The 56,566-nt window shown below is 53.9% G+C and carries 56 protein-coding genes; 31 read left to right on the top strand and 25 right to left on the bottom strand.

What is annotated here, in order from left to right:
* On the top strand, positions 1-1,371 hold the full coding sequence (locus AC2A1E_RS03945; RefSeq protein ID WP_484382753.1) for a cytochrome c peroxidase: 1,371 nt from the start codon (positions 1-3) through the stop codon (positions 1,369-1,371).
* A gap of 109 nt (positions 1,372-1,480) precedes the next feature.
* Entirely contained in the window at positions 1,481-2,761 is a 1,281-nt protein-coding gene (gene clcB / locus AC2A1E_RS03940; RefSeq protein ID WP_484382655.1) for a voltage-gated ClC-type chloride channel ClcB, read from the top strand.
* Here clcB and bioD read toward each other — a convergent pair.
* From bioD to AC2A1E_RS03925, 3 genes are all read right to left on the bottom strand, one after another.
* A complete protein-coding gene (gene bioD / locus AC2A1E_RS03935) occupies positions 2,749-3,429 on the bottom strand; it encodes a dethiobiotin synthase (RefSeq protein ID WP_484382654.1) in 681 nt (226 codons plus the stop codon). The two genes, clcB and bioD, sit on opposite strands and share 13 nt — an antisense overlap.
* 163 nt (positions 3,430-3,592) lie before the next feature.
* Positions 3,593-4,810, bottom strand: coding sequence for a sugar metabolism global transcriptional regulator Mlc (mlc, locus tag AC2A1E_RS03930; protein ID WP_484382653.1), 1,218 nt, complete (start codon positions 4,808-4,810; stop codon positions 3,593-3,595).
* Between the two features lie 139 nt (positions 4,811-4,949).
* Positions 4,950-5,849, bottom strand: a complete 900-nt coding sequence (locus AC2A1E_RS03925) for a LysR family transcriptional regulator (RefSeq protein ID WP_484382652.1) — start codon at positions 5,847-5,849, stop codon at positions 4,950-4,952.
* A gap of 126 nt (positions 5,850-5,975) precedes the next feature.
* On the opposite strand from AC2A1E_RS03925, the gene AC2A1E_RS03920 reads away from it, so the two are divergent.
* Together AC2A1E_RS03920 and tus are read left to right on the top strand one after the other, a co-directional pair.
* Entirely contained in the window at positions 5,976-7,247 is a 1,272-nt protein-coding gene (locus AC2A1E_RS03920; protein WP_484382752.1) for an MFS transporter, read from the top strand.
* A gap of 125 nt (positions 7,248-7,372) precedes the next feature.
* Entirely contained in the window at positions 7,373-8,308 is a 936-nt protein-coding gene (gene tus / locus AC2A1E_RS03915; protein ID WP_484382651.1) for a DNA replication terminus site-binding protein, read from the top strand.
* Here tus and AC2A1E_RS03910 read toward each other — a convergent pair.
* The 3 genes from AC2A1E_RS03910 to AC2A1E_RS03900 form a co-directional block, all read right to left on the bottom strand.
* Positions 8,305-8,673 carry a VOC family protein gene (locus AC2A1E_RS03910; protein WP_459398539.1) on the bottom strand — a complete coding sequence of 123 codons (369 nt, stop codon included), beginning with the start codon at positions 8,671-8,673 and terminating at the stop codon, positions 8,305-8,307. The two genes, tus and AC2A1E_RS03910, sit on opposite strands and share 4 nt — an antisense overlap.
* A gap of 87 nt (positions 8,674-8,760) precedes the next feature.
* Positions 8,761-9,450, bottom strand: a complete 690-nt coding sequence (locus AC2A1E_RS03905; RefSeq protein WP_484382650.1) for a helix-turn-helix transcriptional regulator — start codon at positions 9,448-9,450, stop codon at positions 8,761-8,763.
* Positions 9,451-9,453: 3 nt separating this feature from the next.
* Entirely contained in the window at positions 9,454-10,341 is an 888-nt protein-coding gene (locus AC2A1E_RS03900; RefSeq protein ID WP_484382649.1) for a LysR family transcriptional regulator, read from the bottom strand.
* Between the two features lie 102 nt (positions 10,342-10,443).
* Between AC2A1E_RS03900 and AC2A1E_RS03895 the strand changes: the two genes are divergently transcribed.
* Positions 10,444-11,112: a peroxiredoxin-like family protein gene (locus AC2A1E_RS03895; RefSeq protein WP_484382648.1), complete on the top strand. Its 669-nt coding sequence runs from the start codon at positions 10,444-10,446 to the stop codon at positions 11,110-11,112.
* Between the two features lie 48 nt (positions 11,113-11,160).
* Here the strand turns inward: AC2A1E_RS03895 and fumC are convergent, their stop codons facing one another.
* Positions 11,161-12,558 (bottom strand): class II fumarate hydratase, encoded by a 1,398-nt coding sequence (fumC, locus tag AC2A1E_RS03890; RefSeq protein WP_484382647.1) that lies wholly within the window; start codon positions 12,556-12,558, stop codon positions 11,161-11,163.
* A 172-nt stretch (positions 12,559-12,730) separates the two neighbouring features.
* On the opposite strand from fumC, the gene manA reads away from it, so the two are divergent.
* Positions 12,731-13,909, top strand: coding sequence for a mannose-6-phosphate isomerase (manA, locus tag AC2A1E_RS03885; protein WP_484382646.1), 1,179 nt, complete (start codon positions 12,731-12,733; stop codon positions 13,907-13,909).
* A 140-nt stretch (positions 13,910-14,049) separates the two neighbouring features.
* Positions 14,050-15,585 (top strand): YdgA family protein, encoded by a 1,536-nt coding sequence (locus tag AC2A1E_RS03880; protein WP_484382645.1) that lies wholly within the window; start codon positions 14,050-14,052, stop codon positions 15,583-15,585.
* A 43-nt stretch (positions 15,586-15,628) separates the two neighbouring features.
* On the opposite strand, the gene AC2A1E_RS03875 is transcribed toward AC2A1E_RS03880, so the two are convergent.
* On the bottom strand, positions 15,629-16,777 hold the full coding sequence (locus AC2A1E_RS03875; RefSeq protein ID WP_484382644.1) for a serine hydrolase domain-containing protein: 1,149 nt from the start codon (positions 16,775-16,777) through the stop codon (positions 15,629-15,631).
* A 100-nt stretch (positions 16,778-16,877) separates the two neighbouring features.
* Between AC2A1E_RS03875 and AC2A1E_RS03870 the strand changes: the two genes are divergently transcribed.
* Positions 16,878-17,795: a LysR family transcriptional regulator gene (locus AC2A1E_RS03870; protein ID WP_484382643.1), complete on the top strand. Its 918-nt coding sequence runs from the start codon at positions 16,878-16,880 to the stop codon at positions 17,793-17,795.
* Positions 17,796-17,836: 41 nt separating this feature from the next.
* On the opposite strand, the gene AC2A1E_RS03865 is transcribed toward AC2A1E_RS03870, so the two are convergent.
* From AC2A1E_RS03865 to AC2A1E_RS03855, 3 genes are all read right to left on the bottom strand, one after another.
* Complete coding sequence (locus tag AC2A1E_RS03865) at positions 17,837-18,484, bottom strand: SdpI family protein (RefSeq protein ID WP_484382642.1); 648 nt, start codon at positions 18,482-18,484, stop codon at positions 17,837-17,839.
* Positions 18,481-18,759, bottom strand: coding sequence for an autorepressor SdpR family transcription factor (locus tag AC2A1E_RS03860; RefSeq protein WP_459398547.1), 279 nt, complete (start codon positions 18,757-18,759; stop codon positions 18,481-18,483). Before AC2A1E_RS03860 ends, AC2A1E_RS03865 begins: the two co-directional genes overlap by 4 nt.
* A gap of 160 nt (positions 18,760-18,919) precedes the next feature.
* The gene (locus AC2A1E_RS03855) at positions 18,920-19,951 is read right to left on the bottom strand and encodes a Mal regulon transcriptional regulator MalI (protein ID WP_484382641.1); all 1,032 of its coding nucleotides are present in this window, start codon (positions 19,949-19,951) and stop codon (positions 18,920-18,922) included.
* A gap of 210 nt (positions 19,952-20,161) precedes the next feature.
* Between AC2A1E_RS03855 and malX the strand changes: the two genes are divergently transcribed.
* Complete coding sequence (gene malX / locus AC2A1E_RS03850; protein WP_484382640.1) at positions 20,162-21,745, top strand: maltose/glucose-specific PTS transporter subunit IIBC; 1,584 nt, start codon at positions 20,162-20,164, stop codon at positions 21,743-21,745.
* A 46-nt stretch (positions 21,746-21,791) separates the two neighbouring features.
* Entirely contained in the window at positions 21,792-22,973 is a 1,182-nt protein-coding gene (locus tag AC2A1E_RS03845) for a MalY/PatB family protein (RefSeq protein ID WP_484382639.1), read from the top strand.
* 208 nt (positions 22,974-23,181) lie between these two features.
* Here the strand turns inward: AC2A1E_RS03845 and AC2A1E_RS03840 are convergent, their stop codons facing one another.
* Genes AC2A1E_RS03840 through AC2A1E_RS03830 form a run of 3 tightly spaced genes read right to left on the bottom strand, consistent with a single transcriptional unit; the run spans position 23,182 to position 24,394 of the window.
* A complete protein-coding gene (locus AC2A1E_RS03840) occupies positions 23,182-23,598 on the bottom strand; it encodes a GFA family protein (protein ID WP_484382638.1) in 417 nt (138 codons plus the stop codon).
* Positions 23,595-24,083 carry an SRPBCC family protein gene (locus AC2A1E_RS03835; RefSeq protein WP_484382636.1) on the bottom strand — a complete coding sequence of 163 codons (489 nt, stop codon included), beginning with the start codon at positions 24,081-24,083 and terminating at the stop codon, positions 23,595-23,597. The genes AC2A1E_RS03840 and AC2A1E_RS03835 overlap by 4 nt, the downstream gene beginning before the upstream one ends.
* Positions 24,080-24,394: an ArsR/SmtB family transcription factor gene (locus AC2A1E_RS03830; RefSeq protein WP_484382635.1), complete on the bottom strand. Its 315-nt coding sequence runs from the start codon at positions 24,392-24,394 to the stop codon at positions 24,080-24,082. Before AC2A1E_RS03830 ends, AC2A1E_RS03835 begins: the two co-directional genes overlap by 4 nt.
* Positions 24,395-24,618: 224 nt before the next feature.
* Here AC2A1E_RS03830 and add point away from each other — a divergent pair, with 224 nt between their 5' ends.
* Positions 24,619-25,617 (top strand): adenosine deaminase, encoded by a 999-nt coding sequence (gene add / locus AC2A1E_RS03825; RefSeq protein ID WP_484382634.1) that lies wholly within the window; start codon positions 24,619-24,621, stop codon positions 25,615-25,617.
* 42 nt (positions 25,618-25,659) lie between these two features.
* Here add and AC2A1E_RS03820 read toward each other — a convergent pair whose 3' ends face one another.
* Positions 25,660-25,935, bottom strand: a complete 276-nt coding sequence (locus AC2A1E_RS03820) for a LysR substrate-binding domain-containing protein (RefSeq protein ID WP_484382633.1) — start codon at positions 25,933-25,935, stop codon at positions 25,660-25,662.
* A 157-nt stretch (positions 25,936-26,092) separates the two neighbouring features.
* Here AC2A1E_RS03820 and AC2A1E_RS03815 point away from each other — a divergent pair, with 157 nt between their 5' ends.
* Positions 26,093-27,250 carry an HNH endonuclease family protein gene (locus tag AC2A1E_RS03815; protein WP_484382632.1) on the top strand — a complete coding sequence of 386 codons (1,158 nt, stop codon included), beginning with the start codon at positions 26,093-26,095 and terminating at the stop codon, positions 27,248-27,250.
* A gap of 251 nt (positions 27,251-27,501) precedes the next feature.
* Here the strand turns inward: AC2A1E_RS03815 and AC2A1E_RS03810 are convergent, their stop codons facing one another.
* From AC2A1E_RS03810 to AC2A1E_RS03780, 7 genes are all read right to left on the bottom strand, one after another.
* Complete coding sequence (locus tag AC2A1E_RS03810) at positions 27,502-27,810, bottom strand: NIPSNAP family protein (protein ID WP_484382631.1); 309 nt, start codon at positions 27,808-27,810, stop codon at positions 27,502-27,504.
* 16 nt (positions 27,811-27,826) lie between these two features.
* Complete coding sequence (locus AC2A1E_RS03805) at positions 27,827-28,825, bottom strand: bile acid:sodium symporter family protein (protein ID WP_484382630.1); 999 nt, start codon at positions 28,823-28,825, stop codon at positions 27,827-27,829.
* Positions 28,826-28,903: 78 nt separating this feature from the next.
* Complete coding sequence (locus tag AC2A1E_RS03800; RefSeq protein ID WP_484382629.1) at positions 28,904-29,944, bottom strand: oxidoreductase; 1,041 nt, start codon at positions 29,942-29,944, stop codon at positions 28,904-28,906.
* A 79-nt stretch (positions 29,945-30,023) separates the two neighbouring features.
* Positions 30,024-30,941 (bottom strand): arabinose operon transcriptional regulator AraC, encoded by a 918-nt coding sequence (gene araC / locus AC2A1E_RS03795; RefSeq protein ID WP_484382628.1) that lies wholly within the window; start codon positions 30,939-30,941, stop codon positions 30,024-30,026.
* A gap of 92 nt (positions 30,942-31,033) precedes the next feature.
* Complete coding sequence (gene araH, locus AC2A1E_RS03790) at positions 31,034-32,017, bottom strand: L-arabinose ABC transporter permease AraH (protein ID WP_484382627.1); 984 nt, start codon at positions 32,015-32,017, stop codon at positions 31,034-31,036.
* A 17-nt stretch (positions 32,018-32,034) separates the two neighbouring features.
* Positions 32,035-33,558 (bottom strand): L-arabinose ABC transporter ATP-binding protein AraG, encoded by a 1,524-nt coding sequence (araG, locus tag AC2A1E_RS03785; RefSeq protein WP_484382626.1) that lies wholly within the window; start codon positions 33,556-33,558, stop codon positions 32,035-32,037.
* A gap of 58 nt (positions 33,559-33,616) precedes the next feature.
* Positions 33,617-34,600: an arabinose ABC transporter substrate-binding protein gene (locus tag AC2A1E_RS03780; protein ID WP_484382625.1), complete on the bottom strand. Its 984-nt coding sequence runs from the start codon at positions 34,598-34,600 to the stop codon at positions 33,617-33,619.
* A gap of 357 nt (positions 34,601-34,957) precedes the next feature.
* Between AC2A1E_RS03780 and AC2A1E_RS03775 the strand changes: the two genes are divergently transcribed.
* The 7 genes from AC2A1E_RS03775 (at position 34,958) to rsxC (ending at position 43,873) form a co-directional block, all read left to right on the top strand.
* Positions 34,958-36,631 (top strand): ribulokinase, encoded by a 1,674-nt coding sequence (locus tag AC2A1E_RS03775; protein WP_484382624.1) that lies wholly within the window; start codon positions 34,958-34,960, stop codon positions 36,629-36,631.
* Between the two features lie 154 nt (positions 36,632-36,785).
* Positions 36,786-38,291, top strand: coding sequence for an L-arabinose isomerase (gene araA, locus AC2A1E_RS03770; RefSeq protein ID WP_484382623.1), 1,506 nt, complete (start codon positions 36,786-36,788; stop codon positions 38,289-38,291).
* A gap of 236 nt (positions 38,292-38,527) precedes the next feature.
* Entirely contained in the window at positions 38,528-39,940 is a 1,413-nt protein-coding gene (locus AC2A1E_RS03765) for a glycoside hydrolase family 1 protein (RefSeq protein WP_484382622.1), read from the top strand.
* Between the two features lie 250 nt (positions 39,941-40,190).
* Complete coding sequence (locus tag AC2A1E_RS03760; RefSeq protein WP_459398564.1) at positions 40,191-40,631, top strand: DUF2569 domain-containing protein; 441 nt, start codon at positions 40,191-40,193, stop codon at positions 40,629-40,631.
* 113 nt (positions 40,632-40,744) lie between these two features.
* A complete protein-coding gene (gene rsxA / locus AC2A1E_RS03755) occupies positions 40,745-41,326 on the top strand; it encodes an electron transport complex subunit RsxA (RefSeq protein WP_037399631.1) in 582 nt (193 codons plus the stop codon).
* A complete protein-coding gene (gene rsxB, locus AC2A1E_RS03750; protein WP_459398565.1) occupies positions 41,326-41,901 on the top strand; it encodes an electron transport complex subunit RsxB in 576 nt (191 codons plus the stop codon). The genes rsxA and rsxB overlap by 1 nt, the downstream gene beginning before the upstream one ends.
* Entirely contained in the window at positions 41,894-43,873 is a 1,980-nt protein-coding gene (gene rsxC, locus AC2A1E_RS03745; protein ID WP_484382621.1) for an electron transport complex subunit RsxC, read from the top strand. Before rsxB ends, rsxC begins: the two co-directional genes overlap by 8 nt.
* Positions 43,874-43,905: 32 nt before the next feature.
* On the opposite strand, the gene AC2A1E_RS03740 is transcribed toward rsxC, so the two are convergent.
* Complete coding sequence (locus AC2A1E_RS03740; RefSeq protein WP_484382620.1) at positions 43,906-44,799, bottom strand: helix-turn-helix domain-containing protein; 894 nt, start codon at positions 44,797-44,799, stop codon at positions 43,906-43,908.
* Positions 44,800-45,177: 378 nt separating this feature from the next.
* Here AC2A1E_RS03740 and rsxD point away from each other — a divergent pair, with 378 nt between their 5' ends.
* The 8 genes from rsxD to bla all read left to right on the top strand — a co-directional run bounded on the left by rsxD (position 45,178) and on the right by bla (position 53,302).
* The gene (gene rsxD / locus AC2A1E_RS03735) at positions 45,178-46,263 is read left to right on the top strand and encodes an electron transport complex subunit RsxD (RefSeq protein WP_459398568.1); all 1,086 of its coding nucleotides are present in this window, start codon (positions 45,178-45,180) and stop codon (positions 46,261-46,263) included.
* A 9-nt stretch (positions 46,264-46,272) separates the two neighbouring features.
* On the top strand, positions 46,273-46,902 hold the full coding sequence (gene rsxG, locus AC2A1E_RS03730; RefSeq protein WP_484382619.1) for an electron transport complex subunit RsxG: 630 nt from the start codon (positions 46,273-46,275) through the stop codon (positions 46,900-46,902).
* The gene (locus AC2A1E_RS03725; protein WP_484382618.1) at positions 46,899-47,600 is read left to right on the top strand and encodes an electron transport complex subunit E; all 702 of its coding nucleotides are present in this window, start codon (positions 46,899-46,901) and stop codon (positions 47,598-47,600) included. Before rsxG ends, AC2A1E_RS03725 begins: the two co-directional genes overlap by 4 nt.
* Positions 47,597-48,232 (top strand): endonuclease III, encoded by a 636-nt coding sequence (gene nth, locus AC2A1E_RS03720; RefSeq protein WP_484382617.1) that lies wholly within the window; start codon positions 47,597-47,599, stop codon positions 48,230-48,232. Before AC2A1E_RS03725 ends, nth begins: the two co-directional genes overlap by 4 nt.
* Positions 48,233-48,603: 371 nt before the next feature.
* Entirely contained in the window at positions 48,604-48,999 is a 396-nt protein-coding gene (locus AC2A1E_RS03715; protein ID WP_484382616.1) for a hypothetical protein, read from the top strand.
* Between the two features lie 170 nt (positions 49,000-49,169).
* On the top strand, positions 49,170-50,147 hold the full coding sequence (locus AC2A1E_RS03710; protein ID WP_484382615.1) for an alpha/beta hydrolase: 978 nt from the start codon (positions 49,170-49,172) through the stop codon (positions 50,145-50,147).
* Between the two features lie 613 nt (positions 50,148-50,760).
* A complete protein-coding gene (gene dtpA / locus AC2A1E_RS03705; protein ID WP_484382614.1) occupies positions 50,761-52,272 on the top strand; it encodes a dipeptide/tripeptide permease DtpA in 1,512 nt (503 codons plus the stop codon).
* Positions 52,273-52,420: 148 nt separating this feature from the next.
* Positions 52,421-53,302, top strand: coding sequence for a class A beta-lactamase (gene bla / locus AC2A1E_RS03700; RefSeq protein WP_484382613.1), 882 nt, complete (start codon positions 52,421-52,423; stop codon positions 53,300-53,302).
* A 12-nt stretch (positions 53,303-53,314) separates the two neighbouring features.
* On the opposite strand, the gene AC2A1E_RS03695 is transcribed toward bla, so the two are convergent.
* Complete coding sequence (locus tag AC2A1E_RS03695) at positions 53,315-54,169, bottom strand: aminoglycoside phosphotransferase family protein (RefSeq protein WP_484382612.1); 855 nt, start codon at positions 54,167-54,169, stop codon at positions 53,315-53,317.
* A gap of 182 nt (positions 54,170-54,351) precedes the next feature.
* Between AC2A1E_RS03695 and AC2A1E_RS03690 the strand changes: the two genes are divergently transcribed.
* Entirely contained in the window at positions 54,352-54,729 is a 378-nt protein-coding gene (locus AC2A1E_RS03690) for a RidA family protein (RefSeq protein ID WP_484382611.1), read from the top strand.
* A gap of 23 nt (positions 54,730-54,752) precedes the next feature.
* Here AC2A1E_RS03690 and AC2A1E_RS03685 read toward each other — a convergent pair whose 3' ends face one another.
* Entirely contained in the window at positions 54,753-55,064 is a 312-nt protein-coding gene (locus AC2A1E_RS03685) for a hypothetical protein (RefSeq protein WP_484382610.1), read from the bottom strand.
* Between the two features lie 193 nt (positions 55,065-55,257).
* Here AC2A1E_RS03685 and AC2A1E_RS03680 point away from each other — a divergent pair, with 193 nt between their 5' ends.
* From AC2A1E_RS03680 to AC2A1E_RS03670, 3 genes are all read left to right on the top strand, one after another.
* Positions 55,258-55,527, top strand: coding sequence for a hypothetical protein (locus AC2A1E_RS03680; protein WP_484382609.1), 270 nt, complete (start codon positions 55,258-55,260; stop codon positions 55,525-55,527).
* 22 nt (positions 55,528-55,549) lie between these two features.
* Positions 55,550-56,215, top strand: a complete 666-nt coding sequence (locus AC2A1E_RS03675) for an HD domain-containing protein (RefSeq protein WP_484382608.1) — start codon at positions 55,550-55,552, stop codon at positions 56,213-56,215.
* Positions 56,216-56,286: 71 nt separating this feature from the next.
* Positions 56,287-56,550 (top strand): YjbD family protein, encoded by a 264-nt coding sequence (locus tag AC2A1E_RS03670; protein WP_484382607.1) that lies wholly within the window; start codon positions 56,287-56,289, stop codon positions 56,548-56,550.
* Positions 56,551-56,566 lie beyond the last annotated feature (16 nt).

The following is a 56,566-nucleotide window of genomic DNA, read 5'->3' as shown; positions in this document are numbered from 1 at the left end:
ATTAAAAAAGTCATTCTGGGATGTGCCGTCGTGGCCGTTGTCGGCTATCTGGGGTTCGTCGGTTATATCTATCATTACGATCAACAGCGTGCACCTGCGGTTGCTAACAACAAAATAGACACTCTGTTAACCCACTACGGATGTGACTATTGCCACACGGCTTCGGCGAAATTACCCTTCTATGCCGAGCTGCCTATCGCTAAACAACTCATGGAATATGATATTCGGACTGGCAGCAGGCAGTTTACTCTTGATGCCACGCGTAATGCCCTGCAGCAAAATACCGCCGTACCAGAAGCCGATCTGGCCAAGCTGGAATTTGTACTGAAAAATCAAACAATGCCGCCAGCGCTTTACAAAATGATGCACTGGTCTGGGTATATGAGCGATGGTGACCGGCAGGAATTGCTCAGTTGGATTCGTCAGCAACGTGAGCAACATTATACTCCCCCAGGCACTCCAACTGCATTGCGCGGTGCAGCACTGCAACCGCTGCCAGAATCGCTGCCGACCGACCCTCAGAAAGTGGCGTTGGGCTTCCGGTTGTTCCACGATCCACGGCTGTCGAAAGATAACAGCATCTCCTGTGCGCACTGCCATCAACTGGGTGCCGGGGGTGTCGATGGCCGCGTGTCTTCGCTTGGGGTGAATAACCAACCAGGCCCAATCAATGCGCCAACGGTGTTCAATGCCGCGTTCAACATCGCGCAATTCTGGGATGGCCGAGCAAAAGACCTGCAAGCACAGGCAGGTGGCCCGCCAATGAACCCGATCGAAATGGCCTCAGGATCCTGGGACGATATTATCGGTAAACTGGAAAAAGATGCGCAGTTAAAGGCTGACTTCCAACGGGTCTATGCCAACGGTTTCACCGGCGATAACATTACCGATGCCATTGCCGAGTTTGAAAAAACCCTGATCACGCCAAACAGCCCGTTTGACCGCTATCTGAAAGGGGATGAAAGTGCCCTGACCGCCCAGCAGAAACACGGCTATCAGTTGTTCCAGCAGAATAAATGCGGCACCTGCCATACCGGGGTTAACCTGGGCGGCCAGTCTTACGAACTTATGGGTGTCAAAGCGGATTACTTTGCCGTGCGTGGTAACCCCACCGAGGTTGACCTTGGGCGTTACAATGTCACGAAAAATGAAGCAGACCGCAATCGCTTTAAGACGCCAACGCTGCGCAATGTCGCCCAAACGGCGCCTTATTTCCATGACGGCAGCGTCAACTCTCTTAACCAGGCGGTGAAAGATATGTTGAAATATCAGGTCGGCGTTACTCTACCAGAGAGCGACGTCAACGACCTGGTGGCCCTGCTGGAAAGCATGAGCGGCAAATATCAGCCTGCAACACCACCTGCCAGTTAACATTTTTAGCACCACACCAGTGACTCGGTGAAGATTCACTGGTTTTCAGGTGGGCAGACAAGCACAATGCCCACCTGACCCTTTCATTTTTCTCACGATTTCCCGAAGCATGAAACGATTGGTCCACCTGCACCACTATCGCGCCCTGCTGCGCCGCTTGTTTATCGCTATCTTTCTTGGCATTTCTGCTGCCCTGGTCGTTTGGCTATTCCACCGCAGCATGCTTGGGCTGGAGTGGCTGTTGCTGGGGCATGATAGCGGTAGTCTGGTGGCCGCCGCCGCGGCACTACCCGGCTGGCGTCGGGCACTGACTCCGGCGTTGGGTGGCTTGGTGGCGGGCTTACTGCTGTGGATTTATCAGCGCTATCGGCATCAGCACCCTGCGGCCCCTACCGATTATATGGAAGCAATAGAAACCGGTGATGGGCGATTGGACGTTGCTGCCAGTCTGGTCAAAAGCCTGGCATCGTTACTGGTGGTTTCCAGCGGTAGTGCGATTGGCCGTGAAGGGGCGATGATTTTGCTGGCGGCGCTGGTTGGATCGATATTTGCGCAGCGCTTTACCCATGCGCGGGAATGGAAGCTATGGGTAGCCTGCGCTGCGGCAGCAGGGATGGCCAGCGCCTATCATGCACCGTTGGCGGGCAGCCTGTTTATTGCCGAGATCCTGTTCGGCACGCTGATGCTGGCCTCTCTCGGACCGGTGGTAATTGCCGCCGTCAGTGCCCTGCTGGTCACCAACCTGCTCAACGGTGGCCAAGCCCCGTTATACCTTGTGGAGCCACTGGCTGCCCCCTCACCGGTACAATATCTGCTGATGGCACTGTTGGGCGTTTTGGCAGGAATATGTGGCCCGCTGTTCCTGTGGGCAATGTCCGCCAGCGGTCGGGCATTTAGATCGCTGAATCTCAACCCGCCATTACAACTGGCGTTGGGTGGGTTGATCGTCGGGCTTCTTTCCTTGCTGTTCCCTGAAGTGTGGGGGAATGGTTATAGCGTAGTGCAGTCATTGCTCAGCGCACCGCCGGGCATATTGCTGGTGGGCGCGATTTTGATTTGCAAACTGCTGGCGGTGCTGGCCAGCAGTGGTTCTGGTGCTCCTGGTGGCGTATTTACCCCGACATTATTCGTGGGTGCCGCACTGGGATCGCTGTTGGGGCAACTGTGTGCCTTGTGGCCGGAGCTGGGAAGCGCGGTGCCAATACTGATGGCGTTGACCGGTATGGCGACGCTGTTGGCCGCGACCACGCATGCCCCGATCATGGCGTCACTGATGGTATTTGAAATGACCGGGGAATATACCCTGCTCCCCGGCATTCTATTGGCTTGTGTGATCGCCACGACCATCGCGCGCGGGTTACGCGCGCAGTCGGTCTATCACAGCGCGTAGCGATCCATCAGGCCGGAGATATCCAGATACTGCGCCAGTTCGCGCTGTTCGGCACGTGGCAAATAGGGGATCTCACCCAACAGCGGTGCGGGAATACGTTGCTGCAATGCATCAATGGTTTCGGCATAGTGCGCTAAACCTGGGTTGATACGGTTGGCGACCCAACCCAACAATGGTAAGCCATCGTTAAGGATCGATTGTGCGGTCAGCAGCGCATGGCTGACACAGCCCAACTTGATGCCTACCACCAGGATCACCGGCAACTGTTCCTGCACCACCCATTCGGCATAAGGACGCAGATCGTTCATCAATACGCGCCAGCCACCGCTACCCTCTACCACTACGGTATCTGCCTTGGCAGAAAGATGCTGCAACCCACGGCTCATCACGCCGTAGTCAATATCCTGTGTAGCCTGCGCGTGGAAGACCTCATCCAGGCAGGTTATCGGGTTAACTTCGTCATAAGACAAAGGCATAGTGGACGAAGCCTGCAGAACCAAAGCGTCTTTATTTCGAATGCCTTCACTGGTTTCCTGACAACGCGCCGCTATGGGCTTATACCCCGCCGCTGAACGGCCCTGTGCAGCAAATGCCTGCAACAATCCGCGGGAAACCACGGTTTTACCTACGTCGGTATCCGTGCCTGTAACAAATAAGCGCTTTAACATGAATGGATTGCCCTGAAATGCTCCGTTAACAAAAGGATCGCCGCCGATCGCGGCGCGAGTAGCCTGACAGGGAAAAGTCTAGGGGATGCGAACTTGCAGGGGCTTGAGGTAGCTCAATATTTTTGCGGTAAACATTAAGAAATTCTGATAGGAGGAATTTACATTAGCCCTGTAACAGTTTCACCAGCAGCGAACCGTTGTATAGCGCATCTTTTACCAGCGCAGCACCCGGCATGGTGCCTTGATTGAAAAACTGAGTGGATTCAACCTGTACATGCTCACTGTATGCGGGCAAAGATTGCTGGCGGATACAGGAGGCAATCGCCGGATGGAGGATCTCAGCGGCTCGATTTAACGGCGAACCCACCAGGATTTTTTCTGGATTAAACAGATTGACCATGATCGCCACAATGCGCCCGACGCTATGCCCGACGCCAAGAATGATGTCTTTGGCTAATTGATCCCCGGCCAGCGCGGCATCGCACAGAGATTCGACGGTCAAGGGTGCACCGTGTAGCAATGACGTCATTGAGCCACCCAAGCGTTGTTGGGCGATTTCCAGCATGTTTTCAATACTGGCTACCGTTTCCAGGCAACCGTGATTACCGCAATAGCAGCGTTTACCGTAAGGATCGACCTGGGTATGGCCAATTTCCACTACGCTGCGGCTACCGGCATGCAGCACACGACCATTGGTGATCACCCCAGCACCGACGTTATGATCAATCACCACCTGAATCACATTCATGCTACCGCGCGAAGCACCGTACAGCGCCTCGGCCATGGTCCAGGCACAGATATCATGTTGCAGGTAGACCGGCAACCCAGTGAGCGTTGCCAACGCCGGGCCGAGCGCCATTTCTTGCACATCATAGAACGGCATGCGGTGAACAACGCCAGATGCGGTATCGATCATGCCGGGCAAGGTGATGGCGATCGCCGTTAAACGTTCCAGTTTGCTTTGATGGCGAATGAAAAAGCGGTCTATTTCACCCACAATACGTTGCAGTAAGGGGTCGGGGTGTTCAGCATCGAGCGGCAGCAGTTCTTCTACCACCATTTTGCTGCTGAGATCGCGCAGCGCCAGCGTAATGGTTCCACGGCTGATACGAGCAGAAAGGTAATGCCAGGCTTCGGTATCCAACACCAACCCGACCGCCGGGCGGCCACGGCTGCCAATTTCCTGATATTCGGTTTCTTTAACCAGATGCGCTTCAAGCAGCTCACGCACAATCTTGGTGATACTGGCGGGCGCAAGCTGGGCGCGTTTGGATAATTCGATGCGCGAAATCGGCCCCAGCTGATCAATCAGCCGGTACACTGCCCCTGCATTGGTTTGCTTGATTTGATCAATATGCCCAGGCTGCCCATCCGCAATCACAAACCTGCTCCTACTATTTTTCGCGCTTCTAAATAAAGACTAAGGGCTATGGTGGGGCTTTTGGAATACAGCGTCAACTATTTGATTCGTTATGTGATTAACAGCACAAATTCACCGACATTTAGCCTGGAAGCGCGTCTTATTTGTGCAGATTCAGCATTAGCTCCATCAAGGTTTGGGCCGCAACCGTGACTGGACGGTTACGATGATGCACCAACCAGACTTCGGTCATCGCCTCCGGTTCAGCCAGCGGCAGATAGGTGACACCATCAATTTTAACCCGGCCAAATGACGTCGGCAGGATAGAAATCCCTAACCCAGCGGCTACCAGACCGATAATCGTCATTGCCTCGCCCACTTCCTGAGTAATGTAAGGAGCAACTCCAGCATTGGCCAACAGCGCCAGAATTTCGTCATACAGCGCCGTACCGACCTCACGGGAAAAGAAGACGAACGGTTCCTGCGCCAGATCGGTGAAACGCAGCGTGCCAGGCGCAACATGAGTGAGCGGGTGACCATTCGGCACCACTGCCAACAACGGTTCGCGCAGCAGCAACTGATGCTGGAGCGCATCCGGCAAACGGGTATTGCGCATAACCCCCAGATCCAACGCACCGTTCAGCAAAGGCTCGAGCTGCTGCTTGGTATTGATCTCACGCATTTTGATATGCACATTCGGCGACAACTGACGGAACGCCCGCAGGCTGCGTGACACCACGCTGATAAACGGTGCAGAAGAGGTAAAGCCGATCGTCAACTCGCCGATCTCACCGCGCTCAAGCCGAGCGGCCCTTTCTGTCGCACGATTAACCTGATCGAGTACCTGATAGGCCTCCTTGAGAAACATCTCTCCGGCCTGAGTCAGCCCGACGTTGCGGTTATTACGCGCCAACAAGCGCGCGCCGACCATCTCTTCCAACGCCTGGATCTGCTGGCTCAGCGGTGGCTGGGACATGCGCAGCCGCTCCGCCGCGCGGCCAAAGTGCAATTCCTCTGCAACGGCGACAAAATAGCGCAGGTGTCTGAGCTCGATATTCATATTTTTAAAGTCTCAATTGCAATGATTAATATATTAGACAAAAAACTGCCCTCTCCCTATCATTTTGTGACTCAAGATGTGTTTTTGTTCTTCCGAACCCGGTAAGGAAATGCTGTGACAACCCCTATGCGTTCTGCGGCCGCCACATCGCAAGCGCTGCCCCCCGATGAAGTGCCCAAAGTTAGGCGCTCAACGCTGAATAAACACCCCTTTATTGAACGTGGCACTTCGCAATTTACGCGCGTCACCTTGGCCTTGTTCTCTGCCGGATTGGCCACATTTGCCTTGTTGTACTGTGTGCAACCGATCTTGCCGGTACTTTCGCAGGACTTTGGCATCTCCCCCGCCGAAAGCAGCCTTTCGCTTTCCTTTTCGACCGGCTTATTGGCTATCGGCCTGATGTTCACCGGCCCGCTGTCCGATGCCATTGGCCGCAAACCGGTGATGGTGGTGGCCTTGTTACTGGCGGCGATCTGTACGCTAATTTGCGCGTTCATGACCAGTTGGCACAGTATTCTATTCATGCGAGCCCTGATTGGCCTTTCACTGAGTGGCGTGGCCGCGGTTGGCATGACCTATCTGAGTGAGGAGATTCACCCCAGCTTTGTCGCCTTTTCAATGGGGCTGTACATCAGTGGTAACTCCATTGGCGGGATGAGCGGGCGTTTGGTAACCGGTGTACTGACCGATTTCTTCTCATGGCGAATTGCCTTGGCGGTCATTGGGTTGTTCGCGCTGGCTGCGGCTTTCATGTTCTGGCGCATTCTGCCTGCATCGAAACATTTTCGTGCCAGTTCGCTGCGCCCACATACCCTGCTGATCAACTTTAGGCTGCACTGGCATGATAAAGGGCTGCCGCTGCTGTTCGCCGAAGGTTTCCTGCTGATGGGCAGTTTTATCACTATGTTCAACTACATTGGCTATCGGCTGTTGAACGATCCCTATCATCTCAGCCAAGCTGCGGTTGGGCTGCTGTCGGTGGTTTATCTCACCGGTTCATACAGTTCCCCCAAGGCTGGATCCCTGACAACCCGCTTCGGGCGCGGGCCCGTACTGTTGGTTTCAATCCTGATTATGCTGACTGGGATCCTGATCACCACGTTGGCACCGCTCACCGCGATTTTTATCGGCATGATGCTGTTTACCGCCGGATTCTTTGCCGCCCACTCGGTTGCCAGCAGTTGGATCGGCCGCCGGGCGCGCCGCGCTAAGGGCCAGGCATCGTCACTGTATCTGTTCTGTTATTACGTGGGTTCCAGCGTGGCCGGAACCCTGGGTGGAGTGTTCTGGCACAGTTTTGGTTGGGGTGGTGTGGTAACCTTTATCAGCGCGATGTTGCTTCTGGCCCTCTTGGTCGCCCTCCACCTGAAAAAACTGCCGGAAGCCGCGCGTATTTAGCGAAAGTATCCATACCTTCCCTGCCAGGCTTGAACGACTCAGAATCGAATATTGGTAAGGGGCTGAAGTTGCCCCTTTCTTTGTATAAACGCGCAATGTATGTTGTAACTAAAATCGGAGGTGTAATGGATAAATATAGCCTTATTGGCAGAATGAATATGTGTTTTGCTGAATTGGAACAGGCGTTGGCAGCACTCCACAAGCAGATCCTGCCACTACATCTTCTCGCTGCACGGGTTTTTACCCTGCCGGAAATCGAGAAAGGTAAAGAACATGCAGCGGTAGAACAAATCAGCGTAGAACAACATGTTGGCCAAGCAGCCCGCGATCTGGCATTGGAACATTATCAACGGTTATTTATCCACCATAACCTGCCGCACGTCAGCAGCAAAGCTGCGGTACGCTTGCCCGGCGTGATCTGCCTGGCGGTGGATAACGCCGAATACCTCGCCCTACAGCAGCAAATTGCGCTGATCAACCGCCTGAAAGCCGAACTGGAGCAGATCATCACCGTTGAATCCGGTTTATCTCCAGAACAACGCTTCGACTTTGTGCATACCCGCTTGCATGGCTTAATCACCCTCAGCGCCTATCGCTCGCTGACATTACTGACTAATCCTGATTCCGTGCGCTTCGGCTGGGCCAACAAGCACATCATCAAGAACGTGAAGCGGGACGATATTGTGGCGCAGTTGGAAAAAAGTCTGAAGGCCGGGCGTGCGGTGCCACCTTTTGATCGCGAGCAATGGGCCGAATTGGTCAGCCGCGAAATTGATGATGTCAGTCGCCTGCCACAAAATGCAGTATTGAAAATCAAACGGCCGGTGAAGGTACAGCCGATCGCTCGAGTGTGGTATCAGCAGCAGCAAAAACAGGTGCAACACCCCTGCCCGCTGCCGCTGATAGCCCTATGCCAGTTGGAAGCCGGGGCGAAAGTGCCAAAAATGGGTGAGTTACTCAATTACGATGCGGCAACGGTGAAGCATAAGTACAAGCCGGATGCTCAACCGCTGCGATTATTGGTAAAACGCCTGCATTTGTACACAAACGTGCCGGATTAGCCGTAAAACTTATAAACACGCAGACGATGCCCATCAAGGTCTTCAGCCACAAAGGTATAACCGAAATCCATCTCTACCGGGTGCTGTGCGATCGTCAATCCTTTGGCCTGCCATTGCTGACAGAGCGCATCTACTTGTTCCGCTTGTTCACACAGGAAACTGATCTCCGTCCCACCGCCAACGGCCTTCGCGGCTGGCTCCACGGTGTGCTTCGACCACATCGCCAGCTTGAAGCCGTTACTGAAGACAAACATCGCAAAGGTGGGTGACTTTTCAACAGGTGCAACCCCCAACAGTTGCTGATAGAAGTCAGCGCTTTTTTCCGGGCTATCCACATAAATGATGGTCATGCTTGGCGTTATCATGTTCTCTCCTGGTAATGAAAGGAACCTCAATGTTCCCGATAACTAAAGCCTAAGCTGCCCGACTGTCAGTTTCTGGCAGTAGCCCCATTACGATGAGCAAATCCCTTCGGTTTCGCGCCAGGCTTTCATCAATGCCCGGCGACCGCGCGGATAGCGTTGCGATAACGGCGTTAGCGTGCGGATGCGATCGAGACGGAAATGACGGAAAGAAGCGCGCAGTTCGCACCAGGCTATCAGCACCTGCACCTGTTCAAAGTAACCCATGGCAAACGGCCACAGAGTACGTTCGCTGATATTGCCCGCCTGATCCTGATATTCCACGTTGATCTTGCGTTCAAGGCGGATCACTTCACGGATCAACACCCGGGTTTCATCGGCCACCTTGACCTCCTCCACCGGGCCGATCAACAAGGTGTTGGCGTCGAGTTCTTCCCGCAATTCCTTGGGTAACACTGCGCCAATCTTTGCCAGCGCATTGGTCGCAGCCTTTGCCAACTGGCTGTCGCCTCTGCGCTCAACCCAACGCATCCCCAGCACCAGCGCTTCGGTCTCTTGGGGTGAAAACATCAGCGGCGGCAGCATAAATCCTGGCCGTAATACATAGCCGACTCCCGTTTCACCGGCAATATCCGCCCCCTGCTGCTGCAAGGTAGCGATATCGCGATACAACGTGCGCATACTGATCCCCAGTTCTTGCGCCAGAGCATGCCCCGCCAGCGGATAGCGGTGGCGACGCAGGATCTGCATCAGATCGAGCAGACGTTGGGTTCGGGACATGTATTACTCCTGTTGCATCAACTGTTGAACAAAGTCAGCAAAAGCACGCGCTTTTGCAGAAACCAAGTGTCCACTAGGAAACACCGCCCACAACTCCAGTGGCGGCAGTTGCCATTCGGGTAAAATAGCCACCACAGTGCCGTTGCGCAATTCTGTACGAAACATTCCCTCACAGGCCACCGTTGCGCCAAACCCAGCCATCACCATTTCTCGCACGCACTCCGCAGCGCTGACCCTAACCCGGCCGTGTAACTGGACTTCCTGTTGCTGCTGATGATGCTTGAATACATAGCGTTCAAGCCCCCCGGGCCGCTGGTGGATCACCATTTCATGCTGCGCCAGATCACGCGGTACTTTGGGCATGCCTGCTGCGGCAAAATACGCGGGCGTGCCCAGAACCGATTGCTTTGCCGCCCCTAATTTGCGGGCAGTAAACGAGGTATCCTGCAAATTACCAATGCGCAGAGCGATATCAATGCCCTCTTCAACCAGCCCTAAATGACCTTCATCCAATAACAGATCCATTTCCAGTGCGGGATGGGCATACAGGAATCGCGTAAGATCGGGCAATTCAATCAGCCGGGCAAACACGGCGGCCGAAGCAACTCGTAAACGTCCGCTCAGTGGTTTTCCTGCACCACAAATGGCGAGCTCGGTTTCTGCCACATCCTCCAGAATACGTTTCACCCGCAAATAAAACTGTTGCCCGGCCTCTGTAGGTTGCAGGCCATGGGTGGAACGTAACAGTAAGCGTGACTGCAATTGCTGCTCCAACCGGGCAATAGCTTTTGATACTGCCGGTTGCCCTACATTCAGCCGCCGGGCAGCAGCGGAGAAAGAGCCCGCCTCAAACACGCTGATGTAAGTATTGAAATCAGTAAATTTATCCATTATGCCATTCCTCATTGGAATAACCATTAGTCATATCGCCAATCTACCCTCACAGTAAGGGAATAGGCAAACTGCTGGCATTGCATTTTTTATACCGAGGATATGATGAAACTTCAGGATCAACTTGATGCCTTTAAAGCCGCTTTCGAAGCGGGCAAGCTCGATTTTAACCCTCCGGCCGGGGTGCACGCCTTACTACAGCGTGGCAACGATGAGCTTATCGCTTCCGGCATAGCGGGGAATGCGTTATCGGCAGGCGATATTGCTCCCCATTTCATATTGCAAGACACGCAAGGCAACACCGTCTCATCTGCGCAGTTATTGTCTCAGGGGCCGTTAATCGTCAGCTTCTATCGGGGCCGTTGGTGCCCTTACTGCAATCTGGATCTGCAAGCGTTGCAAGCGGCAATGCCGGAATTCCAGGCACGAGCAGTCAACGTCGTCGCCATCTCGCCACAAACACCGGCTAACGGCCAGATAATGATGCAGGAGCGCACGTTCACTTTTCCCCTATTAGCAGATCCGGGCAATACCGTTGCAGCAGGCTTCGGTTTGAGCTTCAGGCTGCCGGATTACCTTATCGAACTGTATTTACACCGTTTCAATACCAATCTGGCGGATTTTAATGATGATGATGGTTGGATATTGCCGATGCCCGCGCGCTTTGTCATTGCACCCTCCGGTAAAATTGTCTATGCGCAGGTTAGCCCTGATTACACTCAGCGCGCGGATCCACTGGAGTTACTGCCGGAGTTGGAACGGTTGAGGTAAAACAGACAACAGGCGCAGCACCGGCTGCGCCTGAAATATTAAGGCAGGCTATTTCTTCATACTCCCCACCATATCTTCTGGCCGTACCCATTCATCAAACTGTTGCTCGGTGAGATACCCCAGTTTTAACGCAGAGGCTTTCAGCGTCAGCCCCTGTTTGTGGGCATTTTTGGCGATTTCTGCCGCCTTGTCGTAGCCGATGTGCGGATTCAGCGCGGTCACCAGCATCAGCGATTCATTCAGCAACTGGCTGATACGATCGCGATTCGGTTCGATCCCCACCGCGCAATGCTCGTTGAAACTGCTCATGCCGTCTGCCAACAGGCGGACAGATTGCAGATAGTTGTGGATCACCAGCGGGCGGAAGACGTTCAGTTCAAAGTTACCGGAAGCACCGCCGATATTCACCGCCACATCGTTACCCAACACCTGCGCGCACAGCATGGTCATGGCTTCACACTGCGTTGGATTGACCTTGCCCGGCATGATCGAGCTGCCCGGCTCATTTTCCGGGATGGAGAGCTCGCCAATCCCGCAGCGCGGGCCAGAAGCCAGCCAACGTACGTCGTTGGCGATCTTCATCAGCGACGCCGCCAGCCCTTTTAACGCGCCGTGCCCATGCACCAATGCGTCGCAGCCGGCCAAGGCTTCAAACTTGTTGGGCGCAGTAACAAAAGGTTGCCCAGTTAACTCGGCCAAGGCTTTCGCCACTCGCACCGCATACTCGGGATGCGTGTTCAGCCCAGTGCCCACCGCCGTGCCCCCCAAAGCCAGTTCACAAATATGCGGGATGCTGGCTTCGATATGCTTAAGGTTGTGCTCCAGCATAGCCACCCAGCCGGAGATCTCCTGCCCCAGCGTCAGCGGCGTAGCGTCTTGTAGATGGGTCCGGCCGATTTTGACGATATCGTGAAAAGCTACGGCTTTGCTGTTCAACGTCTGGTGCAGCAGCTTCAGTTCAGGGATCAGATGTTCACGCAGCGCGATCACCGCGGCCACGTGCATAGCGGTAGGGAAAACGTCGTTCGAACTCTGGCTTTTATTCACATCATCGTTAGGGTGTACCCGACGCCCCTCACCGCGCTCTCCCCCCAATAACTCACTGGCCCGATTGGCCAGCACTTCGTTGATGTTCATGTTGGTCTGGGTACCGGAACCGGTTTGCCAGACAGACAATGGAAACTCGTTTGAGTGTTGATCGGCCAGCACTTCATCAGCCGCCTGGATAATGGCATTACCCCGCTCGGCAGGCAGCAGCCCTAGATCCATATTGACGCTGGCAGCGGCACGTTTGGTCATGGCCAGCGCGTGAATCAGCGCTGGCGGCATTTTCTCTGAGGATATGCGGAAGTGCTCCAGCGAGCGCTGGGTTTGCGCGCCCCAGAGTTGATTGGCCGGTACTTCGATCGGGCCCATAGAGTCTTTCTCAATGCGAATGCCTGACATTACGGTCTCCTTAGCACAATCCCTAAAGGTTAAGGGGTATCATCAGTATAGCGAGATAATAATTATTCGCATTAAGCGCTTGGCCGCAGGGCATTTTTAGTTATCTCTGCTTGCATGCACCTTGGCCACATTGTTTACTTAGGCAATTTCCTTTAGAAAGCAGGTAGTAATCATGCAAAAAATGACCAATGCGGTACAGAATTACGCATGGGGTAGCGTTGATGCGTTAACTCAGCTTTATGGTATTGCCAATCCAAGCGGCAAACCAATGGCAGAGCTGTGGATGGGTGCTCACCCGAAAAGCAGTTCCCAGATAACCGCTGCCAACGGTGCCCTGCGCTCATTGCGTGATGTGATTGATGAAGACCAGCCAGGGCAACTGGGAGCCAAAGTGGCGCAGCGCTTTGGCGAACTGCCGTTCCTGTTTAAAGTGCTGTGTGCCGATCAGCCACTGTCTATTCAGGTTCACCCGAGCAAGAGTGCCGCAGAAGCCGGTTTTGCCAAAGAGAATGCGGCCGGTATCGCGCTTGATGCCGCAGAGCGCAACTACAAAGATCCCAACCACAAGCCCGAACTGGTGTTTGCACTGACGCCGTTCCTGGCGATGAATGGTTTCCGTGAGCTTGACGACATTGTTTCCCTGTTGCAGCCGATCGCCAGTGCACATCACGATATCGCCACCTTTCTACAGCAGCCGGATACCGCTCATCTTGCAACTCTGTTTGCCAGTCTGCTGGGTATGAGTGGCAAACAGAAAACACTGGCCTTAGGCGTATTGAAAGCGGCCCTGAACAACCAACAGGGTGAACCTTGGGATACCCTGCGCTTTATCGCCGGTTTTTATCCGGAGGACAACGGCCTGTTCTCACCGCTGCTGTTAAATGTGGTTAAACTGGCACCGGGCGAAGCCATGTTCCTGTACGCCGAAACCCCACATGCCTACCTGAACGGCGTAGCGCTGGAGGTGATGGCCAATTCGGACAACGTACTGCGCGCGGGGCTGACGCCTAAATTCATCGATATTCCCGAATTGCTGGCCAACCTGCAATTTCGCCCACAGCCGGCGTCCGGCTTGCTGACTCAGCCAGAAAAACGCGGTAGCGAGCTGTTTTTCCCGATCCCAGTCGAGGATTTTGCCTTCTCTTTGCACGATCTTACCGCCTCAGCGCAGCCGCTGGCGCAAAACAGCGCAGCCATTGTGTTCTGCGTAGCCGGTGAAGCGACCTTAGAAAAACAGGGGCAACAGGTGGTATTGCAGCCGGGTGAATCCTGCTTTATCGCCGCTGTTGAGTCACCGGTTCAGGTCAGCGGAACCGGCCGTGTAGCCCGTGTTTATAATATCTTGGCTTAATCACCTGTAAAATTAAGCAAATTAGTTGCTAAGATGAGTCTGTTACCTCCACAATTAAACGCCTGCGGGCGTTTTTTGCAGGTCTAATTTGCCCATCCATCTATGCGAAATAGGTGGCTAAAGAAAGGATGAATAGAACTATGAAAAAATCGTTAGTCGCTGTCAGCGTCATTGTGGTTCTTGGCGCGGCATGGACCGGAGCCTCTTGGTATACCGGTAAGCTGATCGAGCAACGGATGGGTGAAATGGTGGATAACGCCAACAGCCAGTTGAAAGCTTATCTGCCGAATGCTGGGGTTAAACTAAGCTATGAAAATTATCAGCGCGGGATTTTCACCAGCCATGTGCGCTACGTACTGCGTTCCGATGGCACGATTAAGACCGATAGTGGGCTCTTGAAAGCGGGCGAAGAGTTGGCACTGCTTGAAACCGTCGACCATGGCCCGTTCCCGTTTGCCCAGTTGAAAAGATTCAACCTGATCCCAAGCCTTGCGTCGATCCATACCGAACTGGAAAACACACCGCCAGTCAAACCGCTGTTTGAGATCACCAAAGGCAAATCCCTGTTCACCGCTGATTCGCGCATTGCCTACAGTGGTGATACCTCTTCGGCGATCGACGTGATCCCGGTAGAGTTCCAAAAAGACAAATCTACGCTGAAATTCAGCGGTGCCACCATCAATGCTGACGTGGGTCGTGACCTGAAAACCATCGTACTGGATGGTAACAGTGACAGCACCGTGATCAGCGGCCCCGGCCAATCTGGCCTGATTGAGCAGGTCACGCTGCAAGGCCTGACGCTGAACAGCAATACCCACAAAGGCCAGTTCGATCTGAGCCTGGGTGACCAGAAACTGGGGCTGAAACAGCTGAAAGTCGCCGTTGACGGTAAAGATGTAGTAGCGATGGAAGGCCTAAACCTGGCAAGCCAATTCGATGAGAAAGACACCAAGCTGAACGGCCAGTTCGATTACACGCTGGATGCCGTCAAAATTCAGGGTAACGATTTCGGTTCCGGCAAGCTGTTGCTGAAGATCGATAATCTGGATGGTAAATGGCTGAAAGAGTTCGCCACGCGCTACAATCAAGAAGCCATGGCTCTGTTGCAACAGTCCGAAGCGCTGGATCCCCAAGCCTATCAGCAACAAACCACCGAAATGCTGTTCAAGAATCTGCCGCTGTTGCTGAAAGGCAACCCAACCATCAGCATCGCGCCGCTGAGCTGGAAAAACAGCAAAGGTGAAAGTACCTTTACGCTGAATCTGGATCTGACCGATCCAACGCAGGCTGGTGCCAACGCCGTGTCCCCCGATCAGTTGTTGGCACAATCCGTGAAAAAACTGGACGCAGTGCTGACTATCCCGGTGGCGATGGCAACAGAAACGGTTACGCAAGCGCTCACATTACAGGGCCACGCTGCCGAAGAAGCGCAAAAGGCAGCACAACAGCAAATACAGAGCCTGGCGGCCATGGGCCAGATGTTCAAGCTCACCACGCTGAAAGATGATGTGATCGGCAGTACCTTCCGCTACGCCGATAATCAGGTTGAACTGAACGGTAACAAGATGTCACTACAGGATTTCGTTGGCCTGTTCGGCATGATGGGCAGCCCGGCTGAAGAAGAGAGCACGCCAGCGCAGGATGCCGCGCCGGATCAACCGACTATGGAGAAATAATACTTATGCCAGGGGCCAAGCGTATTGGCCCCTGGCGTATCAATTAAGCACCTATCCCATAAACCGCGTCACGAATCTGTACCGGATATAAACCGCACATCCCTTCAAATGCCGTATTGGTCAACGCTACCACGCTCAGTTGAGCGACCGGATCATAAAACCAGCTATGCCCATACACGCCGCCCCACTGCATAGTGCCGTTATGCTGTGGCGTCGCCGCCAGTGCGGCATCCACCAATATTGCCCCACCGAAACCGAACCCCCAGCCCGGCCCTTGAGTCTCTGCTTCGGCCCCAACGTGCGGCATACGCATTAGCTTGGCCGTTTCTGGCTGCAAGATCCCCTCGCGACCATGGCGCAACACTTCCACCAGCCGTAATACATCATCAGCATCCCCAACCAGGCCAGCGCCTGCGGAAGGATAAACATAGCGGTCAAAAGCACGGGAAGGCGCCAGTTCCAGATCAACAATACCCTGATCGGATAAGCTGAGCAGAATACCGTTATGCATCGGTAGCGGGTGCGGTTCTGCGTTGTAATATGCAATAGCCAGGTTATTGGGATCCTCCGCATAAAAACCAGTATTGCGCAGCTCCAAAGGTTCACTGACCCATTGCGTGAACAACGCTGGCAGCGGCATTCCTGCCACTTTCTCCAGCACCGCCCCCAACACATCGATGGCCAGTGAGTAATTGAATGTGCTCCCCGGTGCAGCCTGTAGCGGGGCATCGGCCAACCGACGCAGGTTTTGTTCCAACGTCAATGCAGACATTTCCATACCGTCCTGAATGCCTAAACGGTGATAAGGCCCGTCCGCAGGCTGCTTAAAACGGTAATCCAGGCCAGCAGTGTGGGTCAATAAATGGCGGATGCGGATCTCCGGCTGGCGTCCATCGGGCAACGCGGGGGTGAACCAAGGCAGCCAGCGGCTTACCGCATCATCAAGATTGAGCCGTTGCTGCTCCACCATGCGCATCGCTACCAGCGTGATATAAGGCTTGGAAACCGAAGACAGCCGAAACTGGCTGCTACGTCGCATCGGGCGCTGCTGTTCCCGATCGGCATAACCACTGGCTCCGGCGTAAATCACCGCTCCTCGGTGCGCCACCAGCACCACACTGCCCACGATGCGGCCTTCGGCGATCGCCTGTTGGTTCACTGCTTCTATCCGTTGTGCTAACGCCTGATCCATTCCCGTTCTCCTTTTAAGGTAATGAAATCAGTCTAAGGTTTTCATTGTTAAATAAAACAAGCTAAAATTTAATAAATCATTAAGCAGGAATTACTGATAGATGAGTTCGTTACTGCAATTGCTCCCATTTTTTGAAGCTGTCGCCAGATTGGGGAGTTTTACCCAGGCGGCCAATCATCTAGGTGTCACTCCTCCTGCCGTTTCACAGAATATCCAGGCATTGGAGGCTCGCTTAGGGATACGCCTGTTCAACCGTACCAGCCGTTCTGTCAAACTGAGTGATGAAGGCCGGGCGTTTTATGAAAAAGTGGTGCCTGCCATGAGCCAGATTGACATAGCAGCAGAAGATGCACGCTCCCTGCATGGCAAGCCTGCGGGGCTATTGCGCATCACCCTGCCGCAGTTGGCCGCATCCATGCTGGTGATGCCGCATCTGTCAGAGTTTCAGGCGCGATATCCGGAGGTGCAATTGGAATTGTTTACTGACGATCGTTTTTCTGATCTGGTGTTGGACAGTTTTGACGCAGGCATTCGTATGTATCAAATGTTGCAAAAGGATATGGTTGCCGTACCTATCGATAACGGCCTGCAGCGGATATCTCTTGCTTCCCCCGACTATCTCGCGCGCTACGGTGAGCCGCAAACACCACAGGACTTATCCCAGCATAACTGCCTGCGTTACCGTTTTCCTGGCAGTGGCAAACTTGAGCCTTGGTATTTCAAATGCGACGGAGAACACTTCACGTTAGAAGTTAGCGGGCGATTAATCTTCAACGAAAATCGTTTAATTAAGGACGCTGCGATAGCAGGGTTGGGCATTACCCAACGCTTCCGCAACGCTGTGCAGCCCGAGCTGGAAACTGGGCGACTGGTGGAGATCCTGCAAGACTATATCAGTGATCTCCCTGGCTTCTTTATTTACTTTCCCACTGGGCGACATATGCCGCTCAAGCTACGGGTATTTATTGACTTCATGCGCGAAAAACGCGCACAGCAAATCACGCCAATCCGCGTTTGATCAGCGTGGGTGGCAGGATCACGCTTTCTGGCGGTAATCGCTTAGCTCTGATCTAACGCATCCAGTCGTTTGTAATAAACCAGAGAAAATACGGTAACAATAACAATCCAACTGCTGGCCAGGACAAGAAGGATCCATGCACTGGCACCGATAAATACCGCGACAAGGCCAAGCAAACCGCTGGCCACCATCACTCGTGCAGAAAGACGGTGGGTGGCGTACCAGACTCGCTCGCTGGCCAAAGTCCACGGAGTTCTAATCCCTACATAGAAATTACGTTTAACTTTACCCATTGGGTTACCCAGCAGGATTAACAGCAGGAATACGCCGACATAGATCGTGCGTTGTATTTCCAACGTGTTCGTCAATATTGCATGCAGCACTGCGGCGTAAAAAAGACCAAATATACCGACGAGCACAACGATAAAGTAGGAATACGTCGCCTTGAAGGAGGCAAGTCCAAAGCGTTTGGGCGAGAACCAAGGCAGGCACAGTCCAAGAATTAACATCATACCCATGAGTCCCGGCCCCAGTAGATATAACATAGCGCGCGGACCATATTTGTCGGGCATGCCATTAAAATTCCAGTGCACTGGGATCGATGCAGGCAGGTCAGGGTAGTACATCAGTGTGGCCATTGCGGCGGCTACGATCAGCAGCAGGCAAACAAGGATATGTATTTTTTTCATATGTTTCCTTTATCTTTGGTTCGACATGTTAGATCCATCGCCCATGCAACCATATCTTGTACTACCGTCGTATTAAGGCCGTACCAGATAGTCTGCCCGTCACGCCTCCGCGTGATTAGATCCGCATTGACCAACACCGAAAAGTGATGGGACATCGTTGACTTGGTCATATTGAAGTGATGGGCTAATTCACCGGCCGTTAACTCCTGGTGGCGCAGCAGGTGTAAGATTTCCCGGCGCGTAGGATCCGCAATGGCCTTAAAGACGTCGTTCATAAATTTTATAGCCCATCTTATTTCGATATGTATCTAATTATATACTCATCGAAATGTAAAGAAAATAGACAAGGCGGTAAAATAATAGACATGGGATATGTCGGATAAGCACAGCCAGAAGGCTGTCAATGAAATGAGTTTAAGGTTTTACCGCAGCAGATCATGCCGATCCACGTTTGATCAGCGTAGGTTGCAGGATCACGCTCTGCGGTGGTAATCCGTCATCACCAATACGTTGCAGCAAGCGTGCAGCGGCGCTGCGCCCGACCTCACGGGCAGAACTGGAGATAAAAGTGAGCGGCGGTTCGGTCAGTTCGGCTTCCGGCACATCGCCAAAACCGATCAGCGCCACCTGTTGGCCGTAGAAACTGTCCATCCCTTCCGAACCAATGCTGCGGCCGCTGCGCACAATGCCGAAGTAGGCCCCCAGAGCCACCGACGCTTTATGGCACACCAGCGCGCTGATATTGGGGTATTGGCGCAGCAGATTCTCTGCTGCTTCCGCCGCCGAACGCTGGTGGCAATCGCACTCGACGATCCACTCAGAACGGAACGGCAGGCCGTATTGCACCAGCGTGGCACAGAAACCGCCCAAGCGTTCAGCACGCGTCAGGGAATCGCTTTGCCCGCCAAGATAGGCGATCTGGCTGTGGCCACGTTTGATCAAGAATTCGGTGGCCATCTTCGCCGCTTGCATGTTATCCGGTCGCACCACGTCAACGCCTTCCAGACCGTTAGAGCGCGCCGCACAGACCAACGGCACGCCCTGCTCTTCGGCCTTCTCTTTCAGGCCGCTGGCTGAACGCACGCCACCTGCCAGCACCATCCCATCAACGCCTTGTGCCAACAGGGTATCGAAACAGCGCATCAGCCCTTTACCTTCGCGCCCACTTTGCGTCAGGAACAGCACTTTGCCGTTAGCTTCCAGCACTTCACTCAGCCCGGCGGTCATTTCGGCATAAAATGGCTCGCAGATATCACGCAGGATCAAGCCAATCACCCCCGATTCCCCACCGCGCAGCGTGGCCGCCTGGCGGTTACGGACATAGCCAAGCTGCTCGATCGCCTGATTCACACGGTTCATGGTCGCAGAAGAAATACGCCCCTTGCCGCTCAGCACCAAAGAGACGGTGGTCACGGATACACCGGCCAATTGTGCAACGTCGGTGATGGTGATCTTTTTGATAGTCATAGCCTCTGCAAAACAATTATCTGGCGACAAAGGGTATACCGAATCATTCTCTTCGGTAAAACGTTTTACTGGTCTTGCCATTGTCACCGCAAAGCATGGTGCATAATTGTGATTAGCGGCGCATTTTTGCTAGGTAAAACGTTTTATCTTATTTTTACCTAAACTGGGTACACACAACATTGCATGCTTTTTCGCCAGGAGTCGTCGGTTATGCCAGCGTCCAAAAAACAAAAAATTACGCTTTGGGAGTTTTTCCAAAGCCTGGGCAAGACATTTATGCTGCCCGTCGCGCTACTTTCCTTCTGCGGCATCATGCTGGGGATCGGCAGTTCATTAAGCAGCCGTGACGTTATCACCCTGCTGCCGTTTATCGGCCATCCGATCTTCCAGTTGATCTTCACCTGGATGAGCAAGATCGGTTCGTTCGCCTTCAGCTTCCTGCCGGTGATGTTCGCCATTGCCATCCCACTGGGCATGGCGCGCGAGAACAAAGGCGTGGCCGCGTTCTCTGGTTTTGTCGGTTTTGCGGTACTGAATCTGGCCACCAACTTCTACCTGACGACCGTTGGCATCCTGCCCTCCAGCGATCCGCTGGTGCTGAAAGCCAACAACATTCAAAACATCCTGGGGATCCAGTCGATCGACACCGGGATCCTCGGCGCGGTGATCGTCGGTATCATCGTTTACCTGCTGCATGAGCGTTACAACACCATCCGCCTGCCGGATGCGCTGGCGTTCTTCGGCGGTACTCGCTTTGTGCCGATCGTCACTACCGTGGTGCTGGGCCTGTGCGGCCTGGTGATCCCGCTGATCTGGCCGTGGTTTGCCGCCGGTATCAACGGCTTGGGGCGGATGATCAACGGGGCCGGTGTGTTCGGGCCGATGATTTTCGGCTCTGGCGAACGTTTACTGCTGCCATTTGGTTTGCACCACATTCTGGTGGCACTGATCCGCTTTACCGAAGCGGGTGGGACGCTGGATGTCTGTGGCCGCGAAGTCAGCGGTGCGCTGACCATCTTCCAGGCACAGCTCTCTTGCCCAACCACCCAAGGCTTTGCTGAAAGCGCTACCCGCTTCCTGTCGCAGGGTAAAATGCCCGCCTTCCTCGGCGGCCTGCCAGGTGCTGCGTTGGCGATGTACCACTGTGCCAAACCAGAAAACCGCCATAAAATTAAGGGCCTGCTGATTTCTGGCGTAGTGGCCTGTGTGGTAGGCGGCACGACTGAGCCGATCGAGTTCCTGTTCCTGTTCGTCGCCCCGTTCCTGTACCTGATCCACGCCGTTCTCACCGGCCTGGGCTTCACCGTGATGGCTGTGCTGGGCGTCACCATCGGTAATACCGATGGCAATATCATTGACTTCGTGGTGTTCGGCATCCTGCACGGTACTGCCACCAAGTGGTATCTGGTGCCGGTTGTAGCAGCCATCTGGTTCGCCACCTACTACGCCATTTTCCGCTTCTCCATCCAGCGCTTTAACATCAAAACGCCAGGGCGTGAAACTGAAACCACCGCTACCCAAAGCGCCCCCGTTGGCGCAGTCGGCAAATCCGGCTATAACGTTCCGGCGATCCTGGCTGCGCTAGGCGGCAAAGAGAATATCGTCTCACTGGATAACTGCATTACCCGCCTGCGTATGTCAGTTAACGACATGAGCAAAGTGGATGATGCCGCGCTGAAAGCCAACCGTGCCATCGGCGTGGTTCATCTCAATGAGCATAATCTGCAGGTGGTGATTGGCCCGCAGGTACAATCGGTGAAAGATGAATTAGACTCACTGATAGCCACAGCTTAATTCCCTCTCCGGGCGCAGCCTGCTGCGCCCCAATCCGGAGCTACACATGTTTGATTTTTCCACCCCGGTCGATCGTCACGGTACCTGGTGTACCCAGTGGGATTACATTGCTGACCGGTTTGGCTCAGCCGATCTGCTGCCTTTCACCATCTCCGATATGGATTTCGCCACCGCCCCCTGCATTCTCGACGCCCTGCAACAGCGCTTACAGCATGGCGTGCTGGGCTACAGCCGTTGGCAGCACGAAGACTTTCTCGGTGCAGTGCGGCATTGGTATCAGCAACGTTTTAACGCGCCTATTGATACCTCGATGGCGGTTTATGGCCCCTCGGTGATTTACATGGTGGCGCAGTTGATTCGCCTGTGGTCGGCACCGGGAGAATTCGTGGTCACCCACACCCCCGCCTATGATGCGTTTTACAAAGTGATCCTCGGCAACCAGCGCCAAGTACTGCCATGCCCACTGCACAAAGTGGATAACGACTGGCAGTGCGATATGGCGCATCTGGAAGCCTTGCTGGCACGCCCGCAGACCAAAATTCTGCTGTTGTGCAGCCCGCAGAACCCAACCGGAAAAGTGTGGAGCCAGCAGGAACTGGAACAGATGGCCGAACTGTGCGAACGCCACGACGTGAAGGTGATCAGCGACGAAATCCATATGGATATGACCTGGGGCACACAGCGCCATACGCCATGGAGCCAAGTGGCCACTTCGCCATGGGCGCTGCTGACTTCCGGTTCCAAGACGTTCAACATTCCGGCGCTGACCGGCGCTTACGGCTTTATCAGCGATGATAACTCGCGTGAAAGTTATACCCTGGCGCTGAAAAGCCGCGACGGGCTCTCTTCTCCGGCCGTGCTGGCAGTCGCCGCCCACATTGCCGCCTATCGTCATGGTGAGCCTTGGTTGGATGCGTTGCGCGACTATCTGCAAGATAACCTCACCTACGTTGCCGAGCGGCTCAATCAAGCCTTCCCGCAATTAAACTGGCAACCTCCGCAGGCCACTTATCTGGCATGGATCGATTTGCGCCCATTGGGCATTGACGATCGCCAGTTGCAGCAGGTGCTGATCGAGCGCGAAAAAGTTGCCATCATGCCAGGCTTTACCTATGGCGAAGAAGGCCGTGGTTTCCTGCGTTTGAACGTGGGTTGCCCGCGCAGCAAAGTAGAAGCCGGGATGGATAAGCTGATCGCTGGGCTGACGTTTGTGTTGGAAAACCAATAGCAACACATTCGGGATAATGCTAAAGGCTGCGCACTCTCCCCCAAGGTTGTCTCTTGTTCACACAATTGAGACAAGGGCATGAGTGTTTATTTATGTTGCGTTCATTCGGCAATAAAGCGAACGCGCCCGAGCAGGGGGCCAAGAAAGCTCCCTGCCTTGTACTGCACCTCACTCCACCACAGAGCATGTGGCTCAATTTATACCCCCCTTAGCCGGGCGGCATCCGCTCGAATGCCTGTAACGAGGAATCAATGGCGTCCCACGCCAGCCCACGGCAGCTGTAGGTGAGCCCCTGCGGTGCGAAGCGCTCTGGCTCATCTAGGCTACCGGCAGGGACAGCGATCAGATCCGGCATCGCAGCAAAGCGCAGGTAGACCAGCGTTCCGCAGACCGGGCAGAAGGCGTGGTTCTTCACGTTGCCGTTGTCGCCCGCGACCTCCCAATGCTTCGCCTCGCCCGTGATCGTCATTTCCGACCGCGTGGGAAAGGTCAGCCAGGAGCCGTGCCCGGTGCCACTTCGCCGCTGGCAGTCGCGGCACTGGCAGTGGTTCTGAAAGACAGGTGCGTGCCTGGCCGCGTAGCGGATCTCCCCACACGCGCATCCGCCTGTGTAGGGTTCGGTCATGAACGCCCCTCGCTTGAGGTTGTCTTCGGTTTGGCGAAGACGTCAATGCCATGCCCGGTTTCCAGCAGCGACTTCAGGCTGGAAAGAACAATTGGCCAGCCCTGCTGGATGCCCGTGGCCATGCTGCTGCCAGCTTCAAGTTCATCGTGGGTGACGGTCAGACGCACCATCTCGTCATAAGCCTCGATGTCGAATCTTACACGGCTGATGCTAGATGGATTACTGGCCTGGGTGGGGCTCGACCAGGTGATGACCAGACGTACCGGTGGCACCACCTCAACCACCTTACCCACAATATCGACCGTGCGCTGCTCGTTGGCGCGCACATGCTCCCAGCTCGACCCGGTCTTCCAGTCAGAGACGTTCTCGTAGCCCCAGTAGCGCTGCGCGATCTCCGGTTTAGTGATGGCTTCGAACACCTTTTCTGGCGTTGAGCGAATGTAGGTCACATAAACGAAACTTGTCTTCTCTTGGCTCATCATCATTCTCCTTCAAGTTCTTTCTTCAGGTCGTACAGCAGGCTAAGCCGCTGACGTTCGAATTTACGTACCCACCGCTCATAGACATCGTGCAGCGGCACCGGATTGATGAAATGCAGCTTCTCCCGGCCCCGCCAAACCGTGCTCACCAGACTGGCCGCCTCCAGAATCCCGATGTGCTGGGTGACCGACTGCCGCCTCATGTCCAACTGCTCGCAGAGCTGGCCCAGTGTCTGCCCATTGCTTTCGCACAACAAGTCGAGCAGTTTTCTGCGTGTCGGGTCGCCCAGCGCCTTGAAAACCTTGTCAGCATCCATTCGTTATCTTTGTGCCTAAGCTGTGAAACGTGAGGGATTATATGCAGGCAATCACCTGCATGTCAAATCATCACCTTTTGCTACCCGCATAAACGGGTGTAGAGGCAAAATCAGCCCATTTTTGTGATTAATATCTTTTTTTTATGCAACGTGATGGCAATTTTCATTGTTTTGTTTTTATACTGATACGCACTTTATCGATAACAACATAACGAGTGCCCACCATGATTGATCCCCGCCTGCCGCTTACCGACATTCATCGCCACCTTGATGGCAACATCCGTGCGCAAACCATTCTCGATCTTGGCCGTCAGTTTAATCTCGCTCTCCCCGCTAATGAGTTGGCAGCGCTGCGCCCGCATGTGCAAATCACCCATGCCGAGCCTGATCTGATGAGCTTCCTGCAAAAACTGGATTGGGGCGTGGCGGTGCTGGGCGATCTGGATGCCTGCCGCCGTGTGGCGTATGAAAACGTCGAGGATGCAGCCAATGCCGGGCTGCACTATGCAGAGTTGCGCTTCTCCCCCTATTACATGGCGCGGAAACACCGCCTGCCGGTGGCTGGTGTGGTGGAGGCAGTGATCGAGGGTATCCGCTCCGGCTGCCGCGATCACCGCATGGATGTACGCCTGATTGGCATCCTGAGCCGCACTTTTGGTACAGACGCCTGCCTGCAAGAGCTAGAAAACCTATTAGCTCACCGTGACGCTGTCACGGCGGTAGATTTGGCTGGCGATGAATTGAGCTTCCCGGGTAACCTGTTCCTCAGCCATTTCAAGCGCGCCCGCGACGCAGGCCTGCGTATTACCATCCATGCGGGCGAAGCCGCCGGGCCGGAAAGCATCTGGCAAGCGATTCGTGAATTAGGTGCGGAGCGTATCGGCCACGGCGTTAAAGCCGTGCAGGATCCGGCCCTGATGGATTTCCTGGCTGAGCACGGTATTGGCATTGAATCTTGCCTGACCTCGAACATCCAGACCAGCACCGTGCCTTCGCTGGCTCAGCATCCCCTGGCAACCTTCCTGCGCCACGGCGTATTGGCCTCCATCAACACCGACGATCCGGCGGTTCAGGGCATCGAGATCGAACATGAATACCGCGTGGCCGCGCCACAGGCCGGGCTGACACCGCAAGAAATCCGCACCGCGCAAGAAAACGGCCTGAAAATGGCGTTTCTTAGCGCAGCAGAAAAACGGGCGTTGTGTAAAAAAGTTCAGGGCTAAAGATCGATCCGGCAAGAGGTGGGATCTCCACCTCTTATTGGTTTAATCGCACAACGGCAAGGTACCATTACGCCGCCAGCATTGTTCAAGATAAGCCATCAACGCCCCGATGCGCAGATTACCTCGCCGCTCAGGCAGGTAAATGGCATACAGCGGTCTTGGCGATAAATGGTAATCGGGAAGCAGTGTTACCACTTGCCCCTCAGCAATTTCGGTTTTAAACAGCCATGGCTGGGCATAACTGATCCCCAAATTACTCAGCACCGCCGCCCGTAAACCATCTGAACTGTTACAGCTCAATTGCCCATTAATTGGCACGGTAAACACTTCATCGTGAAATTTCAGTTGTCAGTAACGTTTGTTGAAACCCATAATTGGACTAAAGTGAGTCACTCACCGATAAGTTGACATGTTTAAATCTGATTAATTTGAGCTCATCCAGCTAATTATACCTATATTTAGAGAAGGAACCTTTATGGGGTTAAAACACAAGGACCCGAACAAACATGGTCTAAAGCGTTACATTGAAGCATCAATAGCGCAGCAAATCAGAAGAGATGCTGGTTACGGTTGCGTTATCTGTGGCTCACTGTTCTGTGACTATGAACATATTGAACCTGAATTTCATGATGCTAAAAAACATGATCCGGAAAAAATGACACTACTGTGTGAGGCTTGCCATGGAAAGGTGACAGGTAAACGTAAATCAAAAAAAAGTGTGTGGGCAGCAAAAGCTAAACCCTACTGTAAACAACATGGAATAGTACGAGAAAAGATAGAACCTTGTACTACACCTACTTTCGAGATTGGAAACAGCGTTTTCCATGATGTTGATATTATACTGGCAGTACATGGCAAACCGCTGATCTGGCTAGAGTCTCCAGATGACAATGAAGAACCTTTCAAAGTAAATGCAATATTTCACAGTCACGAAGGCGAGCTTATCGCTTGCTTAAACCGAAACCAGTTTACAAGTGTTATGGGTTCTCACGATATATGGGGGAAAGGGACATGTATTGAGATACGCCCTCAAAAAGGAGTTGTCGGGTTAACTCTCAATATTGAAGGTGATAAACCAGTCAAGATTGAGAGAATCAATATGTCTTATCTCGGTACTTCGTTACAGGTGGATAGCTACGGTAATATTCAGCAAGGTGGCATTACCATAGGAGAGATGAATGTCGAATCAGGGCATATTGCAATATGTATTAGTGAATCCCCTAAAACTCGACTCAAACAATACCAAAACTGCGGTGTGTACCCCTTATCATCTCTTGCTTATTTAATAACTCGATATGGGAAACCTATTAATACGATTAACGGGCTCCACGTCGGGTGGGTAATTGAAAATTGTATACTAAACAGAAGCTACTTTTTAGTCGGTTACCATAAGCAAAGTGCCTCATTTACAATTACAGGTGAATATATTGGTCTGCTAATACAGACAGCCAACAATCAATACTTACTAGTCAACCCTCAGAATAATTACGAAAGTTACGAACCCATCTGGATTTCATCCACTGACAAAGCAACAAAAAATATCCGGATAGATTCCTATGTTGATGTTACTCACCGAATCTTTGATATTCTTTCCGTGAGTAGGTCGTGGTGTTCTCGGACAGATTTACGTTAATTTCATTACCGGGTTTATTAACGCCAAAAATGCCGAAAAACACATGTGTATTTGCTTTAACGGAAAGAGTAAACAAAACCCTCGTTTTGTTTACTCGCCAAATCTACTCAAAAAATACACTTAGCGTACAGTTTCGTACGGTTGGACTTCAAACCACTCTACTTGGAAGGCCCAGCAACCTACATGACCGGCGGCGATCTGTTGTTGGACGGTGGCATGACCACCTTGTAACTTCCAAACTTGGCCGTTCCTTACCGGTACGGCCAAGGCAGCACCACGCGGTGGCTTTCTTCAATCAGTTCAATAATCTCGGCCCGTGGGCCTTCGCGCCAGGCGCTGCTGTGGTAGAAATGGTGTAACACCTGCTCCATTTCATCGACGCCATCAAACAACCGCATCAGATAATAGGCGTCTGGTGCATGCAGAGAGACGCCATATTCCAATACCACCAACCCCGCTTGTTTATGCAATGGCACACTGTGTTCCTGCATAATGGTATGAAAGCGTTCGCCTGAGCCTGCTTTCAGCCGATATTGCAAAATTTCAACTACCTGAGTCATGGCTTGTTCCATCATCTTATTTAGCCGTTACGGCAGCAGCCTGTTCTTTCGCCATTTTACGCGCATAGCGCTGCGCCAGTACCGCGCACACCATCAATTGCACCTGATGGAAGATCATCAGCGGCAACACCATCGCCCCAACGGCCGCAACCGGGAACAGCACGTTGGCCATCGGGATGCCGTTAGCCAGGCTCTTTTTTGAACCGCAAAATACAATGGTGATCTCATCGGCGGTATTGAAGCCCAGCCCGCGCGCGGTGTAAGTATTGATAATCAACACTACTGCCAGCAGCACCAGCGACATCACCAGGATCGTTAACAGCGACCAGCCATCAATGGTGTGCCAAATGCCTTCGACCACCGCCGCGCTGAACGCGGTATACACCACCAGCAATATTGATGAACGGTCAGTGAGATTAATCAGTTTGCGGTGACGATCGACCCATTTACCAATCAATGGCCGGGCCAAGTGACCAACAATAAACGGCACCATCAGTTGCAGGACGATCGCCCCAATAGCATGCAGCACATCGGTATCACCTCCCTGGGTATGCATCAGCGCCCCCACCAGCAACGGCGAAAGAAACACGCCGAGAATACTGGAGGCCGAAGCGCTGCAAATCGCCGCCGCCACATTGCCGCCAGCGGCAGAGGTGAAGGCGATCGCCGATTGCACCGTCGCCGGTAACGCACACAAATAGAGAAAACCCAGATAGACGGTTGGCGTCATCACGCCCGGCACCAGCAGGTTCATTGCCAGACCCAGCAGCGGGAACAGGGCAAAGGTGCTGAGGAACACCAGCAGATGCAGTTTCCAGTGGCTCATACCGGCGATGATCGCCTCGCGTGAAAGCTTGGCACCGTGCATAAAGAACAGCAACGCAATCGCGGCGGTGGTCAGGCGGGCAAAAAAGGTTTTCCATATCCCTTCACAGGGAAAAATTGAAGCGACAAGCACCACCAGCACCAATACCAATAAAAACTTGTCGATACGCAAACGTTGCAACCAGGACATGTAAGCAAAATTCCTTGCAGATAGGACTGAGCACATTGTTTATTGAGGGCGCAGTCTGTTGCGCCCATCGTCTTGGTATTAAGCGACCGGCAGCGCTTTTTGCTGTTTGGCGGATTCGATACCCAGTTCGATCATTTCCATCACGCTGATTGCCTCGCTGGCCGGTACTGGGTTGCTGCCTTCGCCGTTGATCGCATCACGGATCGCGGCGTAATAGGCTGGATAGTTGCCCGGAATGGTTAATAAAGGCTTTTCAATCAGCGCACCATCACGTGACAACGTCACCAAACCGTCGCGCATATCGTAGCCCCAATCCTCCTGCGGCAAGCGTTCCCCGGCCTTCAGGCGGTCTTCTTGCGGATCCAGACCAAACTTGACGAAACTGCCTTGCGTACCGTGCACGATATAGCGCGCGGTAGCGGCAGGTGCCAGTACCGTGCTGTGCAGCACCACGCGGCGCTTGCCGTAATTCAGCACCGCATGGAAGTAATCTACCGACTGTGAACCCGGGCGCAACTCGCCGAGATCGACAAACAGCGTTTCCGGCTTACCAAACAGTTGCAACGCCTGGTCAATCAGATGCGGCCCCAAGTCGTACCAGATACCGCTGCCCGCTCCAGCTTGTTCACGCCAGCGCTGGCGTATTTCCGGGCGAAAGCGATCGAAGTGGGATTCGAAGTACACCACCTCCCCGAGTGAGCCTTCTTTTAATAACGCTTTTAGCGTCAGAAAATCGCTGTCCCAGCGGCGGTTGTGGAATACCGAAAGCAGCAGACCCGTCTGCTCTGCCTGCTGTTGCAGTTGCTGCGCCTGTGACAATGTCACGGTAAAGGGTTTATCGACCACCACATGTTTGCCAGCGGCCATCGCCTGCTGTGCCAAGGGGAAGTGCGTATCGTTCGGGGTTGGGATCACAATCAGGTCAATGGACGGATCGTTAAACAGTGCCTGTGGGTCGTTCACCACCGTCATTAACGGCCAGTCGGCATGCACTTTAGCGGCATCGCTGCTGGAAACGGCCGCCAGCTCCATACCCAGCGTCCCCACGATCAGCGGGGCGTGGAATGTTTTACTGGCGTAGCCGTAACCGACCAGCCCAACGCGGATTTTTTCAGCCATGGTGTTCCTCTTTTACGTACACATCGATAAGGTCGATTTGACACCATGGCGCTGGCGGTCACAAGCAGTAAATTCAGCGTTAACGCGATGCCGCTGCTAAAGCGCGATCGCCAAAGCCGTTCGCCGGATAATTGATTTCCAGGCTGCGGCGACGGAAATCGCTTGGGCTGACGCCGACGCGCTTGCGGAATACCCGCGAGAAATAGAGCTGATCGTCATACCCCACCACACGGCCAATGGTGGCGATCGATTCCTGCGTGGTCTGCAACAGCAGCTTGGCGCGGATCACCCGCTGATCTTCGCGCCAGCGCAGGATATTGATCCCCACCTGCTCACGGAACAGGTGCGCCAGACGAGAAGGCGACAGGCAAACGTGGCGCGCCACTTCATCAATGCGCAGCTCACCGGCCAGGTTACTGGTAATAAACTGGCAAGCCTCGATCACCCTTGGATCCATTATTTTCTGCGGGCTGAGAGGATCTTCCTCCATCGCCCGCAGCAGCAGGCGCTCGAGCAAGTTCATACCCATTTCTTCGGCAAAGCGGCGGCCAGAACGCTGGGTTTGTTCAATATTGGCAAACAGCCGGTCAAACTCCAGCAGCAGATTGTTGTTGGGTAGCGTTAAACGGCCTACTTCATGGGTTTTGCTGTGCCACTCCAGCCAGTCGGCCCAATAGGCGCGCGGGCGGAAATAGACCCAGCGATGATACCAGCAGTCGCTTTCTGGCGAGCGGCCATAGTAGTGCGCTGCCTTGGGCGGAAACAGCAGCAAGTCGCCAGGATTGCAGTAAAAGGTATCTTCACCGTCAAAGACTTTGCCTTGGCCTTTGATGGTCAGATTGAGAATATAGCCTTTCATTCCGCCAGGGCGATCGATAAAGAAGTCCAGCGGCCCATCGGCCATGATCGGCGTCAACCCGGCAACCAGATAGGCGTTGAAGGTGTAACCCGGCAATAGCGGATTCGGTTGGGGTTCCTGAACTATGCGATGGTACATCTGACCTCCGAAAGTATCGTGCCTATATCCCCTCACCCTAACCCTCTCCCACAGGGAGAGGGAACTGAGCGTGCACAGAACTGCGCCGTCCTTCACACTGTGCTTTTGGCTTTCTGTTTGTAGCGGTCAAAAATCACCGCCGCCAGCAGGATCACGCCGCGCACCACATATTGCGAGAACGGCGAGATATTCAGCAGGTTCATAGCGTTTTCAACCGTTCCCAGGATCAGCACCCCGGCGATCACATAGGAAATTTTGCCGATACCGCCTTTGAGCGATACCCCGCCCAGCACGCAGGCAGAAATCACGATCAGTTCATAGCCGATCGAGGTCATCGGTTGGCCGCTGGTCATGCGCGAAGCCAGAATAATGCCCGCAGCGGCAGAGACCAGCCCAGAAAGCACAAAGATAATGATCTTGGTACGCACCACCGGTACCCCGGCCAAGCGAGCCGCTTCCTCGTTGCCGCCAATCGCCAGCGTATTGCGGCCAAAGGTGGTTTTGTTCAGCAGAAAGCCAAACAGGATCAGGCAGACCACGGTGAGCCAGATCGGCGCTGGCAGCCCCAGCCAGTTGGTGTTGCCCAGCATAAAGAAGCGTTCATCCTCGATCCCCACCGCTTTGCCGTCGGAAATGATGTAGGCCAACCCACGGAAGATCTGCATAGTCGCCAGCGTGGTGATCAGGGCGTTGATTTTCAGCCGGGCGATCACAAAACCGTTGATCAGCCCGGAAAGCACGCCCAGCAAAAGCCCCGCCGTTACGCCGATCCACAGGCTTTCGGTCATATTGATCACTACCGCGGCGGTCACGCCGGCGCAGGCGATCACCGAGGCCACCGACAGATCGAAATCGCCAGAAGCCAGGCAGAACAGCATGCCACAGGCCACCATACCGGACATGGAGATCGCCAGGCCCAGGCCTTTCATATTAATAAAACTGCCGAAGTTCGGCACAAACACCGCACAGGCAATAAACAGCACCGCAAACACCACCAGCATGCCGTAGCTATCCCAGATCCGCGCCAGCCCTTGGCCGCTGCGGTTTTTTACAGATTCGGTCGTCATGGTCGACATCTCTTTCTCCTTCACAATCAGGCCACCGCCGCAGCGATATTAGGGGTACTCAGCATCGCCAGACTGAGGGCATGTTCCTCAGTGGCATCTTCATGGCTTAACTCACCGGAAATGGCCCCTTCACGCATCACGATGATGCGATCCGCCAGCCCCAGCACTTCCGGCAAATCGCTGGAAGCAAACAGCACGGCAATCCCCTGCTGCGCCAACTGATAGATCACATGGTAAATCTCATGTTTTGCCCCAACGTCAATACCGCGCGTCGGTTCATCCAACAGGATCACCTTCATCTCTTCCGACAGCCAGCGGCCAAGGATCGCCTTCTGCTGGTTGCCACCGGAAAGATTCATAATCAGCTGTTCGGCACTCGGCGTTTTAATATTGAGCGCACGGATGTGGTGATCGGCGTTGCTGGTTTCCCAGGCGTTATTGATCAGGCAACCGGCCTTGATGCTTTTGCGGCGCGCGCTGATGTTGATATTGTCACGCACCGAATGCACCGGAATGATGCCGTCGACCTTGCGATCTTCCGGGCACAGCATGATCCCGGCACGGATGGCATCGATCGGTGAGCGGATCGTCAGCGTTTGCCCATCCAGCAGCAAACGGCCCGCGCTGGCCGCCGTGGCACCGAAAACCCCCTTCATCAGTTCGCTGCGCCCGGCACCTACCAGGCCAAACAGGCCAACAATCTCCCCGGCACGCACGCTAAGATCAATCGGGGTTTTCACCCCCATGGCTTTAAAGCCTTCGAGCTGTAAGCGTATCGCACCCAATTCGCGCGGCTGATAGCCATAAACATCGCCGAGATCGCGCCCGACCATCGCCTGCACCAGTTGAGCGTTATTCACCTGCTGCATATCGCTGAACGTGCGCACATAGCGGCCATCTTTAAACACGGTAATCGCATCGCTGAGGGCAAAAATCTCCTCCATGCGGTGCGAGACGTACAGGATCACCCGCCCTTCGGCGCGCAGTTCGCGGATCACCCGAAACAGTTGTTCAATCTCACGGGCAGACAACGAACTGGTCGGTTCGTCAAAGGCGATCACTTTGGCATTGCGCGCCAGTGCTTTGGCGATCTCCACCATCTGCCATTGGCCGATCGACAGGTACTTCAGCGGCGTATCTGGGTCGATATCCAAGCCAAGATGTTCCAGTTGCAGCCCAGCTTCGTAGCGCAACAGTTTGCGATCCACCAGCCCGAATTTGGTCGGTAGTTGGCCAAGATAGATGTTCTCGGCCACCGCCATTTCCGGCACCAGGTGCAGTTCCTGATAGATAATCGCCACACCGGCGTTTAATGCCTCGGTGGTATTACTGAACTGAACCGGCTGGCCATTGAGAATGATTTCACCCTGGCTCGGGGCGTAATTACCGCTGAGGATCTTCAGCAGCGTGGATTTGCCCGCGCCGTTCTCTCCCATCAATGCGTGGATCTGCCCGGCCTGACAGCTAAAGCTGATGTCATCCAGTGCTTTTACGCCGGGGAAGCTTTTACCGATGCCTTTGAAAGCCAGATAGGGCGTTACGGCGGTCATAATGCTTTCCTCATGGTGTTGACACAAAGCCGCCTGCACATTGCAGGCGGCACAACAATTACATCAGGCCTTTTTTCTGCAGTTCGGTTTTAAAGTTGTCGCGGGTGATCAGCACCACGTCGGTGACTTCGGTAAATTTCTGCGGTTCCACGCCTTTTTCTACCCAGTCATGCAGCATCTGGATGCTCTTGTAACCGTGGATATCCGGGCTTGGCAACAGGGAGCCGTAGAAACCGGTCGCCTGCGCTTTCGAAAGTTCGCTCACCGCATCAACACCATTGATGCCGATGCCAATCACGTTCGGTGCTTTAAAGCCTTGGCCTTCGGTGGCGCGCACGCCGCCCAGCACGGTGTTGTCGTTCATGCCGACGATCAGCCAGTTTTTCACTTCAGGGTGCTGCACCAGCATTGAGTTGGCGGCATCGAATGCCCCTGGGATATCGTTAGACTTGGTGGGCACTTTATAGATCTGTTTTTCTGGGAAGCCTGCCGCTTTCAGCGCTGTCATCGAGCCACCGGTGCGGCGGCGGGCGGTATCCAGCTCATCGGCGGTGATCGCCATTACGCCGGTTTCGGCTACTTTCCAGCCGCGTTTGTTCATCTCGCCCCACAACTCCTGACCCTGGCGCTCACCGATTTTGGTCGCCGCCATCATCACCAGCGGCACGCTGTCCATCGGTGCGCCTTTGGCGGTGACAAACTGATCGTCAACGGCAATCACTTTCAGATCGTAACTGCGCGCCTTGGCTACAATCGCCGAGCCGAGTTTCGGATCGGGCGTGCAGATCACAAAGCCTTTCGCCCCGCTGGCCGCCAGGCTGTCGATGGCATTCAGGGTTTTCTCACCGTCCGGCACGGCGATTTTGATCACTTCAAATCCGAGATCTTTACCGGCCTTATCGGCAAATTTCCATTCGGTCTGGAACCAGGGTTCCTCTGGCTGTTTGACTAAAAAGCCCAGCTTCATGGTCTCGGCGATAGCCGAATGTGACATAACCGCCGTCAAACCGATTACCGCCAGTGCCTTAGTGAATTTATGCATGATGCTCTCCGCTGTATTGTTTTCTACAACTTAAAACTGGCTTGCTGTGAAAACGTTATCATTAGGGTGTGTATCCCGGCGTAGCGCTTATTGCGCGCCATCTTCCGATATCAACAGTAAGACGGGATCAGTTTTAACGGGTATTTGTTACTCAAATGTAGAGCGCTATCACATCCAGGAATAACAGCAGATATCTCCATATATTCAGCAAATTTGGCCAGTCGATAACTTTTGACTCCCATCACAAAATCACTGTAGGAAGCAGAAAAGTGCATACTTCCAGCTAACCGCTCCTCACCTGCCTGCCGCCAGCGCTCCTATCGTTAACCACTGTCTAACAACTAAGGAGTCAGCATCATGACGGCAGGCGCGATCACCCTGGGACTGGACTTTGGCAGCGATTCAGTACGGGTACTGGCTGTCGAGTGTCATAACGGCAATGAACTGGATACCGAGGTGGTCTACTACCCTCGCTGGCAACGCGGTGAATTCTGCCTCGCTGCGGAGAACCAGTTCCGCCACCATCCGCTTGACTATATCGAAGCCATGGAACAAGCGATTGTTGCCGTGGTGCAGCGCATGAGCCCTGCACAGCGGCAAGCGGTGATCGGCATTGGCGTCGACTCCACCGGTTCCACCCCCGCACCGATCGATGAAAACGGCGATGTGCTGGCGCTGCGCCCGGAATTTGCCAACAACCCCAACGCCATGTTTGTGCTGTGGAAAGATCACACCGCGATTGAAGAGGCCGAGGCCATTAACCAACTGTGCCGCAGCGGCGATTTCCCCGACTATTCGCGCTACATCGGCGGCGTTTATTCCTCTGAGTGGTTCTGGGCCAAGATCTTGCATGTTTCACGCCAGGATGCCGCCGTCCGTCAAGCCGCAGCCTCTTGGGTGGAATTGTGCGACTGGGTGCCCGCCCTGCTTTCCGGCACCACCGCACCGCAGCAACTGAAACGCGGCCGTTGCAGCGTGGGGCATAAAACCCTGTGGCACCCGGATTGGGGTGGCCTGCCGCCAAAAGCGTTCTTCGCCGCGCTGGATCCGCTGCTGGTGAGCGATCTGCCCTATCCGCTGTTCACCGACTCTTACACCGCCGATCTGCCCGTGGGTACGCTCACCAAAGACTGGGCGCAGCGCTTGGGGCTATCTGAAAACGTGGTGCTTTCCGGCGGGGCTTTTGACTGCCATATGGGCGCGGTCGGAGCCGGAGCACAGCCTTACACGCTGGTGAAAGTGATTGGCACCTCCACCTGCGACATCCTGATTGCCGATCGTCAACGGGTGGGCGATCGCGCCATTAGTGGCATCTGCGGCCAGGTAGATGGCAGCGTGGTACCGCAAACCATCGGCATGGAGGCCGGGCAATCCGCCTTTGGCGATATGTATGCCTGGTTCAGCCAACTGCTCAGTTGGCCGCTGCGCGAGGCAGCCAAAGATCAACCGCAGTTGCAGGCCCAACTGCAACAGATTGAAAACGGTATGTTGGCCACCTTGACCGCCGCCTGGGCGAAAAACCCGTCTCTCGACCACTTGCCGGTGGTGTTGGACTGGTTTAACGGCCGCCGCACGCCGTATGCCAACCAGCGCCTTAAAGGGGTGATCACCGATCTGAATCTCGGCACCGATGCCCCAACCCTGTTTGGCGGCTTTATCGCCGCCACCGCTTTTGGTGCCCGCGCCATCATGGAATGTTTTGAACAGCAGGATATTCCCGTCGACAACGTGCTGGCATTGGGCGGCATTGCCCGTAAATCGCCGGTGATCATGCAGGTTTGTGCCGATGTGATGAATCGCCCGTTGCAGATCGTCGCTTCCGATCAGTGCTGCGCGCTAGGGGCGGCGATCTTCGCCGCCGTCGCGGCCAAGCACTTCTGCGATGTCCCGCAGGCACAACAGAAAATGGCTTGCAGCATCGAACGCACCTTACAGCCCGACTCACAGCGCGCGGCACGTTATCAGCAGCTGTATGAGCGTTATCAGCAGTGGTGCCAAGCCGCTGAACCGCGCTATGCCGCACAGCATTAATCTATACCCAAAATAATTCGAGTTGCTTGTAGGCGGCAACTGAGTGAGGCCCTAGGAGCATAGATAAACTATGTGACTAGGGTGAACGAAGGCAGCCAACACCCAAGCAACTTGAAGTATGAAGGGTATACAACCTTATTATCAGGAGTCTTTGATGGACGTTTTTAAGCAGCGTGAAGTCTGGTTCGTGATCGGCAGCCAGCATCTGTATGGCCCGAAAACCTTGCAACAAGTGAAAGAAAACGCCGAGCAGGTGGTCAACAGCCTGAATCGCGAAGCGGGCTTGCCGGTAAAACTGGTGCTGAAACCCTTGGTTACCACCCCGGATGAAATCACCGCCGTCTGCCGCGATGCCAACTATCACCAAGATTGCATCGGCATTCTCACCTGGCTGCATACCTTCTCACCGGCCAAAATGTGGATTGCTGGGCTGTCGATCCTCCATAAGCCGCTGTTGCAGTTCCATACCCAGTTCAACGCTGAAATTCCGTGGAACAGCATGGATATGGACTTTATGAACCTGAACCAGACCGCGCACGGTGGCCGTGAGTTCGGATTTATTGGCGCACGCATGCGCCAGCAGCACAGCGTGATCGCCGGTCATTGGCAGGATCCGGCTGCGCATCAGCGCATCGCCCAGTGGATGCGCGTGGCAGCCGCCAAGCAGGAGAGCCAGCAACTGAAGGTGGCGCGTTTTGGCGACAACATGCGCGAAGTGGCGGTGACCGAGGGTGACAAAGTCGGCGCGCAGATCCAGTTTGGTTATTCAGTCAACGCCTATGGCATCGGTGACTTGGTCAGCGTAATCAACGAAGTGAGCAAAGGCGAAATCGATACGCTGATCGAGGAATACGAAGCCAGCTATGAACTGACCGAGGTGGTAAAAAGCCATGGGGCGAAACGTGAAAACCTGCTTGACGCCGCCCGTATCGAACTGGGGATGAAACGCTTCTTGGAACAGGGTAAGTTCCACGCGTTTACCACCAATTTTGAAAACTTGCACGGCATGAAGCAGCTACCTGGGCTGGCGGTGCAGCGCCTGATGCAGCAAGGCTACGGCTTTGGCGCCGAGGGCGACTGGAAAACCGCTGCTCTGCTGCGCATTCTGAAGGTGATGGGTTCTGGGTTGAACGGCGGCACCTCGTTTATGGAGGATTACACCTACAACTTCCAACCGGGTAACGATCTGGTGGTCGGCTCACATATGCTGGAAGTGTGCCCATCAATCGCCAAAGAGAAAAAACCGTTGCTGGATGTTCAACGCCTGGGCATCGGTGGCAAAGCCGATCCGGCACGGTTGATTTTCTCCACTCCGGCAGGCCCGGCGGTAAATGCCAGCCTGATCGACATGGGCGATCGTTTCCGCCTGCTGGTGAATCAGGTCGATGCGATTGAGCAACCTCACCCCATGCCGAAACTGCCGGTGGCCCGCGCCATCTGGCGAGCGCAGCCAACGCTGGCAACGGCGGCAGAAGCCTGGATCCTGGGCGGTGGTGCGCACCATACGGTGTTCTCGCAGGCGGTTAATGCTGATTATCTGCGCCTGTATGCCGAGATGCATAACATCGAGTTCCTGCTGATTGATCATGCCACCACCCTACCGGCCTTCAAGAACGAAATCCGCTGGAATGAAGTCTATTACCAACTGAATCGCCGTTAACCCTGCCGCAAAACTGCAACCGGTTTCAGAAACCGGTTGCAAACACATTTCTGATCCACATAAACTATGCCCTAAATAATTCGAGTTGCAAGAAGGCGGCGACGCAGAGAATCCTCAGGAGCTTACACAAGTAAGTGACTGAGGTGAGCGAGGAAAGCCAACGCACATGCAACTTGAAGTATGACGGGGATATCCTCAATGTTGGTTTGTTATCTTCCACAAGAGAGAGAATAGTTATGTCTGCTTTCCCGAAAGAGTTTCTCTGGGGCGCGGCTACCGCAGCGTATCAGGTTGAAGGTGCGCATGATGTTGACGGTAAAGGCCCTTCTATCTGGGATACCTTCTCCCACCTGCCCGGCACCACGTATCAAGGCACCAATGGCGACGTGGCTGTCGATCACTATCATCGTTTCCGTGAAGACGTGGCGCTGATGGCGGAAATGGGCATGCAGAGCTACCGCTTCTCCATCTCATGGCCGCGCCTGCTGCCGCAAGGCCGTGGCACTATCAACGAAGCCGGGGTCAAGTTCTACAGCGATCTGATCGATGCGCTGCTGGAACACAACATCGAGCCGATGATCACCCTGTACCATTGGGATCTGCCGCAGGCGTTGCAGGACGAAGGCGGCTGGGAAGCCCGCAGCACTGCGGAAGCCTTCGAAGAGTACGCTCGCCTGTGCTACCAGCGCTACGGCGATCGCGTCAAACTCTGGTCGACTTTCAATGAAACCGTATGCTTTATCGGCTTCGGCTACATCACCGGCGGCCATCCACCGGGTGTGAAAAGCCCGGCGCGGGCGCTACAAGCCTGCCACCATGTGTTTGTCGCCCATGCCAAAGCGGTGGCAGCGTTCCGCACCAGCGGTATCGATGGCAAGATCGGCTTTGTGAACGTGCTGCAAACCCATACCCCGCTCAGCCAATCGCCAGAAGATCTGGCCGCCTATCAGTTGGCAGAAGGCATTTTCACTCATTGGCTGTACGATCCGGTGCTGAAAGGTGAATATCCGGCAGAACTGCTGGCACAAGCGCAGGCGGTGTGGGGCGTGCCACAGTTTGCCCCAGGCGATGAACAGTTGCTGCGTGACAATATCTGTGACTTTATCGGCCTGAATTACTATAAGCGTGAAACCATCGCCGCCAATGAGCATGAGTCACACCTGACCATGAATACCTCTGGCGAGAAAGGCAAAGGCCATCAGCAAGGTAACGAGTTCGGCTTCAAAGGGTTGTTCAAATTTGTGCGTAACCCGACCGGGGTTTATACCGACTGGGACTGGGAGATTTACCCGCAGGGCCTGACCGAAGGCATCATGAACATCAAGGCGCGTTACGGCGATATTCCTATGTATATCACCGAGAACGGCCTGGGTGCCAAAGACCCGATTATCAATGGTGAAGTGGTGGATGACGATCGTATCGACTATCTGCGCCAACACATTGGGGCGATTGAAGATGCCATCAACCAAGGCGCGGATGTACGCGGCTATTATCCGTGGTCATTTATCGATTTGCTGAGCTGGCTCAATGGCTTCCAGAAGCAGTACGGCTTTGTGTACGTTGATCACAACAAGGGTCTGGCGCGCCAGCGTAAAAAGAGTTTCTTCTGGTATCAGAAGTTGATTGGTAGCAATGGGGCGGAGCGGTAATCCTACTGTTAGGGGCGCAGCCTATTGCGCCCATTATGCTTTAAATAATTCGAGTTGCCTGTAGACGGCAAGTCCGAGAGTCGCCAGGAGCATAGGCCACTATGTGACTGGTGCGAGCGGACGTAGCTAACACCCAGGCAACTTGAAGTATGACAAGTATATCCATCTGATTGATATTGATGACGAACCGGCCATTACCCGTTAAGCTATGCGGCTTATCATGCTAAATCATGTCACTCAGGACACCGTTATGACTCAAGCTGAATACTCCCGCATCGGCGGTTGGCTGCTGGCCCCCATGGCCTATTTGATCGTCACCCTGCTTAGCGCCAGCCTGATGTTACTGCTGTACGGTATGGCGATCTTTAAGCCGGAATCACGCGAATACCTGATCACCAACGCCCAGGCGTTTACCCTGCAGTGGTATTTCTCGGTGCTCACCGCGCTGGTGATGTGGTGCTTTACCCTGTATCTGCTGTGGCTGTTCTGCCAGCGCTCGCAGCGCTTCCCGAAACTGTTTCTGCTCTGGTTGCTGATCACCGTGCTGCTGGCGATCAAAGCCTTCGCTTTCTCCCCGGTATCGGATGAAATGGCGGTGCGCAGCCTCATGTGGCCGCTGCTGATGGCCGCCTTGCTGGTGCCCTATATCAAGCGTTCCAAACGCGTAAAAGGCACATTTACCGAGCAGTAAGTGCGAATTTTCATCAAAAGACACAAAAAAGCGCGATACCCCTGCGATTCATCGGTTGTCGTTAGGCCGCCAATTCCCGATAATAGGCGGCTTTTATTTTTTTAGGCATCGCAATGACCGAATACCTGCTTCTGTTTGTCGGCACCGTGCTGGTGAATAACTTTGTCCTGGTGAAGTTTCTGGGCCTGTGCCCATTTATGGGCGTTTCCAAAAAACTGGAAAGCGCCATCGGCATGGGCATGGCCACCACTTTCGTGATGACCATGGCCTCTGTCTGCGCCTGGCTCATCAACAGTTTTATCCTGATCCCATTGGATCTGGTGTATCTGCGCACGCTGTCTTTCATTCTGGTGATCGCCGTTGTGGTGCAATTTACCGAAATGGTGGTGCGCAAAACCAGCCCGGCGCTGTATCGCCTGTTGGGGATCTTCCTGCCGTTGATCACCACCAACTGCGCCGTGCTGGGTGTTGCGCTGCTTAACGTCAATCTGGGCTATAACTTCTTGCAGTCTGCGGTCTATGGCTTCAGCGCCGCCGCAGGCTTCTCGCTGGTGATGGTGCTGTTTGCCGCCATTCGTGAACGTTTGGCAGTCGCCGACGTCCCAGCCCCCTTCCGTGGTTCTTCAATCGCGCTGATCACCGCCGGATTGATGTCGCTGGCCTTTATGGGCTTTACCGGGTTGGTGAAATTCTAATGACCGCGTTGTGGATAGCGATTGCCGCATTAAGTGCATTAGGTCTGCTGTTCGGCGTGGTGCTGGGCTTTGCCGCGCGCCGTTTTGAAGTGGAAGAAGATCCGGTGGCCGAGCAGGTGGATGAGATCCTGCCGCAGAGCCAGTGCGGTCAATGTGGTTATCCAGGCTGCCGCCCGTATGCCGAAGCCGTCGCTAACGGCGAGATGATCAACAAATGTGCCCCCGGTGGCGAGCAGGTAATGCTGAAGCTGGCCGAGTTGCTCAACGTTGAACCGCAACCGCTAGACGGCGGCGAAGCGGTGGCCGAGCCGGTGCGCAAAGTAGCGTTTATCGATGAAGCCAACTGCATCGGCTGCACCAAGTGCATTCAAGCCTGCCCGGTTGATGCCATTGTTGGCGCGACGCGCGCCATGCATACGGTGATTACCGATCTCTGTACCGGCTGCGACCTGTGCGTCGCGCCCTGCCCAACCGATTGTATTGAAATGAAACCGGTCGCCACCACTACCGCCAGTTGGAAGTGGGATATGCAGGCCATTCCGGTGCAAGTGATTCACGTGGAGCCACATGTTTAATCTGTTCACCGCCTTCAAAAAAGACCGGATTTGGGATTTCGACGGTGGCATTCATCCACCAGAAATGAAAACCCAATCCAGCGGTGTGCCGCTGCGCGTGGTTCCCCTGCCTGCCGTATTTATCATCCCGCTGCAACAGCATTTGGGGCCGGAAGGCGAGCTGTGCGTTAAGGCCGGTGATCGCGTATTGAAAGGCCAACCGCTGACCTTTGGTCGTGGCCGCACCTTGCCGGTGCACGCACCGACGTCGGGTACCATCCGCGCCATTGAACCCCATGTCACTGCCCACCCTTCAGGATTGGCAGAGCTGTGCGTGATCATCGAGCCGGACGGCGAAGATCGTTGGTGTGAACTGACGCCGGTGGCGGATTACCACCAATTGGATGCGGAAGAGCTGATCCAGCGTATCCACCAGGCCGGGATTGCGGGCTTGGGCGGTGCGGGCTTCCCCACCGCCAGTAAGTTACAGGGCGGCAGCCACCAGGTTGAAACGCTGATCCTGAATGCTGCCGAATGTGAACCCTATATTACCGCCGACGATCGGCTGATGCAGGAGCATGCCGATCAGATCCTTGAAGGCACCCAAATCCTGCGCCATTTGCTGCAACCCAAGTTGACGCTGATCGGCATTGAAGACAACAAACCGCAGGCGATTGCCGCCCTAAAAACCGCATTACGCGCTCATCCCGACATCCAATTACGGGTGATCCCGACAAAATACCCTTCCGGTGGGGCCAAGCAGTTAACCAAGATCCTGACCGGCAAAGAAGTGCCGCACGGTAAACATTCGTCTTCCATCGGTGTATTAATGCAAAACGTCGGTACCGCGTTCGCCATCAAACGCGCGATTATCGATGGTGAACCGCTGATTGAACGTGTGGTGACCCTGACGGGTGAAGCAATGAGCCAACCCGGCAACGTCTGGGCGCGCCTCGGTACACCGGTTCAACATCTGTTGGCGTTTGGCGGTTTCCAGCCGCAACAACAGCAGATGGTGATTATGGGTGGCCCGTTGATGGGCTTTACCCTGCCTTCGCTGAATGTGCCGGTAGTCAAAATCAGCAACTGCCTGCTAGCCCCAACGATCGACGAAATGGCCCCGCAAGAACAGGAGCAATCCTGCATCCGTTGCGGACTGTGCGTCGATGCCTGCCCAGCCGGATTGCTACCGCAGCAGCTTTACTGGTTCAGCAAAGGTGACGAACACCAGAAAGCACGCAACCATAATCTGTTCGACTGCATTGAATGTGGCGCCTGTGCTTATGTTTGCCCGAGCAATATTCCGCTGGTGCAGTATTACCGCCAGGAAAAGGCCGAGATCAAGGCACAGGATCAGGAAGCGGCACGCGCCGCAGAAGCCAAGGCGCGTTATGAAGCCAAACTGGCCCGATTAGAACGGGAAAAGCTGGCGCGGGAAGATCGCCATAAAAAAGCCGCAGTGAAACTGACTGACAGCGATCAAGATGCCGTCAGCGCCGCTTTGGCGCGCGTGCGCAGCAAAAACAGTGAAGCCGCAGGTATGATCATTACCGGGCTGGTGCCAGACAACAGTGCCGTCATTGCCGCTCGCGAAGCGCGAAAAGCGCAGGCCAGAGAACGTAAAGCTCAGTTAGAGCAAACGGAAACCCCAGTAACTCCGGCAACGGAAGACGCTGATCCACGCAAAGCTGCGGTTGCTGCCGCACTCGCTCGCGTAAAAGCCAAAAAAGCCGCGCAGCAGGAGTCACCGGCTACCGCTATTGAACCTGCTGAGCCTGCCGCAGAGGAAGATCCGCGCAAAGCTGCGGTGGCCGCCGCCATCGCCCGCGTAAAAGCCAAGAAAGCCGCGCAGCAGGAGTCACCGGCTACCGCTCTTGAACCGGCTGAACCAGTCGCAGAGGAAGATCCGCGCAAAGCTGCGGTGGCCGCCGCCATCGCCCGTGTGAAGGCCAAGAAGGCTGCCCAGCAACTCGCCACCGCAGATAAAGAGTAGTGAAAGGAGCCTTGCAGAACGCAAGGCCCCGTTTAATCGATGGAAATCAGATAGGTGTAATTGATATCAATCTGGCGCAGTTTGGCATCCTGTTGCCACTCTTTGGCTTCGAGCATTTCCATCTCCACGCTGCCTTTTACCTCATTAAGCAACCCGGGCCTCACGTTGGCAATCAGGTAAGAAACAAACTGACCGCACTCTTTCGCCGTTCCCTGATGGCTGATAGAGATATATTCCCGCCCAGGAACATGAATATTATCAATATGATGGCCAGAAAGAATATCTTTCTTATGCTCAGGTTCTACCGCCATGACGTGCGTGGATAAACACTCGTCATCACCAGACTCACGCGAAGAATGGATGCTGAACACCTTGTGGCATTCAACATTCAGACCTCTGAAAAAATCTTTAAAAATCTCGGTTTTCATCGCCACACAGGAAGAAAGCTCCATCTCTTCCGAAGCCTCAAACTCCAGTTCACGCGTGAACCCCACCAGATGCATATCCGGCAGCGTCAGCCGTTTCACTTCGGGGTAAAAACCCGCTTCATAACGCGCATCGAAGTTAAAGCGCGGCATCAGGTTTTTCACATCCCATTTATCCATGGTGCGGTAACGGTTTGGCGTGGTGCCGAATCGCTGTTTGAACATACGGGTAAAGGTCTGCTGAGAGTCAAAACCCAGTTCATCTGAGATATCAATAATCGAACGGTTGGTGATGCGCAAGGCAACAGCGGCGCGGGTAAGAATACGTGAGCGAATGTAGGTGGCAAGCTGGATGCCGGTAATACGCTTGAATTTGCGCTGCAGATGCCATTTGGAATAACCGGAAATCCGTGCGACTTCATCAAGATTGGGCCGCGTTTCCAGATGAATTTCTACCCACTCAATCAGTTCTTCAATAAAAAAAATGTCTTCATTAGTCATTATTATATGTTCACCAACTTAATAATACCCGGGATAGTAACCTATCTAGATTATATGAATGTTGTTATTTTGTGCGGATAATCGCCACCAAAATAACCTGTTAGTCGTACCTGCACCTATCGTTATCGAACGTTTTATACGCGAAAACGCTCAATATCAGATTAACCTAGCGCATGTTTATGGCGAAAAAAAACCCATTGTGCCATTGACGAGCGCTCTTCCTGGCAGCAAAGTCTTAAACCTGAATATCCTTATGATTAGCACGTATTACCCTAGGTATGAATGAGGTAGAATGCAGCGCTGTAATTTCCCTCGGTGCCTGTAGCAAAGGGCGCTGTGAACGTGCTGATAACATGGCAAAGAAATGGTAGTGACTCTATGAAGTTCAGGCCGGTACAACAAACAGCCACCAAAGGCTTACACATCGCCAGTTCCCCTTTTACTCATAACCAGCAAAGCACCCGCCGTATCATGCTTTGGGTGATGTTGGCCTGCATTCCCGGCATGGCCGCGCAGGTGTGGTTCTTTGGTTATGGCAACCTGGTGCAAACGGCGTTGGCGATGGTGACGGCGCTGCTGGCAGAAGCCGCGGTTCTGGCGCTGCGCAAACAGCCGGTACGCGCCCGCTTGGCGGACAATTCGGCCCTGCTTACCGCGCTGTTGCTGGGGATCAGCCTACCACCTCTTGCCCCTTGGTGGATGATCGTGATCGGGACCTTGTTTGCGATCGTCATTGCCAAGCAACTCTATGGTGGCCTGGGGCAGAACCCGTTCAACCCGGCCATGGTCGGCTACGTGGTACTTCTGATCTCCTTCCCGGTGCAAATGACCAGTTGGCTACCACCGGATGAACTACGCGCCACCGCGCTGTCGCTGCAAGATACCCTACTGAGTATTTTCACTGGCCACACCGCCCAAGGGGCAACCATCCATCAGCTACAGCTGGGGGTTGACGGTATCAGCCAGGCAACGCCGCTCGATGGGTTTAAAACCGGTCTGCGCAGCGGCCATTCTGTGGAACAGGTGCTGCAACAACCGCTGTTTGGCGGCGCGCTTGGCGGTATCGGCTGGCAGTGGATTAACTTGGGCTTTCTGGCCGGGGGTCTGTTTATGCTGGGCCGCAGGCTGATCCACTGGCAAATCCCCTTCAGTATGCTGGCCGCGATTGCACTGTGTTCGGGGTTAGCGTGGCTGCTGGAGCCCGCGCAGCAGGCATCACCGTTGATCCATCTGTTCTCGGGGGCCACCATGCTGGGTGCGTTCTTTATCGCCACCGATCCGGTCAGCGCGTCCACCACGCCAAAAGGACGGCTGATTTATGGTGCGCTGGTGGGTTTGCTGGTCTGGCTGATCCGCGTTTATGGCGGTTACCCAGACGGTGTGGCCTTCGCCGTGCTGCTGGCCAATATTACCGTGCCATTAATCGATCACTACACGCAGCCGCGCGTGTATGGCCACCGCTGAGGAATCATCATGCTGAATTCAATGAGAAAGCATGGCATCACCCTGGCGGTGTTTGCCGCGGTGACCACCGGCTTGACCGCGATGGTCTACACCTTGACCAAAACCACCATTGCCCACCAAGCGGCGCTCCAGCAGAAAGCGTTGCTGGATCAGGTAGTGCCGCCGGAATATTACGATAACGATATGCAAAGCGAATGCTTGGTGGTCAGCGATCCAGCTTTAGGCAATGGCGCGCCGCATCATCTGTATCTGGCGCGTAAGAATGGCCAGCCGGTGGCCGCTGCGCTAGAAACCACCGCTCCGGACGGCTATTCCGGCGCGATTAAATTGCTGGTAGGAGCTGATTTCAGCGGTACCGTGCTCGGCACGCGCGTGGTGGAGCATCACGAAACGCCGGGGCTTGGCGATAAAATTGAATTACGTATTTCCGACTGGATCTCCTCCTTTAGCGGTAAAAAAGTTGCAGGCCCCGATGATAGCCGCTGGGCGGTGAAGAAAGACGGCGGTATGTTCGATCAGTTCACCGGTGCCACCATCACCCCGCGTGCGGTAGTTAATGCCGTGCGCCGTACGGCGTTGTATATGGAAACGCTGCCCTCTAAACTGGACACCTTACCTGCCTGTGGAGCCAACGAATGAGTGAAGTCAAAGAGTTAATCGTTCAGGGGCTGTGGAAAAACAACTCTGCGCTGGTGCAATTATTGGGTCTATGCCCGTTGCTGGCCGTGACTTCAACCGCCACCAACGCGCTGGGGCTGGGGCTGGCCACTACGCTGGTGCTGACCATCACCAACGGTTCTATCTCGGCCCTGCGCCGTTGGGTGCCCAGCGAAGTGCGTATTCCGATTTATGTGATGATCATCGCAGCGGCAGTCAGCATCGTGCAGATGCTGATTAACGCCTACGCGTTCGGTCTTTATCAGTCTTTGGGGATTTTTATCCCGCTCATCGTCACCAACTGCATCGTGGTAGGCCGTGCTGAGGCCATCGCCGCGAGAAAACCGGTCGGTTTAGCCTTAGTTGATGGCGTCGCCATTGGCCTGGGAGCTACGGGTGCCATGTTCGTACTCGGCTCGCTGCGCGAATTGATTGGCAACGGCACCCTGTTTGATGGTGCCGATATGCTGCTGGGCAGTTGGGCCAAGGTGCTGCGTATTGAAGTGGTGCATTTCGACACCCCGTTCCTGCTGGCGATGCTGCCACCGGGAGCCTTTATCGGCCTGGGGCTGATGCTGGCCACCAAATATGTGATCGATGAAAAAATGAAGGCGCGCAAGGCCAAGCTTTTGCTGGCTGAAGACCAAATGGAACAGGGACACGCAGAGAAAGCGTCATGAATAAAGATAAACGCCTGGAAATTCTTACCCGTTTACGCGACAGCAACCCGCATCCGACCACGGAACTGGTTTACAGCACGCCCTTTGAACTGCTGATTGCCGTGCTGCTTTCCGCACAGGCCACCGACGTCAGCGTCAACAAGGCAACCGCCAAGCTCTACCCGGTTGCCAACACTCCGGCTGCTATGTTGGCTCTGGGTGTCGATGGCGTAAAAGAGTACATCAAGACTATCGGCCTGTTTAACAGCAAGGCCGAGAACGTGATTAAAACCTGCCGTATTCTGCTGGAAAAGCACGGTTCTGAAGTGCCGGAAGATCGCGCTGCGCTGGAAGCCTTGCCCGGCGTGGGCCGCAAAACCGCCAATGTGGTGCTCAACACCGCCTTTGGCTGGCCGACCATTGCCGTGGATACACATATTTTCCGCGTTTGTAATCGCACGAATTTTGCTCCAGGGAAAAACGTCGAGCAGGTGGAAGAAAAACTGCTGAAAGTGGTCCCTGCCGCCTTCAAAGTGGACTGCCACCATTGGCTGATCCTGCATGGGCGCTATACCTGCATCGCACGCAAACCGCGCTGCGGCTCGTGCATGATCGAAGATCTGTGTGAGTATGACAGCAAAACAGAATTGTAATCATCTGCTCAACCCGGTGATTTTCAAGTCTAACAACAGCTATGGCTCAACAATTGCCGAGTTATAGCTGTATTACCCTGATATTTTGCCTAGTTAAACTCTTTAAATGCAAGGAAATGTAAAACGCCATTTGCATTATTAACTTGCAATAGATATTTGCATAATCAATATCAGGGACAGCAGATCATTTCTCACTCATTACAAAAAATCGTGATCAAGTTCAAACAAACGATAAAATAAAAACCGCCTCGTTTTTAGAATTCTATTCTAGTGATGGTGCGGAGACGTTATTCAGCCGCGCACCAAGAAAGTTGATATTTATATGGCTGCTAATATTTATCCCACACCATCTACTGCGAGGGAAACATACTATGCTTGTTGATAAATTTTATCTAATGATCTTTATTTATATTGTAGTAACACTTTCTTATCTTGTGGTGTTTCGGCGAGTATTCTCGTTGCTAGCACTGCAAAAATGGTCGTTATCTGAGGCTTTATCTGAACCTCCGACACCACCTAACCCAACCGTGGCAGCCCCCGTTTCTCCAACCAAACCCTTTGCCAGTTCCAGTCGTTTAATCGCTTTTGTTGGCATGGTAATCATCTCTATTATTTTTGTCGGCACTGGATACTATGCGCTTTATGCATTATTTTATGATGCAGCCACACTGAGTGATAACTTAACGTCCGTTGGGAAATATTTAATGTTTGGAGGCACGTTGTTTGCCCCGTACCTTTTTAATAAAGTATCAACCATTGGGCAATAATAAAATAGCAAAGTGTGAAGCCCTCATTTAAAACAAATGAGGATCGAACGAACGGTTTTACACCTTGACTTAAATTGATGTCTATTAGACTACTTCTTGATATGCTTGGCCTTTAAAAAGGATATATCCTAAGGCAATGTAATTATCCTCTCCAAATATATAAAGGAAAAATGATGATCAACTATGTCATGACGGTCAGAGCAATAAGTAATAACCAGTTCACCTCCGACGTGGGGGAGACTCATTTTTTGATGGTTCCAGATACTCAACAGCCTTCCCCTGCACACGCAGTGCCGAAAGATGTGTGGTATGCGGCAGTCATGCAAGATGCTATCTGGGACTCAAACCCCGGCCATCAGCGCGGTGATATCCTGTTTATCGTACATGGCTATAACATGAGCGAGAGCGAAGTTATCGAGCGCCACCGCTTGCTGGAACGGGATCTGGCCGCCGCATCGTTTAAGGGCTGCATTGTCTCATTTGACTGGCCCAGCGGGAACGATGCGCTGGCCTACCTGAAAGACCGCAACAAGGCCAAGCTCACTGCAATGGCCCTGGTCAGTGACGGCATCGCCAAGCTGGCTGAACGACAAACACCCAACTGCTCAACCAATATTCACCTGCTCGGGCACTCTACCGGCGCGTACGTATTGCGCGAAGCCTTTAATGATGCGGATGACAGCCTACTGAGTAACAATAGTTGGACCGTCAGTCAGGTGATTTTTGCCGCCGGAGATGTGTCGGCAGATTCGATGTCAGCCAACGATCGCGGTACCAGTTCGATTTACCGTCACAGCGTGCGCCTGACCAATTATTCCAGCTACCATGATGAGGCTTTGGGTATTTCCAACGTTAAACGCGTTGGTGTGGCACCGCGCGTAGGCCGCGTGGGCCTGCCAGCAGATGCTCCGAACAGCGCCATTAATGTTGATTGCACCACTTATTACGAGGCGTTGGCCGCAGAACCTTCCAGCATCATCGCCACTGACCAACCAACCGGTTTTGTTGGGATGCAATCTCACTCCTGGTATTTCGGCAACCGTATTTTCGCAATTGATTTGTTCAACGTGATTATTGGTACCGACCGCAGAGTGATTAAAACTAGGGAGCAGGATACCAACGGCCATCTGCTGTTGAAACATATCTGAACCGGTAAGGGGGCCTGGGATATGGGCAAAACCCACACAGCGCCCCCCTACCAAGCAGCCACCGTAGCGATTTTTTATCAAAATGTGATACCACTCAGCCTTGCTTATGCTGGCGCCACTGATTTGGTGGAAAACGCATTGCTGAGATATTTTTAAGAAAAAAATTAGACAAAGATTGCCCGCAACATCACGTTTTCACGATCACATTTCATTTACATCCCCCCCCAATTTTTCCAGATCTCTATAATTTTACAAAAATCAGTTTATGCGCAATGATTGATTGAGTTATTTAACTTAACCATTGAGATGAACTGTTAGAAAATGAATTAGCAGAAGATATCTCCAAATTCATGGCGGCGACATTTTATTCAAAACAAAAAGTTGATAAAGCCAGACAACTCAAACGTTAGTACTGCATAAAATTTGTAACATAGTTGCATAACGCCATGAGTGTTATCTGTAACAGAACATGTCAAAAAGCTTGCCTCGTTGACAAAGATAGTGAACATTACCCGCCGTCATTTACTCCTATAACAAGCAAAGGATGCAGCCCTGCATCACTTTTGCTCTTTCCCGTCGCGATAATACGGGAAGTGAAAAATCAGAGGTCCCTGTGTCAACTGCAAACAACCAACAACCGGAAAGCATAAGTCTTAACGCTTTCAAACAGCCTAAGGCGTTCTACCTGATCTTCTCGATCGAACTCTGGGAACGTTTTGGCTACTACGGCCTGCAAGGCATCATGGCCGTTTATCTGGTCAAAATGCTTGGCCTGAGCGAAGCCGACTCTATTACCCTATTCTCTTCATTCAGCGCCCTGGTGTATGGCTTTGTGGCCATCGGCGGCTGGCTGGGGGATAAAGTTCTCGGTTCAAAACGGGTGATCGTTCTGGGCGCGATGGTTCTGGCCGCCGGTTATGCCATGGTGGCGTATTCCGGTCACGATGTGTTCTGGGTCTATCTGGGTATGGCGACCATCGCCGTGGGTAGCGGTCTGTTCAAGGCCAACCCGTCTTCCCTGCTTTCTACCTGCTATGAGAAAGACGATCCGCGTTTGGACGGTGCATTCACCATGTACTATATGTCCGTCAATATCGGTTCGTTCTTCTCCATGCTGGCTACGCCTTGGCTGGCAGCAAAATATGGCTGGAGCGTTGCTTTCTCACTGAGCGTCGTCGGTATGCTGATCACGCTGGTCAACTTTATGCTGTGCCACGGCTGGGTTAAGCAGCACGGCTCAAAACCGGACTTTCAGCCGCTACAGGTTCATAAACTGCTGATGGTGTTAGTCGGAGTTGTTGCGCTGATCGCGCTCTCCAGTTGGCTGCTGCACAACCAGACTATTGCACGCTGGGCGCTGGCCATCATTTCTGTGGGGATCGTTATCGTGTTCGCCAAGGAAACCTTTGCGCTGCAAGGTGCGGCACGCCGCAAGATGATCGTAGCCTTCCTGCTGATGCTGGAAGCGGTAGTCTTCTTCGTGCTGTACAGCCAGATGCCAACCTCACTGAACTTCTTCGCCATCCACAACGTTGAGCACAACATTCTGGGCATTGCCTTTGAACCCGAACAGTATCAGGCGCTGAACCCGTTCTGGATCATGCTGGCCAGCCCGATCCTGGCGGCGCTGTATAACAAGATGGGCGATCGCCTGCCAATGCCGCACAAGTTTGCCTTCGGCATGATCCTCTGCTCCGGTGCATTCCTGGTGCTGCCATGGGGTGCCAGCTTCGCTAACGATCAGGGTATCGTTTCAGTTAATTGGTTGATCCTGAGCTATGCCTTGCAGAGCATCGGTGAACTGATGATTTCCGGCTTAGGCCTGGCGATGGTGGCGCAGTTGGTACCGCAACGCCTGATGGGCTTTATCATGGGATCCTGGTTCCTGACCACCGCTGCGGCAGCGCTGATTGCCGGTAAGGTTGCAGGGCTGACCGCGGTGCCAAGCGATATCAACGATGCGCATGCCTCACTGGCGATTTATAGCCACGTGTTTATGCAGATCGGTATCGCTACCGCCGTTATCGCCGTCCTGATGATGTTGACGGCACCGAAGCTGTACCGCATGACGTTGGATACCGCAGAAGATACCGAAGCAAAAGCGCAGGCCGCTACCGCTCACTGATGCCGGTCGCCGTTGCACAAAAAACGCCGGGGCTGATAACCCCGGCGTTTTTTATGGGAGCCTCACTATTTTTTCTCGCCGCAACAGCACATAACCCCCTGAATCCGCATATAATAGAGCGCCGAATAACCAACCTGGACGATCCCCTATGTCATTCTCTCCCCTACGCCGCAAATTGCTTTTGGCTGCGGCTGCTATTCCTGCCATCAGCGCACTCAATCCCTTGCTGGCGTATGCCGCCAATAGCGCATTACAACAGCTCGCAGCGCTGGAAAAATCCTCCGGCGGCCGCCTTGGGGTGGTGGCTATCAATACCGCCGATGGCAAAACGCTGCAACTGAACGGCGAACAGCGTTTTCCGTTCTGTAGCACCTTCAAAGTGATAGCGACCAGTGCCATTTTGCAGCACAGCCTGAGCAATAGTGATTTTATGCAGCAACGCATCCGCTACCAGAAAAGCGATCTGGTGGCCTATTCGCCGATCACTGAAAAACACCTCGATAGCGGTATGACCGTGGCCGAACTGTGCGCTGCTGCACTCCAGTACAGCGATAACACCGCCGTCAACCTGCTGATGAAACAGCTCGGCGGGCCTGCGGCCATTACCGCCTATGCGCGCAGCATTGGTGATACCACCTTCCGTCTGGATCGCTGGGAAACCGAGCTCAACAGCGCTATTCCAGGTGATGAACGCGATACCACCACGCCAGCGGCCATGGCGGCCAGCTTGCAGAAATTAGCCTTGGGCAATGCGTTGCCACAAGCGCAGCGCGAACAACTGGTAGCCTGGATGAAAGGCAATACCACCGGTGATAAGCGCATCCGGGCAGGCATGCCAGCCGGTGCGATGGTTGCTGATAAAACCGGGGGTGGCGACTACGGCACCACTAACGATATTGGGATCGTTTGGCGAGAGAACCGTGCCCCACTGGTGATTGCCGTATACTTCACGCAACCGCAGCAAGATGCCAAAGCCAACAATGAGGTCATCGCCTCTGCGGCACGCATTGTCAGCCAAGCGTTTGCTTAAGCCATACCTTATTCAGAAGCGCTCAATCACCGGCAGGATAAACCCCAGATCGCCTTGCGGCAGCGCGATGCCTAACGCACGCGCTGCCAACTCAGCCACACGAAAGTCGATATCAGCGGCTTCCCCCTCTTCCAGAAACCAGGCGGCGGAAAGCCCGGCCCAGGACAGGATCCATTGCAACAGGCGGCTGCGTTCCAGCCCGGCCAATGCACAAACCTGCTCGACGCGGCGATGAAAGATATCGGGATCGGTGGCAACACCGTAATTGGGATTGCAGAAGATGTTGGCATAGTCAAACCCACGCTCGCCATACAGGCGTTTAGGATCGATCGCCAGCCAGCCGCGCTCGGCAAAGTCCAGCACGTTGTCATGATGAATATCGCCGTGCAGCACGCCTTGTTCACGTGGGCTGGTCAGCAACTCCGCCGCTGCCGTGGCGCTCAGGCGCAACATGCCTCCGTGGGCCTGCGCTGCGGGCCACAAAGCGTTAAACCATTGGTGTAGCGGGATCAGATCGGGAAAGGGTTCAGCGCGTGGCGCATGCAGCCGGGCGATCGCCTGACAAAGAATTTCGGTGGCCCGCGCATCCTCGCCACCGCGCACCATCTGCGCCAGCGATCCGCCGCCCATCGCCCGCTCCAACAAGATACCGTCATCGTGCCAAGCCAGAACTCGCGCAGCACCTTCGCCTTGCCACCAGCACATCAGCAGGCCGCCGAACTTTTCTTCCTGTTCACGAGCAATCTTCAACATGGCTGGCAAGCCTTGATAACGTACCGGCATCAGCAAACTGCTGTGCGTTTCGAACGCTGTTCCATCAGGTTCAAGTTGCCAACGTTGCAGATAAGGAATAAATGCCTGGTTCATCCCCTTGGTGCATCCTTATTGCGTGAACGACTTGCTGGGATGATAGTATTGCTTGGCAATATACTGCAAAACTTTTGTCAGCACGGTATACCCTACGAACATCTGGGTATAGTGCGGTTATCTTGAAAAATACTCTAAATATGCAGCTTGAAGTATAACGAGTAGAACTTGTGGGGTTTATCATGTCGCTAATAAAACGCACCAATTATCCACAATTACCCAAGCCTGGCGGGCCTTACGTGCATGCAGTCCGGCATGCAGACACATTATATATCTCGGGATTAACCGCGTTCACTACCGAGGCTCAAGGGCGAAAAGCCTCACACCAGGCGCGCGCCATACTCGAACAGTTGGCCACCATCGCCGCCAGCGAGGGAACTAACCTTAAGTCTCTGGTCAAAATCAGCGTATTTCTGACCGACATCGCCGATTTGGCGGCGATCCGCGAAGTGCTGTTTGATTATCTGGATGGTGCACTGCCAGCGAGCTCATTGATGGTCGTCAACGCCCTGTTTTCACCCGAGCTTAACGTTGAGATCGAAGCGATCCTCGCCTTATGAATCTGGGGCGCTGTCATGCGCCCTTAAAGCCCTTTAACTTCATCCACCTGATGATGAAAAACGTAAGGATCGGAGATCAGGGCAAAAGCGTCATCGTCTGGGTAAGTCACCGCCACGTGATAATCGTCGCCAGCAAAGCATTTGATGGCCTGCCATGACTCCCAATAGGTGGCCAGAAAAAAGTGGGCATACTCGCCCTGAACTTCCTGCCTGACAAAGGCACCACAATTACCTACGACAGATTCCGCATGCTGTACACCGGTGACGGCCAAATGGTCGGCAAACCCTTGCCGATACGCTACAGGCACACAGCCGTGCCAGGTTCTGACGATCATAACTCCCCCTTTTGAATAAAAAACCAAGAATAACGAATAAATAACCTATCACTTTTTGGGCTGACTTCAATATCTCGCTGCGTAGCTTTTGTACAAAGGCTGAAAAACTACTGTACTCGTCGATAACCTCTCTGCCGCCAAGCGAAATATTCTGGTAATTTACGCATGAGAAACTGACCACGAGTGGATGATTATGCAGCAAAAGCCGATTCTGCACGAAGCCAGACAACTGAAACGCCTTAACGCAGCCACACGGCGGCAGTCACACGTCTACAAGTGGATTGCCTTGGTCGCTGGATTGGATGCACTGTTGGTGTTCTGGTATGACCGGGATATGCGTAATGTCTCTTTTTCAACGGCGGTGGCCTTAGTTTGCGGTTATTTATGGATCCGCGATCGCAATAAAGCACGCAGTTACCGGCGTGAGTACGATCGAAAATATGGTCAGCACCGTGACGGTTAACCCCACGAATAAGGAATTATCAGTGCTTGCATTAACGTTACCCCTGGAGCTATTGCAACCTTTTCACCCCTACCAAGAATTAGCCCGAGAACTGTTACCCCTGACGCTTGATGGCGATGATGGTTCTCACGATGTCGCTCACCTGCATCGTGTGTGGAAAAACGCCCGTCAGATCGCTCGCGATGAAGGAGGCGAACTGCGTATTCTTTGTGCGGCGGTTCTGTTACATGACTGTGTTGCGGTAGAAAAAAATTCGCCGCAGCGTCACTTGGCTTCACGTCTGGCGGCAGAAAAAGCGGCCACCATGCTGGCTGTGCTCGGTTGGTCTGCTACTGATATCGAAAAAACGGCACATGCGATCGAGGCACACAGTTTTTCTGCTGCTATTCCTGCGCAAACGCTAGAGGCAAAAATCCTGCAGGATGCCGACCGGCTTGATGCTATTGGCATGATTGGCATCGCCCGTTGCTTTTATATCGGTGGCCGCATGCGCAGTGCGCTTTACGATGCCGCCGATCCGCTGGCACAGCGGCGTCCTTATGACGACAAGCGTTTTGCCCTGGATCACTTCGAAACCAAGCTGTTCAAACTGCAAGATGGGTTTCAGACTTCAACTGGCCGGATGATGGCTGAGCAACGGACCGAGCGCATGCGTCGTTTCCTCAGCGAACTTCAAGAAGAAGTTTGATAACTGCGCTGCAATATTTATGTCGTAAATCCTGTACACTGAAAGTCAACTTCACAAGACAGGTGACGATAATGAAGAAACTGACGCTGAAAGACATGACGGAAAGCGAACAACGTGAAGTAAAAACCGAGCTGGACAGAGCACGAAAAAACCATGATCGTCCGTTGACCAACGCCGAACAGAACAAAGTGAAAGACGAGGCCATTGAACGCATCATGGCCGCACGTGAAAAGATTGCCAAAGCAACCCGAGCAGAACGCAAAGCCAATCGCGTGCAACCCACGAGCACGACGTTTAGCTGGACGGCCTCCATCAGCACCCGCCCACATCGTTGAACGAGACCCCGCCACG

This window comes from Serratia sp. HNCC26DJ206, from assembly GCF_057180605.1.
This window is presented reverse-complemented; position numbering and strand designations above follow the sequence as displayed.

Coding starts and splice junctions, on each gene's coding strand:
- AC2A1E_RS03760 (WP_459398564.1), top strand. CDS start 40,191: ATGACTCAAGCTGAATACTCCCGCATCGGCGGTTGGCTGCTGGCCCCC.
- bla (WP_484382613.1), top strand. CDS start 52,421: ATGTCATTCTCTCCCCTACGCCGCAAATTGCTTTTGGCTGCGGCTGCT.
- AC2A1E_RS03905 (WP_484382650.1), bottom strand. CDS start 9,450: ATGTCCCGAACCCAACGTCTGCTCGATCTGATGCAGATCCTGCGTCGC.
- rsxD (WP_459398568.1), top strand. CDS start 45,178: ATGAAGTTCAGGCCGGTACAACAAACAGCCACCAAAGGCTTACACATC.
- AC2A1E_RS03690 (WP_484382611.1), top strand. CDS start 54,352: ATGTCGCTAATAAAACGCACCAATTATCCACAATTACCCAAGCCTGGC.
- AC2A1E_RS03815 (WP_484382632.1), top strand. CDS start 26,093: ATGGGGTTAAAACACAAGGACCCGAACAAACATGGTCTAAAGCGTTAC.
- malX (WP_484382640.1), top strand. CDS start 20,162: ATGCCAGCGTCCAAAAAACAAAAAATTACGCTTTGGGAGTTTTTCCAA.
- AC2A1E_RS03920 (WP_484382752.1), top strand. CDS start 5,976: ATGCGTTCTGCGGCCGCCACATCGCAAGCGCTGCCCCCCGATGAAGTG.
- AC2A1E_RS03880 (WP_484382645.1), top strand. CDS start 14,050: ATGAAAAAATCGTTAGTCGCTGTCAGCGTCATTGTGGTTCTTGGCGCG.
- AC2A1E_RS03855 (WP_484382641.1), bottom strand. CDS start 19,951: ATGACTATCAAAAAGATCACCATCACCGACGTTGCACAATTGGCCGGT.
- clcB (WP_484382655.1), top strand. CDS start 1,481: ATGAAACGATTGGTCCACCTGCACCACTATCGCGCCCTGCTGCGCCGC.
- AC2A1E_RS03805 (WP_484382630.1), bottom strand. CDS start 28,825: ATGTCCTGGTTGCAACGTTTGCGTATCGACAAGTTTTTATTGGTATTG.
- AC2A1E_RS03725 (WP_484382618.1), top strand. CDS start 46,899: ATGAGTGAAGTCAAAGAGTTAATCGTTCAGGGGCTGTGGAAAAACAAC.
- AC2A1E_RS03715 (WP_484382616.1), top strand. CDS start 48,604: ATGCTTGTTGATAAATTTTATCTAATGATCTTTATTTATATTGTAGTA.
- fumC (WP_484382647.1), bottom strand. CDS start 12,558: ATGTCAGGCATTCGCATTGAGAAAGACTCTATGGGCCCGATCGAAGTA.
- AC2A1E_RS03670 (WP_484382607.1), top strand. CDS start 56,287: ATGAAGAAACTGACGCTGAAAGACATGACGGAAAGCGAACAACGTGAA.
- rsxB (WP_459398565.1), top strand. CDS start 41,326: ATGACCGCGTTGTGGATAGCGATTGCCGCATTAAGTGCATTAGGTCTG.
- AC2A1E_RS03845 (WP_484382639.1), top strand. CDS start 21,792: ATGTTTGATTTTTCCACCCCGGTCGATCGTCACGGTACCTGGTGTACC.
- AC2A1E_RS03900 (WP_484382649.1), bottom strand. CDS start 10,341: ATGGATAAATTTACTGATTTCAATACTTACATCAGCGTGTTTGAGGCG.
- AC2A1E_RS03875 (WP_484382644.1), bottom strand. CDS start 16,777: ATGGATCAGGCGTTAGCACAACGGATAGAAGCAGTGAACCAACAGGCG.
- AC2A1E_RS03775 (WP_484382624.1), top strand. CDS start 34,958: ATGACGGCAGGCGCGATCACCCTGGGACTGGACTTTGGCAGCGATTCA.
- AC2A1E_RS03865 (WP_484382642.1), bottom strand. CDS start 18,484: ATGAAAAAAATACATATCCTTGTTTGCCTGCTGCTGATCGTAGCCGCC.
- AC2A1E_RS03870 (WP_484382643.1), top strand. CDS start 16,878: ATGAGTTCGTTACTGCAATTGCTCCCATTTTTTGAAGCTGTCGCCAGA.
- araA (WP_484382623.1), top strand. CDS start 36,786: ATGGACGTTTTTAAGCAGCGTGAAGTCTGGTTCGTGATCGGCAGCCAG.
- manA (WP_484382646.1), top strand. CDS start 12,731: ATGCAAAAAATGACCAATGCGGTACAGAATTACGCATGGGGTAGCGTT.
- AC2A1E_RS03695 (WP_484382612.1), bottom strand. CDS start 54,169: ATGAACCAGGCATTTATTCCTTATCTGCAACGTTGGCAACTTGAACCT.
- AC2A1E_RS03840 (WP_484382638.1), bottom strand. CDS start 23,598: ATGACCGAACCCTACACAGGCGGATGCGCGTGTGGGGAGATCCGCTAC.
- AC2A1E_RS03895 (WP_484382648.1), top strand. CDS start 10,444: ATGATGAAACTTCAGGATCAACTTGATGCCTTTAAAGCCGCTTTCGAA.
- bioD (WP_484382654.1), bottom strand. CDS start 3,429: ATGTTAAAGCGCTTATTTGTTACAGGCACGGATACCGACGTAGGTAAA.
- AC2A1E_RS03830 (WP_484382635.1), bottom strand. CDS start 24,394: ATGGATGCTGACAAGGTTTTCAAGGCGCTGGGCGACCCGACACGCAGA.
- AC2A1E_RS03810 (WP_484382631.1), bottom strand. CDS start 27,810: ATGACTCAGGTAGTTGAAATTTTGCAATATCGGCTGAAAGCAGGCTCA.
- rsxC (WP_484382621.1), top strand. CDS start 41,894: ATGTTTAATCTGTTCACCGCCTTCAAAAAAGACCGGATTTGGGATTTC.
- nth (WP_484382617.1), top strand. CDS start 47,597: ATGAATAAAGATAAACGCCTGGAAATTCTTACCCGTTTACGCGACAGC.
- araH (WP_484382627.1), bottom strand. CDS start 32,017: ATGTCGACCATGACGACCGAATCTGTAAAAAACCGCAGCGGCCAAGGG.
- araC (WP_484382628.1), bottom strand. CDS start 30,941: ATGTACCATCGCATAGTTCAGGAACCCCAACCGAATCCGCTATTGCCG.
- rsxA (WP_037399631.1), top strand. CDS start 40,745: ATGACCGAATACCTGCTTCTGTTTGTCGGCACCGTGCTGGTGAATAAC.
- add (WP_484382634.1), top strand. CDS start 24,619: ATGATTGATCCCCGCCTGCCGCTTACCGACATTCATCGCCACCTTGAT.
- rsxG (WP_484382619.1), top strand. CDS start 46,273: ATGCTGAATTCAATGAGAAAGCATGGCATCACCCTGGCGGTGTTTGCC.
- AC2A1E_RS03925 (WP_484382652.1), bottom strand. CDS start 5,849: ATGAATATCGAGCTCAGACACCTGCGCTATTTTGTCGCCGTTGCAGAG.
- AC2A1E_RS03710 (WP_484382615.1), top strand. CDS start 49,170: ATGATGATCAACTATGTCATGACGGTCAGAGCAATAAGTAATAACCAG.
- AC2A1E_RS03680 (WP_484382609.1), top strand. CDS start 55,258: ATGCAGCAAAAGCCGATTCTGCACGAAGCCAGACAACTGAAACGCCTT.
- AC2A1E_RS03835 (WP_484382636.1), bottom strand. CDS start 24,083: ATGATGATGAGCCAAGAGAAGACAAGTTTCGTTTATGTGACCTACATT.
- tus (WP_484382651.1), top strand. CDS start 7,373: ATGGATAAATATAGCCTTATTGGCAGAATGAATATGTGTTTTGCTGAA.
- araG (WP_484382626.1), bottom strand. CDS start 33,558: ATGACCGCCGTAACGCCCTATCTGGCTTTCAAAGGCATCGGTAAAAGC.
- AC2A1E_RS03780 (WP_484382625.1), bottom strand. CDS start 34,600: ATGCATAAATTCACTAAGGCACTGGCGGTAATCGGTTTGACGGCGGTT.
- AC2A1E_RS03910 (WP_459398539.1), bottom strand. CDS start 8,673: ATGATAACGCCAAGCATGACCATCATTTATGTGGATAGCCCGGAAAAA.
- AC2A1E_RS03685 (WP_484382610.1), bottom strand. CDS start 55,064: ATGATCGTCAGAACCTGGCACGGCTGTGTGCCTGTAGCGTATCGGCAA.
- AC2A1E_RS03860 (WP_459398547.1), bottom strand. CDS start 18,759: ATGAACGACGTCTTTAAGGCCATTGCGGATCCTACGCGCCGGGAAATC.
- AC2A1E_RS03740 (WP_484382620.1), bottom strand. CDS start 44,799: ATGACTAATGAAGACATTTTTTTTATTGAAGAACTGATTGAGTGGGTA.
- AC2A1E_RS03800 (WP_484382629.1), bottom strand. CDS start 29,944: ATGGCTGAAAAAATCCGCGTTGGGCTGGTCGGTTACGGCTACGCCAGT.
- AC2A1E_RS03765 (WP_484382622.1), top strand. CDS start 38,528: ATGTCTGCTTTCCCGAAAGAGTTTCTCTGGGGCGCGGCTACCGCAGCG.